The 57671-nt window shown below is 66.9% G+C and carries 48 protein-coding genes; 25 read left to right on the top strand and 23 right to left on the bottom strand.

Annotated elements, in window-relative coordinates:
* Positions 1 to 143 precede the first annotated feature (143 nt).
* Genes BLW84_RS26395 through BLW84_RS26375 form a run of 5 tightly spaced genes read left to right on the top strand, consistent with a single transcriptional unit; the run spans position 144 to position 4443 of the window.
* The gene (locus BLW84_RS26395; protein WP_093270303.1) at positions 144 to 677 is read left to right on the top strand and encodes a hypothetical protein; all 534 of its coding nucleotides are present in this window, start codon (positions 144 to 146) and stop codon (positions 675 to 677) included.
* Between the two features lie 44 nt (positions 678 to 721).
* Complete coding sequence (locus BLW84_RS26390) at positions 722 to 1735, top strand: hypothetical protein (protein WP_093270300.1); 1014 nt, start codon at positions 722 to 724, stop codon at positions 1733 to 1735.
* 20 nt (positions 1736 to 1755) lie between these two features.
* Entirely contained in the window at positions 1756 to 3090 is a 1335-nt protein-coding gene (locus BLW84_RS26385) for a Dyp-type peroxidase (RefSeq protein WP_093270297.1), read from the top strand.
* 49 nt (positions 3091 to 3139) lie between these two features.
* Positions 3140 to 4021: a bile acid:sodium symporter gene (locus tag BLW84_RS26380; RefSeq protein ID WP_093270294.1), complete on the top strand. Its 882-nt coding sequence runs from the start codon at positions 3140 to 3142 to the stop codon at positions 4019 to 4021.
* A gap of 59 nt (positions 4022 to 4080) precedes the next feature.
* On the top strand, positions 4081 to 4443 hold the full coding sequence (locus tag BLW84_RS26375) for an enoyl-CoA hydratase-related protein (RefSeq protein WP_218157475.1): 363 nt from the start codon (positions 4081 to 4083) through the stop codon (positions 4441 to 4443).
* 182 nt (positions 4444 to 4625) lie between these two features.
* Here the strand turns inward: BLW84_RS26375 and BLW84_RS26370 are convergent, their stop codons facing one another.
* On the bottom strand, positions 4626 to 6260 hold the full coding sequence (locus tag BLW84_RS26370) for an acyl-CoA dehydrogenase family protein (RefSeq protein ID WP_093270289.1): 1635 nt from the start codon (positions 6258 to 6260) through the stop codon (positions 4626 to 4628).
* A 203-nt stretch (positions 6261 to 6463) separates the two neighbouring features.
* Positions 6464 to 7420, bottom strand: a complete 957-nt coding sequence (locus BLW84_RS26365) for a LysR family transcriptional regulator (RefSeq protein ID WP_093270287.1) — start codon at positions 7418 to 7420, stop codon at positions 6464 to 6466.
* A gap of 172 nt (positions 7421 to 7592) precedes the next feature.
* Between BLW84_RS26365 and BLW84_RS26360 the strand changes: the two genes are divergently transcribed.
* From BLW84_RS26360 to BLW84_RS26350, 3 genes are all read left to right on the top strand, one after another.
* The gene (locus BLW84_RS26360) at positions 7593 to 8525 is read left to right on the top strand and encodes a LysR family transcriptional regulator (RefSeq protein WP_093270284.1); all 933 of its coding nucleotides are present in this window, start codon (positions 7593 to 7595) and stop codon (positions 8523 to 8525) included.
* 315 nt (positions 8526 to 8840) lie between these two features.
* A complete protein-coding gene (locus BLW84_RS26355; protein ID WP_177226697.1) occupies positions 8841 to 10163 on the top strand; it encodes an MFS transporter in 1323 nt (440 codons plus the stop codon).
* A 166-nt stretch (positions 10164 to 10329) separates the two neighbouring features.
* Positions 10330 to 11781: a flavin-containing monooxygenase gene (locus tag BLW84_RS26350; protein WP_093270278.1), complete on the top strand. Its 1452-nt coding sequence runs from the start codon at positions 10330 to 10332 to the stop codon at positions 11779 to 11781.
* A 40-nt stretch (positions 11782 to 11821) separates the two neighbouring features.
* Here the strand turns inward: BLW84_RS26350 and BLW84_RS26345 are convergent, their stop codons facing one another.
* The 3 genes from BLW84_RS26345 to BLW84_RS26335 all read right to left on the bottom strand — a co-directional run bounded on the left by BLW84_RS26345 (position 11822) and on the right by BLW84_RS26335 (position 16385).
* Positions 11822 to 12724 (bottom strand): LysR family transcriptional regulator, encoded by a 903-nt coding sequence (locus tag BLW84_RS26345; protein WP_093270275.1) that lies wholly within the window; start codon positions 12722 to 12724, stop codon positions 11822 to 11824.
* Positions 12725 to 13114: 390 nt separating this feature from the next.
* On the bottom strand, positions 13115 to 14302 hold the full coding sequence (locus tag BLW84_RS26340) for a CaiB/BaiF CoA transferase family protein (RefSeq protein ID WP_093270273.1): 1188 nt from the start codon (positions 14300 to 14302) through the stop codon (positions 13115 to 13117).
* Between the two features lie 850 nt (positions 14303 to 15152).
* A complete protein-coding gene (locus BLW84_RS26335) occupies positions 15153 to 16385 on the bottom strand; it encodes a patatin-like phospholipase family protein (RefSeq protein WP_093270270.1) in 1233 nt (410 codons plus the stop codon).
* Positions 16386 to 16579: 194 nt separating this feature from the next.
* Between BLW84_RS26335 and BLW84_RS26330 the strand changes: the two genes are divergently transcribed.
* Positions 16580 to 17539 carry a patatin-like phospholipase family protein gene (locus BLW84_RS26330; protein WP_177226696.1) on the top strand — a complete coding sequence of 320 codons (960 nt, stop codon included), beginning with the start codon at positions 16580 to 16582 and terminating at the stop codon, positions 17537 to 17539.
* Positions 17540 to 17558: 19 nt separating this feature from the next.
* Here the strand turns inward: BLW84_RS26330 and BLW84_RS26325 are convergent, their stop codons facing one another.
* The 3 genes from BLW84_RS26325 to BLW84_RS26315 all read right to left on the bottom strand — a co-directional run bounded on the left by BLW84_RS26325 (position 17559) and on the right by BLW84_RS26315 (position 20118).
* The gene (locus BLW84_RS26325) at positions 17559 to 17816 is read right to left on the bottom strand and encodes a hypothetical protein (RefSeq protein ID WP_093270267.1); all 258 of its coding nucleotides are present in this window, start codon (positions 17814 to 17816) and stop codon (positions 17559 to 17561) included.
* A 94-nt stretch (positions 17817 to 17910) separates the two neighbouring features.
* Positions 17911 to 19275: a wax ester/triacylglycerol synthase family O-acyltransferase gene (locus BLW84_RS26320; RefSeq protein ID WP_093270264.1), complete on the bottom strand. Its 1365-nt coding sequence runs from the start codon at positions 19273 to 19275 to the stop codon at positions 17911 to 17913.
* Between the two features lie 576 nt (positions 19276 to 19851).
* Complete coding sequence (locus BLW84_RS26315; RefSeq protein WP_093270261.1) at positions 19852 to 20118, bottom strand: hypothetical protein; 267 nt, start codon at positions 20116 to 20118, stop codon at positions 19852 to 19854.
* Positions 20119 to 20802: 684 nt separating this feature from the next.
* Between BLW84_RS26315 and BLW84_RS26305 the strand changes: the two genes are divergently transcribed.
* The 3 genes from BLW84_RS26305 to BLW84_RS47680 all read left to right on the top strand — a co-directional run bounded on the left by BLW84_RS26305 (position 20803) and on the right by BLW84_RS47680 (position 23833).
* Positions 20803 to 21288: a hypothetical protein gene (locus BLW84_RS26305; RefSeq protein WP_093270257.1), complete on the top strand. Its 486-nt coding sequence runs from the start codon at positions 20803 to 20805 to the stop codon at positions 21286 to 21288.
* A gap of 313 nt (positions 21289 to 21601) precedes the next feature.
* A complete protein-coding gene (locus BLW84_RS26300) occupies positions 21602 to 23542 on the top strand; it encodes an acyl-CoA dehydrogenase family protein (protein WP_093270254.1) in 1941 nt (646 codons plus the stop codon).
* Positions 23543 to 23632: 90 nt separating this feature from the next.
* Positions 23633 to 23833: a hypothetical protein gene (locus BLW84_RS47680; RefSeq protein WP_177226695.1), complete on the top strand. Its 201-nt coding sequence runs from the start codon at positions 23633 to 23635 to the stop codon at positions 23831 to 23833.
* A gap of 57 nt (positions 23834 to 23890) precedes the next feature.
* Here the strand turns inward: BLW84_RS47680 and BLW84_RS26290 are convergent, their stop codons facing one another.
* A complete protein-coding gene (locus tag BLW84_RS26290) occupies positions 23891 to 24628 on the bottom strand; it encodes a FadR/GntR family transcriptional regulator (RefSeq protein WP_093270251.1) in 738 nt (245 codons plus the stop codon).
* Between the two features lie 74 nt (positions 24629 to 24702).
* Here BLW84_RS26290 and BLW84_RS26285 point away from each other — a divergent pair, with 74 nt between their 5' ends.
* The 3 genes from BLW84_RS26285 (at position 24703) to BLW84_RS26275 (ending at position 28011) form a co-directional block, all read left to right on the top strand.
* A complete protein-coding gene (locus BLW84_RS26285; protein WP_093270248.1) occupies positions 24703 to 25440 on the top strand; it encodes a gamma-glutamyl-gamma-aminobutyrate hydrolase family protein in 738 nt (245 codons plus the stop codon).
* A complete protein-coding gene (locus BLW84_RS26280; RefSeq protein ID WP_093270245.1) occupies positions 25433 to 26608 on the top strand; it encodes an amidohydrolase in 1176 nt (391 codons plus the stop codon). The genes BLW84_RS26285 and BLW84_RS26280 overlap by 8 nt, the downstream gene beginning before the upstream one ends.
* An 83-nt stretch (positions 26609 to 26691) precedes the next feature.
* The gene (locus tag BLW84_RS26275; protein ID WP_093270242.1) at positions 26692 to 28011 is read left to right on the top strand and encodes an MFS transporter; all 1320 of its coding nucleotides are present in this window, start codon (positions 26692 to 26694) and stop codon (positions 28009 to 28011) included.
* Positions 28012 to 28210: 199 nt separating this feature from the next.
* On the opposite strand, the gene BLW84_RS26270 is transcribed toward BLW84_RS26275, so the two are convergent.
* From BLW84_RS26270 to BLW84_RS26255, 4 genes are all read right to left on the bottom strand, one after another.
* On the bottom strand, positions 28211 to 29098 hold the full coding sequence (locus BLW84_RS26270; protein ID WP_093270239.1) for a LysR family transcriptional regulator: 888 nt from the start codon (positions 29096 to 29098) through the stop codon (positions 28211 to 28213).
* 114 nt (positions 29099 to 29212) lie between these two features.
* A complete protein-coding gene (locus tag BLW84_RS26265) occupies positions 29213 to 30445 on the bottom strand; it encodes a CaiB/BaiF CoA transferase family protein (RefSeq protein ID WP_093270236.1) in 1233 nt (410 codons plus the stop codon).
* On the bottom strand, positions 30438 to 31640 hold the full coding sequence (acdA, locus tag BLW84_RS26260) for a 3-sulfinopropanoyl-CoA desulfinase (RefSeq protein ID WP_093270233.1): 1203 nt from the start codon (positions 31638 to 31640) through the stop codon (positions 30438 to 30440). Before acdA ends, BLW84_RS26265 begins: the two co-directional genes overlap by 8 nt.
* 212 nt (positions 31641 to 31852) lie before the next feature.
* Entirely contained in the window at positions 31853 to 32761 is a 909-nt protein-coding gene (locus BLW84_RS26255; protein WP_218157473.1) for a LysR family transcriptional regulator, read from the bottom strand.
* A gap of 100 nt (positions 32762 to 32861) precedes the next feature.
* Between BLW84_RS26255 and BLW84_RS26250 the strand changes: the two genes are divergently transcribed.
* Both BLW84_RS26250 and BLW84_RS26245 read left to right on the top strand, forming a co-directional pair.
* A complete protein-coding gene (locus BLW84_RS26250) occupies positions 32862 to 34061 on the top strand; it encodes a pyridoxal phosphate-dependent aminotransferase (protein WP_093270228.1) in 1200 nt (399 codons plus the stop codon).
* A 282-nt stretch (positions 34062 to 34343) separates the two neighbouring features.
* Entirely contained in the window at positions 34344 to 35954 is a 1611-nt protein-coding gene (locus BLW84_RS26245; RefSeq protein ID WP_093270225.1) for a thiamine pyrophosphate-binding protein, read from the top strand.
* Between the two features lie 32 nt (positions 35955 to 35986).
* Here BLW84_RS26245 and BLW84_RS26240 read toward each other — a convergent pair whose 3' ends face one another.
* The 6 genes from BLW84_RS26240 to BLW84_RS26215 form a co-directional block, all read right to left on the bottom strand.
* Complete coding sequence (locus BLW84_RS26240; protein ID WP_093270223.1) at positions 35987 to 38905, bottom strand: FAD-binding and (Fe-S)-binding domain-containing protein; 2919 nt, start codon at positions 38903 to 38905, stop codon at positions 35987 to 35989.
* Entirely contained in the window at positions 38906 to 40318 is a 1413-nt protein-coding gene (locus tag BLW84_RS26235; protein WP_093270221.1) for an amino acid permease, read from the bottom strand. It abuts the gene before it with no gap.
* A gap of 138 nt (positions 40319 to 40456) precedes the next feature.
* Positions 40457 to 41626 carry a Glu/Leu/Phe/Val family dehydrogenase gene (locus BLW84_RS26230; RefSeq protein WP_093270218.1) on the bottom strand — a complete coding sequence of 390 codons (1170 nt, stop codon included), beginning with the start codon at positions 41624 to 41626 and terminating at the stop codon, positions 40457 to 40459.
* A complete protein-coding gene (amaB, locus tag BLW84_RS26225) occupies positions 41623 to 43161 on the bottom strand; it encodes an L-piperidine-6-carboxylate dehydrogenase (RefSeq protein WP_093270216.1) in 1539 nt (512 codons plus the stop codon). Before amaB ends, BLW84_RS26230 begins: the two co-directional genes overlap by 4 nt.
* A gap of 33 nt (positions 43162 to 43194) precedes the next feature.
* On the bottom strand, positions 43195 to 44586 hold the full coding sequence (gene hglS / locus BLW84_RS26220; protein WP_093270213.1) for a 2-oxoadipate dioxygenase/decarboxylase: 1392 nt from the start codon (positions 44584 to 44586) through the stop codon (positions 43195 to 43197).
* Positions 44587 to 44658: 72 nt separating this feature from the next.
* The gene (locus BLW84_RS26215; RefSeq protein WP_093270210.1) at positions 44659 to 45837 is read right to left on the bottom strand and encodes an NAD(P)/FAD-dependent oxidoreductase; all 1179 of its coding nucleotides are present in this window, start codon (positions 45835 to 45837) and stop codon (positions 44659 to 44661) included.
* A gap of 174 nt (positions 45838 to 46011) precedes the next feature.
* On the opposite strand from BLW84_RS26215, the gene BLW84_RS26210 reads away from it, so the two are divergent.
* Complete coding sequence (locus tag BLW84_RS26210) at positions 46012 to 46947, top strand: LysR substrate-binding domain-containing protein (protein WP_093270208.1); 936 nt, start codon at positions 46012 to 46014, stop codon at positions 46945 to 46947.
* Between the two features lie 605 nt (positions 46948 to 47552).
* On the top strand, positions 47553 to 48572 hold the full coding sequence (locus tag BLW84_RS26205; RefSeq protein ID WP_218157471.1) for an alpha/beta hydrolase: 1020 nt from the start codon (positions 47553 to 47555) through the stop codon (positions 48570 to 48572).
* Between the two features lie 650 nt (positions 48573 to 49222).
* Here the strand turns inward: BLW84_RS26205 and BLW84_RS26200 are convergent.
* Together BLW84_RS26200 and BLW84_RS26195 are read right to left on the bottom strand one after the other, a co-directional pair.
* A complete protein-coding gene (locus BLW84_RS26200) occupies positions 49223 to 49972 on the bottom strand; it encodes a zf-HC2 domain-containing protein (protein ID WP_177226694.1) in 750 nt (249 codons plus the stop codon).
* Positions 49973 to 50022: 50 nt separating this feature from the next.
* Positions 50023 to 50586, bottom strand: a complete 564-nt coding sequence (locus BLW84_RS26195) for a sigma-70 family RNA polymerase sigma factor (RefSeq protein WP_093270199.1) — start codon at positions 50584 to 50586, stop codon at positions 50023 to 50025.
* Between the two features lie 240 nt (positions 50587 to 50826).
* Here BLW84_RS26195 and BLW84_RS26190 point away from each other — a divergent pair, with 240 nt between their 5' ends.
* A complete protein-coding gene (locus tag BLW84_RS26190) occupies positions 50827 to 53100 on the top strand; it encodes a heavy metal translocating P-type ATPase (RefSeq protein ID WP_281247450.1) in 2274 nt (757 codons plus the stop codon).
* A gap of 66 nt (positions 53101 to 53166) precedes the next feature.
* On the top strand, positions 53167 to 53442 hold the full coding sequence (locus tag BLW84_RS26185; protein ID WP_093270196.1) for a hypothetical protein: 276 nt from the start codon (positions 53167 to 53169) through the stop codon (positions 53440 to 53442).
* Between the two features lie 87 nt (positions 53443 to 53529).
* Here BLW84_RS26185 and BLW84_RS26180 read toward each other — a convergent pair whose 3' ends face one another.
* Positions 53530 to 53937: a four-helix bundle copper-binding protein gene (locus BLW84_RS26180; RefSeq protein WP_093270427.1), complete on the bottom strand. Its 408-nt coding sequence runs from the start codon at positions 53935 to 53937 to the stop codon at positions 53530 to 53532.
* Here BLW84_RS26180 and BLW84_RS26175 point away from each other — a divergent pair.
* The 4 genes from BLW84_RS26175 (at position 53930) to BLW84_RS26160 (ending at position 57293) form a co-directional block, all read left to right on the top strand.
* Positions 53930 to 54778: a DUF5134 domain-containing protein gene (locus BLW84_RS26175; RefSeq protein ID WP_245761387.1), complete on the top strand. Its 849-nt coding sequence runs from the start codon at positions 53930 to 53932 to the stop codon at positions 54776 to 54778. The two genes, BLW84_RS26180 and BLW84_RS26175, sit on opposite strands and share 8 nt — an antisense overlap.
* 88 nt (positions 54779 to 54866) lie before the next feature.
* Complete coding sequence (locus BLW84_RS26170) at positions 54867 to 55559, top strand: copper resistance CopC family protein (RefSeq protein WP_093270190.1); 693 nt, start codon at positions 54867 to 54869, stop codon at positions 55557 to 55559.
* Positions 55560 to 55947: 388 nt separating this feature from the next.
* A complete protein-coding gene (locus BLW84_RS26165; RefSeq protein ID WP_093270188.1) occupies positions 55948 to 56673 on the top strand; it encodes a DUF4142 domain-containing protein in 726 nt (241 codons plus the stop codon).
* A 17-nt stretch (positions 56674 to 56690) separates the two neighbouring features.
* Positions 56691 to 57293 carry a class F sortase gene (locus BLW84_RS26160; protein WP_177226693.1) on the top strand — a complete coding sequence of 201 codons (603 nt, stop codon included), beginning with the start codon at positions 56691 to 56693 and terminating at the stop codon, positions 57291 to 57293.
* Between the two features lie 89 nt (positions 57294 to 57382).
* Here the strand turns inward: BLW84_RS26160 and BLW84_RS26155 are convergent.
* Positions 57383 to 57671 (bottom strand): transposase (locus BLW84_RS26155; RefSeq protein ID WP_093275672.1); only part of this gene is annotated, 289 nt, incomplete at its 5' end.

The raw sequence follows: 57671 nt of genomic DNA, 5'->3' as shown, positions 1-57671 counted from the left end.
TTCGGAGAGAAGGATGTGAAATGCGTAGACGAGCCGAGATGTATTCAAATCCAATCTCTCCTGCTTGCTTGGTGAGACTGCAGCTGCGCTATGTGGGAGAGTGGTGGTGGCGGTTTCGTTCTTTCTGAGTGCGGAGGGGCAGCATGGAGATCAGGCCCCAGGCGGTTGTCCTCCCCAAGGAGACCGATCATTTGGAGCAGGGGAAGTACGGTCCTGTTTTTCCGAGGACTCCTGCGTGTTATGGGTTCACCATCATCGCGAACGTGAAGCCGGGCCGGGCCGAGGTGATCCGCGAATACGGCTACACCCTGGCCAAGGCTTTGGAGGGGGATCCTTATCTTCTCGCTCCGTTGAAGTTGCACTACTTGCGCTGGGTGCTGTTCGACGACGACACGCGTTTCATGTACCAGGGGATCTTCGACACCGATTTCGACAAGTACACCGAAGATGCCATCGCGTTGTTCAGCAAGGCCGGAGTGAGCACGGCTTTTGAGAATCTCGAGGGATTTCCGGAGGACTGGCGTACCAATCCGGAGGCGTTCGTCAGATTCGTGCGGGAGCACCACTGCCCGAGTTTCATCGAGTACGGGGAGTATCCGTACGTCACGGCTGATGAGGTTAAGAAGGCGCTGCGGATCAAGGGCGCTTTGTCGGAGATGCTCGATCAGTTGCAGTGAGAAATGGCTTCGGACTGGCTGGCCCACTGCGGATCGGAGAAGCTATGAGCGAGTCCACGACGGCCCGCACCTACAACCAGAGCCATGTGTCCCGCCCCTACACCAGGGGGCGGAGACGAGTGAGCATCTACGTGGCGTGGAGCTATCCGGCCGAGGCCGGCCGGAATCCGGCTGAGCTGGACAACCGGTTCTCCACGATGACCGAGGTCCGGCGGGTCGCCTGGCCCGCTTACGAGGAACCGAGGTGGTCCGACCCGCTGCAGTTCCAGCAGGGCATCGCGGGTTCTCTGGAGTTGTTCTTCTGGGCTTGGGTGCCGTTCCAGTCGTTCGTGGAGGAGACCACTGGGCATGCTGTGCCGGTGTATCAACGCATCGATCAAGCCGGTTTCCGGACTTTGCTGGATGATCGGGTGCTGGCGGACACCGACACCTTGTTCGTCTTCGGCTTGGACCACATGATCACGGGACAGGACGCCGAGCCAGAAGAGATCGATGCGCTGCGGCAATTTCTCCAGCGGGAGGAAACCTGCCTGGTCCTGGGGCCCCACCACGACGTGGGAGCCTCGGATGACCTGACCGTACGGGAAATGGAGCATCGCCATCACGGAGATCCTTTGGTTCCGCGCCAGCAGCGGTTCGCCAGGTACGTCCGGGGTCTGATGCAAGGGCTGGGGGTGCCGGTGGAGAACCGCTACGGGTTGCGTCCTGCAGTGCGGGAACCGAACAAGATCGCCCCGCTGTCCGCGGCCAGGGATCTGGACACCCGAGGGTGGCTGGAAGGTGTGACCACCTTCAACTTCCACCAGCACCTGCCGCACTACGCCGTGACGACGGACGATCCGGATGTCATCCATGTGCTGGCGCGGCAGCCGATCGACACTTCCAGGCCGCACCCGTTCACCGAGGCCGGCAACACGGAGTTCAACAGTTTCCTGTGGATGCCCCCGAGCGGTGATCGGGCCGGTGATGTGCTGCTGGCGGACTCCACGATCTTCAGCTCGTTGTTCGGCGGCGACGAAAGCCTGGGGAATTTCTGGAAGAACGTCGTCTCGAAGTAGCGTTGCAAGGAGACGGGACCATGAGCGGGCACGCGCAGGTCGCGCTGGAACTCGACGACATTCAGCGCGGGGTTCTCAGCCCCAGGCCAACTCCTTACGCGGCTAGCTACCTCGTTTTCCGCATCGATGACCGGGCGCACGGGCGGGAGCTGATGCGGCGTGCGAGCGCCGTGGCCACCTCCGCCGCGGGCTCGCCCAGTCCACTGGGAGAGACCTGGGTGAGCGTCGCGGTCACCTACCACGGCCTCAAGGCACTCGGTGTACCGCACGAATCGTTGGGCACCTTCGCCTGGGAGTTCCGGCAGGGGATGGCCGCCCGGGCCAAAGCGCTCGGCGACGTGGGAGAGAGCAGGTCCGAGAACTGGGAGGCGCCCCTGGGGACAGCCGACGTCCACGTGGTGTTCGCGGCTGTGGCACCAGATGCCGAGAAGCTGGAGGCGGCCATCGATCGGGCCCGCACGGCGTACCACCGCCTGCCCGGCATCACCGCGATCTGGAGGCAGGACTGCCGCGCGCTGCCCACCGAGACCGAGCATTTCGGCTACCGGGACGGCGTCAGCCACCCTGCTGTCGAGGGCAGCGGCATCGCCGGGTCGAACCAGCTGGAAAAGCCGCTGAAAGCCGGTGAGTTCGTCCTCGGCTACCCCGACGAGCTAGGCGGCGTGCAGACCCCGCGGCCAGAGGTGTTGGGACGTAACGGCGGCTACGCGGTCTTCCGGAAACTCCACCAACGAGTCGCCGCGTTCCGGCGCTACCTCAAGGACAACGCCACCAGCCGCGAGGACGAGGAACTGCTGGCAGCCAAGATCATGGGGCGCTGGCGCAGCGGCGCGCCGCTGGCGCTCAGTCCGCAGCACGATGACCCAGCCCTCGGCGCAGACCCACATCGCCGCAACACCTTCCTCTACTCGCGCGACGACCCGGCGGGGTTCACCACCCCGGGAGGCTGTCACATCCGCCGCGCCAACCCCCGCGACGCGGTGGTGGCAGGGGAAGTGCGACTGCACCGCATGATCAGGCGCGGCGCCGTCTACGGTCCACCGCTCGCCGACAGCGTGATGGAGGACGACGGCGTGGACCGCGGACTCATGTTCTCCTTCATCGGCGCCCACCTCGGACGGCAGTTCGAGTTCGTCCAGTCCGAATGGCTGAACGACGGCGTCTTCTTCGGCTCAGGCAACACCAAGGACCCGATAGCCGGAGCCCACGAGGGCCACACCGATTTCATCATCCCCCGTCGGCCCGTGCGCCGGCGTCTGCCGCCGCTGCCGCGGTTCGTGGTCACACGTGGGGGCGAGTACTGCTTCCTGCCCGGACTGAGCGCCTTGCGCTGGCTGGGCGATCTCCAGGACTGAACCACGGTGGCGCGCTTCGGCACGGGCGCCACCGGAGGTGGAAAGCCCCATGGACACCTTGCATCTGCTGTTCAACGCCGTCACGGTGATCTTCATAGCTGCCACGATGTTCGCCGCCGGTCTGGGGACCACCATCTCGGCGCTGCGGGACATCTTCGCCGACCTTCCGCTGCTCCTGCTGGCGCTGCTCGGCAACCTGGTGGTCCTCCCGCTGCTGGGCTGGGGCATCGGTGCGCTGCTCGGCCTGCCCACCGCGGCGTTCATCGCGTTGATCCTGGTCGCCTCGTCGCCCGGCGGGCCGTTCGGCGCGAAGCTGGCCATGGTGCAGAGCGGGGACGTGGTCGCGGGTGCGGCCATGCAGGTCATGCTCGCCTCCGTCGGCAGCCTGACCTTCGGCCCGACCGCCAACGGCATCTTCGCCGTCGCGAAGGTCGGCCCGGGGATATCCCTCGACGTCGGCGCGCTGGTGCTGACCGTGGCGATCCTGCAGCTCGTTCCGTTCGCCATCGGCCTGCTGCTACGTCGATGCGCGGCACCCGTCGCGCGGTCCTGGCACCCCACCACCGTCAACGTCTCGAACGTGACTTTCCTGATCGTGCTGGCGGGCATGCTGCTGGGCAACTGGCGCGACGTCGTCACGCTGCTCGGTTCACGGACACTCCTCGCCGGGTTCATCTTCGCCACCGCTGCCTTCGCCGTCGGCACGCTGCTGGCCACCGGGCCGGTGATGCGCCGCACCACTATGGGAAGCGTCGCATCAGTGCGTAACGCAGGGCCTGCGCTGGCCGCCGCCGGTATCGCCTTCGGAAACGAGCCGGCGCTCCTCGGCGCGCTCGCCGCGGTCCTGCTCACCGGGTTGGCGGCAGCAATCCCAATCGCCGCGATCCTCAACCTGCGACGCAGCAAACCCCGCACCGACGGCAACCGCTGACCCGCCCGACGTCGACCGCTGACGCGATCATCAGAGGCTGTCCAGCAACCCAGCCGTTGGTGGGTGCGTTGGAGCGGGCAGCGGTCAACGCGGGGGCGGCCTTGGCGCTGGCCTGCGACTTGCTCGTTGTCGGCCAGCAGTCGTTCCTGATGATCGGCGAGGCCTCGATGGGCGTGGCAGCGCCGCACAATGTCGCGTGGTTGCTGCGGAAGTATGACGTCAATCGCACGCTGCAGCTCACCCTCGCCTGCGAGCGAACCCGCGGTCCGGACCTGCTGCGCCTGGGCATGGCCAGCCACTGCGTCTCCGAGGCGGATGTCCTTGCCTCAGCGCGGGAGCTGACTGCGCGGATCGCGAACTTCAGCAACGGTGGTGGCACACGCATGAAGCGGGCGATCCACGAACACCTGCTCGGCAAGTAGTACTCCGCATCAGCAGACTCGCTCTTGCGAGAAGCCCTCCCGTCCGGGGCTTGCGGAGTATGACCAACTCCGATCAGCTCGGGCTAGGAGCGCATTTTCGCTGTCGCGCTCGAAGCCGGGGAACTGCGCGGTGGCCTTCTCGTTGTACCGCCGATCGCAGTTCCCCGGGCAGGCGGTTCTCGTCAGACGTCGTAGGTCGGCACGCGTTTGACGATCGCCTTCGTGTTGGCCGCGCGACCGAGCGTGCCGAACACCGCGCCCCAATCCGCATCCAGGCGAGAGGCGCAGAACGCATCCGCCACGGCCGGTTCGGAGAACCGGACGAGCAGGGAGCCTTGCAGTACCAGGGCCATCCGCTCGGCCAGGCGACGAGCGGCGAACTCGAGGTTCTCTGCGTCAGCGAGGAGCTCGGTCAGCGAAAGCACGGCCGCATCGAGCCGCGGATCTGCGCCCTGAGCCAGCTTGACCTCGGCCAAGAACGCATCCAGGGACGCGGGCGATCTTTTGATCACACGCAGCACGTCCAACGCCGCGACGTTGCCGGATCCCTCCCACACCGACTGCAGAGGCGCCTCGCGGTACAGCCGCGGCATTCCGGAGTCCTCGACGTAACCGTTTCCGCCGAGACACTCGAGCGCTTCACCGACGACGTGCTGCGCACGCTTGCACACCCAGTACTTGCCGACTGCCAGCCCGACCCTGCGGAACTTCGCCTCGTCCTCGTCGCCTTCGTTGGCGCGGTCCGTCGCCCCCGCGAGCCGCATCATGAGCGTGATCGCCGCCTCGGACTCGAGTGCGAGGTCGGACAACACGTTTCTCATCAGCGGGGTATCGACCAGAGCGCTTCCGAACGCCTTGCGGTGTCGTGCGTGGTGCATGGCGCGCACGAGTCCCTTGCGCATGAAGGCGGCGCTCATCATCAGGCAGCCGAGGCGGCTGTAGTTCACCATTTGCATGATCGTGCGGAGCCCTCGGCCTTCTTCGCCGATGAGTTCGCCGACGGCTTGGTCGTACTCGACCTCGGCTGATGCGTTCGACCGGTTGCCCAGCTTGTTCTTGAGCCGCTGGAAGTGAATCGCGTTGCGCGAACCATCGAGAAGGACGCGAGGTAGCAGGAAGCAGGACATTCCGTTGGTGGTTCGCGCGACCGTCAGGAATGCATCGGACATGGGGGCCGACGTGAACCACTTGTGGCCGGTGATCAGATACGTGCCATCTGCCGTCGGCGTTGCCGATGTGGAGTTGGCGCGCAGATCGGACCCGCCTTGCTTCTCGGTCATGGACATGCCGAAGAGCAGGCTGTGCTTCGCCGACAGCGGGTTCGGGCGCGGGTCGTAGAGCGGCGATGCGAGCTGCTTCTCATAGCGCGCGGCGATCTCGGGGGAGTGGCGGAGCGCGGGTACCGCGCTGTAACTCATGTTGACCGGACACATGTGGCCGGCGTCCGTCTGGGCCCAGACGAAGGTTTTCGCGATCCGCGCTGTGTGGGTGCCGGGCTGTTGCCGCAGCCAAGCCGCGGCGTTGAGCCCTCGTTCGGCGGCTGTGGCCATGAGGGAGTGGTAGTGCGGGTGGAACTCGACCTCGTCGATCCGGTGCCCGACGGGGTCGTGGGTGCGCAGGACCGGCGAGCACTCGTTCGCGAGCCGACCCCATTCCTGGGCCTGCTCGCTTCCGGCCAGCTCGCCCAGCGACTGGAGCTCCCCAGCCGCCCAATCGGCGTTCTCGCGGTGCAAGCCTTCGAGCAGCGGGACATCGTCGGCGACGTTGTAGTCCACCAGCGGTGGAACTTGGTTGGTGACCGCGTGATTCGTCGGCATACCAGTCTCCCTCGACCTGACTCCTGAGACGATGCTCTGTTCGCGCCACCGATCGCGACCTCTGGCTGTGGCACGAACTTCCGCGCGGATGCCGGGCTTCTCGCATCGTCGGTGCGAATAGGTTCGTCCCGATCAGCGAACGGCGTCAAAGTCGTTCTTCCAGCCGTTCGGATAGGCCGCGGGAATATCGGTGCGAAATCGACCTATTGCAGCGCCGAGGATCTCGTGCGGTGGCTGTGGGAGCACGGTGTCGTCGCCGGGGATGCGCTCAGGCGGGAGATGGCGAGGTTGAGGAAGGCGTTGGCTCCGGGGGAGAGGTAGCCGGAGCGGGTGACCGCCCCGTAGGCGATGGAAGTGGTGGGTGACAAATGGCGTACGACGGCGCCTTGGGCGCGGGCCCACTCGGCCTGGTTCCCGATCACGAACGCCATCCCCGCGCCGCGCAGCACCAGCGGGATCTGGGTGCTGCGGTACGCGGTGACCAGGGCCAGCTTCGTTCTCATGCCGACCGCGCGAAAGATCTGCTCGACCGCTTTGCGGGTGTCGGCGTCCCTGGGAATGGCGATCGTGGGGATGGCGGGGAGGCGGTCGACCGGTAGCGGGTCGGGAAGGGCCGGATCGGTTCCGGGAGGCAGGGCGAGCATGAGCTCGTCGGATCCGAGGGGGAGGACGTTCAGCCCTGGTAGTGCTGTGGTCCCATCCTCGGTGTCCGGAGTCAGCGGGGTGAATCCCAGTTCGCTTCGGCCTTGGCGCACGTGGTTCAGCAAGGTGCGTTCCAGGTTCGGCACGTCGAGCCGGACCAGAACATCGGGGTGGCGTCTGCGGAATGCGGCGACCGTGGGGATCAGGTGCTCGAGTGGGCCGCCCATCAGCGAGATGTCGAGCGACCCGCTCAGCACGCCTGCGACCTCGGCCACCGACGCGCGGGCCGTGGCGACGTCGCGCAGCAGTTGTCGTGCCGGGTTGATCAGCGCTTCCCCGGCGGTCGTCAGGACCAGGCCGCGGCCTACCCGGTGGAACAGCGGGGCGCCCATCTCGTGCTCGAGGGTCCGGATGGCCTGCGACAGCGAGGGCTGAGCGAGGTGCAACGCGGGTGCGGCACGCGCGATCCCGCCGTGCTCGACCACGGCCAGGAACTGCTGTGCCTGCCGGACCTCCATCGAACCCCCTGTTCGCAGCACGTGATGAGTTGTGCTTCCCCGGAACTTCGGTGCTGGAGCCATCTTCCACAGGCTGTCGGGTCTGGTGTCCAAGAGTTGGAGCCGCAGGGATCTATAGGCAGAACGAATCTCGGCTCCGTTTCGGGTACCAGTCTGCTGTTATTGTCCGGCCATGGACGGTCGGCAGCTGCGCTGCTTCCTCGCTGTGGTCGACCACGGCAGTGTCACGCGGGCAGCCGAGGCGCTGTACGTCTCGCAACCTTCGCTGTCGCAGACCATCCGAAGTCTTGAGCGGGAACTGGGTACGGAACTGTTCCACCGCGAAGGCCGGGCGCTGCGCCTGTCCGCCGCCGGACAGGCGCTGCTCGGTCCGGCGCGGCAGGTGCAGGAATCCGCGCTGGAAGCGTCCGACGCCGTTCGCCGGATCCAGCAGTTGGAGGAGGGCCGGCTCGACATTGCCGTCACCGAGGACCTCGCCGTCGATCCGCTGGCGGATTTCGTGGCCGCTTTCCGGGCGCGGCACGCCGAGGTGTGGGTCAACGTGCTCCAGGCCGACGACTCCGAGGCCGCGGCCGAGCGGGTGCGCGTGGCGGAGTGCGAAGTGGCGTTGTGCTCGCTGCCCGTCTCCAGGTCCGGTCTCACCTCGGTCGCACTGGGCAGCCGCGATCTGCTGCTGGTCCTGCCCCCGGAGATGCCGCTGAGCGAGCGGGAGGTGGTTCCGCTGTCATCCCTGGGTGACATTCCGCTGGTGGCTGGACCGCTCGGTGATGTCGTGCGCGACCTGGTCGAGTCGACCTGCGCGGAGCTGAAGGTGAAGCCGAAGGTGATGGTGGAGGCCGGAGCCCCAGCGGTACTGCCCGACCTGGTGCTCACCGGTGCCGGTGGTGCCTTCCTGCCGCCGGGGGTCGCGAGGTCGGCTGCCAATCAGGGGGCGCTGGTGCGACGCACCGATCCGCCGCTGGTCCAGGACTTCGGTTTCGTTTTCCGCAACTCCACCCTGACCGCGCCGTCGAGAGCGTTCCTGATGCTCGCGCAGCGCGCTCACGTGCAGGCGCGGCCCGATACGGCGCTGGGAATCGTCAGGTCGCCGGAGTCGGCGTGGTGAGACCACAGGGATGCTTGCCAGAACGATCCGAGTTTGCCGTGCTGGCCAGCACGTTTTCCAGGTAGCGGATCTGCGGGCCCGCCGGCGCTCCGGCTGCCGACATGATGGTTGCTTTCCGCAACTCATCATTTCTTCCTCTCGATGAGTTTTGGTTCTCGGTCTTGGTCCGCGGGGAGCAGAGCTCGTTTGATGTGGGTCACATCGGATTCCGGGATCCCCGGATCCGACCATCTTCCCGGAGACCCCCCAGGGCTCGAGGAGCGGAAAATGGCTCATAGCAGGAACATCCGTACGACTCCCGTCGTGGAGGGCTCGATGACGGACGCGCGCGAGTTGGCATACCAGCCACGTCGAGCGTGGACGATCACCGGGCTGCTTTTCGTGTTCTTCCTGATCAACTGGGGTGACAAGGCGGTGCTCGGCCTCACGGCCGCGCCGATGATGCGGGAGCTGGGTCTGAGCCCGGCCCAGTACGGGTTGGCTGCCAGCGCGATCTACTTCCTGTTCAGCGTCTCCGGTGCCTTCGGCGGTTTCCTCGCCAACCGGATCAGGACTACGTGGTTGATCACGGGTATGGCGTTGATCTGGTCGTTGACGCAGCTGCCCATGGTGTTCAGCGCGGGATTCGGAGTGCTGGTCGCGTGCCGTGTCGTGCTCGGTGCGGCGGAAGGCCCTGCGGCACCGGTCGCCCTGCACGGGCTGATGAAGTGGTTTCCCGACACGAAGCGCAACATGCCGAACTCGGTGTTCCTGGTGGGCGCATCGATCGGTGTCGTCGTCGCTGCGCCGGGGCTGGCGTGGGTCGCGGAGACCTTCGGCTGGCGATGGGCCTTCGGGGTGATGGGCATCGTCGGGCTGGTGTGGGCCGTGATCTGGTGGATCGTCGGAGGTGAGGGGCCGTTCACCGGGGCTCAGCCGGCACAGCCTTCCCGGCGGGATGCGGCGGTCGAGGGCGGGATCCGGGTGTCGTACCGCCGGATCTTCACCAGCGGGACCTGGTTGGGGGCCACCATCGGCGCCTTCGCGGTGTACTGGGGGATCGCGATCGCTGTGACCTGGCTTCCGGTCTACCTGGAACAGGGACTCGGTTACAGCACGCTGGCGGCGGGCAACGCGGTCGCATTGACTGCGCTCGTCGGGGCCGTAGCGCTCTTCGGGCAGGGGTTGCTGTCGCAGGTGCTGATGGCGCGCGGGGTTTCCAGCCGGTGGGCGCGTGGTGGCGTGGGCGGGGGCGCCGCTGTCCTGGCGGCGCTCATCCTGCTGGTAGGCCTCCAGGTCGGGGGTGGATGGCATCTCGTTCTCCTGGCGGTCGGTCTCCAGTTGGGTGTCGCCATCACTGCTGCGGGTCCTCCCGCGATCGGTGAGATCGTGCCGGTGGCACAGCGCGGCGGCGCACTTGGAATGCACGTGGCGTTGCAGACGACCGCGGGGATCGCCGCCCCGTATGTCACCGGCCGCATCGTCTCCGCGGTTGATGACCCCCTTGCCGGTTTCCACACCGCCTTCGCCGTCGCCGCGGGGGTCATTCTGGTGGGAGGAGCGATCGCCTTGCTGCTCATGCGACCGCAGCGGGACGCCGCCCGGCTGGGGATCCGGCTTCCGACGCCGACCGTCGTGCCTCCGCAGCGGAACTCATAAGCACGACCGATACGACCCTTCGGCTTTACGTCGTTGTTCGGTCAACTGCACGGTCGTTCACTGGACGTGCTGAGGAACACCCGGATATCCGCTCTCCGGCGGCGCGCCGCATCTGCGCGGCGCAGGACTTCCAGACCGCATCGATCAAGGAAACCGCGGGAGTGTCATGTCTGTTGAGCATGTCGACGTGCTGATCGTCGGGGCCGGCGTGTCCGGCGTGGGTGCCGCCTGTCATCTGCAGAAGTACTGCCCGGCGACGACGTTCACGATTCTGGAGGGCAGAGAAGCGATCGGCGGCACCTGGGACCTGTTCCGCTACCCAGGCATTCGTTCGGATTCGGACATGTCCACCCTCGGCTACTCCTTCCGGCCATGGGACAGGGCGAAATCCATCGCCGGCGGAGCCGAGATCCGCTCGTACGTAGCAGACACCGCTGCCGAGCACGGTGTGGACCGGCACATCCGATTCGGGCACCGGGTGATCGATGCCAACTGGTCGAGCGATGATGCGCGGTGGACTGTCCGAGCACGTCGGGCCAGTGACGGCGAGGAGGTCGAGATCACCTGCTCCTTCCTGTTCTCGTGCACCGGGTACTACGACTACGAGCAGGGGTTCACGCCCGATTTCCGCGGCATCGACCGTTTCTCCGGTCAGGTGGTGCATCCGCAGCTGTGGCCGGAGGACCTCGACTACGCGGGCAAGCGGGTCGTGGTGATCGGCAGCGGCGCGACGGCGGTCACGCTGGTTCCAGCGATGGCCGAGACGGCCGGCCACGTCACGATGCTGCAGCGCTCGCCGACCTACCTCGTCTCCCGTCCGGGGACAGATCCCTTCGCGGTCCGCATGCGCAGGAGTGTGTCCGGGTCACTGGCGCATCCGCTCGTGCGCTGGAAGAGCATCGCGACGAACTTCTACGCCTATCAGAAGGCGCGACGCGCCCCGGAGCGGACGAAGGCGCTGTTGCGCAATGGCGTGGAGATGCAGCTCCCGGACGGGTACGACATCGACACCCACTTCACGCCCCGGTACAACCCGTGGGACCAACGACTGTGCCTGGTGCCCGACGGGGACTTCTTCACCGCTGTCCGCGAAGGACGAGCCTCCGTGGTCACCGACCACATCCACGCCATCTCGGACACCGGGATCGCGTTGCGCTCCGGGGACTTCCTCGAAGCCGACGTGATCGTGACCGCGACGGGGCTCAACATGCTGGCCGTCGGGGGGATGCACCTGACGGTCGACGGCACCAAGGTCAACATCCCGGAAGCGGTCGCTTACAAGGGGATGATGCTCTCCGAGGTACCGAACTTCGCGTTCACCATCGGATACATCAACTCCTCCTGGACGTTGCGCGCCGAGCTCGTGGCGCGCTACGTCTGCCACCTGCTCAACCACATGCGCCGCCGAGGGCTGCGGACATGCATGCCGTTGCGCCCGAAGACGGCTGGCCGAGCCCCGCTGTTCAACCTCACGTCGGGTTACGCCCAGCGCGGCGACGCGGTGATGCCGAAGCAGGGCGGCGCCGCACCGTGGCGCATGCACCACAACTTCTTGCGCGAGTGGCTGTTCACACTGCGCCGAACGAAGGTGCACGACAGTGGCGTGCGGTTCTCATGAGCGCTGATTCTGGTTGGTAGCGGTCCGCTGCCCTGGCGGATCAGGAGGTCGGATCGCCCAGGCATTCCGTGGCGAGGGAGAGGAACGCCCGGGCCGCCGGTGAGAGCGGCACGGGCCTTCGGACCGCGCAGGTCGACAGCGTGACGGCAGGGTCCAGATGCCTGATCAGCGCGCCGCGCTCCTGCGCCCACAGGGCTTGCTTCCGCGTGGCGAAAGCCATGCCGATGCCGCGGAGGACCAGCGAGGTCTGGGTGTTGCGGTGCGCGGTCACCACTGCGAGCCGGGTGCGCACGCGCGCTTTCCGCAAGGCGGTTTCCACGGCGGAGCGTGCGTAGGCGCCGCCGGGAACCGCCATGGTCGGGATGTCGGGGAGCTGGCCGATCGGTAGCGGATCCGGTAGCGCGTGGTCCGCGCTGGGCGGAAGCACGAGCATCAGCGGCGACGGTGGGAAGGTCGTGACCTCCACGCCCGGAAGTTGGTGCGGATCTACCTCCGGCAGCAGCGTCGCGAAACCGAGTTCGCTGTGCCCTTGGCGCATTTGGTGCAGGAGTTCGGATTCCATCGACGGGTTCTCCAGGCGGATGAAGACCTCCGGGTGCTGGCGGCGGAAGGCTCCGACGGCGGGCAGGATGAGCTCCAGTGGTCCCCCCATGGCCGCGATGTCCAGCTGCCCACCGCGGATTCCAGCGACCTCGGCCACCGAGGCGCGTGCGGTGGCGAGATCGCGCAGCAGCTGGCGTGCCGGTTCCACGAGTGCTTCGCCGGCTGAGGTGAGCACCAGTCCGCGACCGACCCGGTGGAACAGCGGAGCCTTCAACTCGCGCTCGAGGGTCCTGATCGTCTGCGACAGCGAGGGCTGCGCCAAGTGCAGCGCTGCGGCGGCGTGCGCGAGCCCTCCATTCTCGACCACGGCCAGGAACTGCTCCGCTTGTCTGAACTCCATTCACCCTCCAGATGGCTACCGTGAACCCATTGTGCGGTACGCGCCCCCGTCGCCGGCACCATCGACCGGAGGCGGCTAGTCGGCTGGCCACCACCTTCCGGCGAGCTGTGCTCCGGCCTTGGCACCCGGCGAAACTCGCGCGTCGTCCAAGACTGCTCTGCTGGATGCAGCCGCCCAGCTGCTCACGCGCATCCCACCCACGGAGGTGTCCGCGCGGAATTTGGCGCGGGAGGCCAGGTTCAACAATGCCGGAGTCGCGATGGCGCGCCCGTTCCTCGGCGTCACGGCTGAGGACTGGCACCAGACGCAGTCTGCGAACGGGCTCCGTGTGCTCCTCGGGTGTCAGGAGGCCGCGCGGATGATGATCCGCCGCGGCCATGGATCGGATGACTATCGGGGAGATCGGATGACGTCGGCGGAGGCGAGGCCGTTGATGGCGGAGCGGGAGTATCCGAGGTCGGCCAGCAGTTCGACCGTGTGCTGCCCCAGTTCGGGGGCGCTGGTGGCCGGGAACTCGGGAACGCTGCCCAGGTGCCACGGCGAGGCGAAGGTGGTGTGCTTGTTCCCGCCTGTGTCGGTGACATCGATGAAGATGCCCGCGGCCGCGACGTCCAGGTTCGCGCGCACCTCGCTGTACGAGCTGATGCGGCCGGCAACAACCCCGTTCGGCGTCAACAGCGCCATGGCCTCCTCGCTCGTCATCTTCGCGAACCCGGTGCGCAGTTCGGTCAAGAGGGACGCGCGGTTGGCCACCCGCTTCTCATTGGTCTCGAAGCGCGGGTCGGTTGCGAGCTCGGAGCGGCCCAGCAGCTTGCAGAGCCGTTCGAAATGCAGCGCCGAATACGCCGACACCACGATTGCGCCGTCCAAGGTGGGCATCACGTCCGCGGCGGGAGCCACGGTGGGCTGGCCGTTTCCGCTACGCACGGGCTCGTCGCCGGTGATGAGGTACTCGCCCCAGTTCGGCCCTTGCAGGTGCACCGCGACTTCGAGCAGCGACGTCTCCACGGTGTCGCCTGCGCCGGTGCGCAGACGCCGGATGTAGGCACCGAGGATCGCTTGGGCGAACACGTGCGCGGAAGCGGCGTCGACCACGGGGAACCCGACGCGCTGCGGCTCTCCGTCCGCCTCGCCGGTCACCGACATGATGCCGCTCTCGGCTTGCGCGGCGATGTCCAAACCGGCCCGGTGCTTCGACGGGCCGTGCAACCCGAATCCGCTGACGGTGGCGTAGATGATGTGCGGATGCGCTGCGCGGACCGCGTCCGCGCCGAGTCCGAACGAGTCCATCACGCCTGGGCGCAGGTTCTGCACGACGATGTCCGCCTCGGCGATCAGCTCCTGCGCGATCCGTCGCCCCCGCTCGTCCTTCAGGTTCAACGCGATGCAGCGCTTGTTGCGGTTGTAGGTCCGCAGGATCGCCTCGCCGTAGATGCCGATCAAACGCGATGATTCACCGTCCACCGGCTCGACTTTGATGACGTCGGCGCCGAGGTCGACCAGGATCTGGGTCGCGGCCGGCGCGGCGATGAACTGTCCGAAGTCGACGACACGGACACCGTCCAAGGGCGTGTTCACTTCGCAACCTCCTGCATTCGTTCGGCGAGCTTGACCACGTCTCTTCTCGGGCGTATGCCGAAGGTCGAGGCTGCTCCGCCGACGACCATGAGAATCCCGGTGAACGCGAAGCCGTGCGCATAACCAGCGCTGCTACCGGCCGCATTGCAGACGAAGTAGCAAAGCGATGAGAACACCGAACGCGGGGCACGACTGCAGCGGGCCGCGTTGTGGCGGTACGAGACATGGCAAGGACTCCGGTGTCCAGAGAAGGGCGTGCTGATCGACGTTGTCGTCAGCGGCTGACGAAGAAGGGCTTGCCCTCCGAATCAGCCGGAAAGTGGTCGCTCAGCTCCGTCGCCCTCTTTGTCTTGGCACTGAAGTCTCGGGCTGCGTCGGGTAGCGACTGAGTGAACCACGGCACGCAGTCATTGAATGTGTCCCGAACCGACTAGGTCAAAGACTGATTTTCACCCGGAACAGGTGAGAGCGCCTATAGGTCATGCGGGCGCACCTCGGTGTTGCGGTGGTTGCGCTCGCGCATCCGGTCGTCCGCGTCCCGGACGGAACGAATCTAATCGGCTCCCGGTGTTGCTGGTGGGCCGCTTCTGGAGCGAGCTGTTCGTGGCGGCCTACTGGGCTGCGGCCTTGCAGTGAGCGACTGCAGGTGAGTTCACCGGTGAGTCGGTTGTGCATGGCGGCACTGTGCTTTGGTTCTGCTGATGTCAGAGGGCGAGATGATGTCCAGGAGCACCGGAGTCTCAGTGGACGCGGTGATCTCGAACTGGCTGCGGGGAACACTTCCCACCTGCTCTATCCGCCCGAGGTGGGGCCGAGGTCGAAGCGCGTTGGCCGGTCGGTCGGGACGTGATCAGGGCGGGGGGCCGGTGAGTTGGGGGAGTGGGCCGATTTGCCAGGGGTCGTTGCCGGTGGTGGCGAGCCAGTGGTGTGCGTCGTGTTGGCCCATGGCGATGAGTTCGTTGAGGTATTGGGGGTCGAAGAACAGGTAGCTGAGCAGTTCGCCGTGGGCGGGGCTGTCGCCTCCGAGGAACTGGCTGAACAGGCGTTGGCGGACGGAGCGGAGGCTGAGTTTACGGTTGCTGGAGCGGAAGATCTCCAGGGCGTGTTCTCCGATTGCGCCGCGCCGGTCCGGGGCGATGAAGATGTAGGGAACCTTGCGGTACGGGGGTTTTCCTCGGGCTTGGCGGTACTGCTGCGCTGCGGGTGTGCCTGCGGGGTCGGTGTAGAAGAGGTTGATGTTGCCCAGGGTGATGATGTCTTCGGCGAGCGGGTCGACGAGGGCGCCTTCGAGAACGTGCAGTGCTCCGTCGGCGAGGTCTGGGGGACTGCCTTCGTGTCGGCCCGGCTCGTCCGAGGGTGGGGTGATGGAGTCGGTGCCGATGACCACGATTCGGTCGGCGCCGAGGTCCAAGGCCGGTTTGATGGGGGTGTTCAATCGGGTGCCTCCGTCGACGTACCAGCCGTGGGCTTCGACGGGGGATTCGATGCGGACCGGTGGGAACAGGACGGGTAGTGCGGCCGAGGCCTGCAGGTGGACGTGGTCGATCGTCGCGGGGACGTAGTCGAGGACGTGGGAGCGGTGCAGCGCCGGCTGGACTGCGCTTTCGACGAACACGACGGTGCGGCCGCTGCGCACGGCGGTGGCCACGACGGCGAGGGTGTCGACGCTGCGCTGTGTGATGTTGCGGTGTAGCGCGGAGAGGTCGATCCATTCCTGCAGGCGTCGTTCGGCGGGAGCTGGATCCAGCAGGCTGGAGAACTGGAACCCCGGCAACGACAGTGCTTCTCCCAGATAGCGGGTTGCGGCGAGGATCAGGTGTTGGTGCAGCGGGCGCATGATGTGTCCGCTGCCGACATCGCGCCAGCGTTGCAGCATGCCTGCGGCGACGTCGTCAGCGCTGCGGTCGTGGGCGGCGGCGAGGTAGGCGGCGTTCATCGCACCCACGCTCGTACCGACGAACAGGGAGGGTCGCTGACCGCGGCGGTCGAGCTCGGGAACGAGCACGGACAGCGCGCCCGCCTCGTAGGCGCCACGCGCACCACCGCCGGCCAGAACCAGCGCGATCCGTTCGGCCTTCACCATGCCTATCGTCGCACCGATCCGCACAGTCCGTGCGCCTCGACCTCGTCACCGTATCCGAAGCCGCCCTGTCGTTGGCAAGGCTGCGGCAGCTACCCCTTCAGGTAGTTCGCGGGTGATCGGTGGGCAGCAGTTGTCGTCCGGTCGGAGCATCGTGGAACGCCAGATGGGCGGAGTTCGCGACAGAAGGGATCGGGATGGTGCAGGCGGATCTCGTGCTCGAGGGGGGTGGGGTCAAGGGAATCGGCGCTGTGGGAGCCGTCCTGAGGTTGTTGGAGCTGGGCTATTCGTTTCCGCGGATCGCCGGTACTTCGGTCGGGGCGGTGGTGGCCGCGTTGGCGGCGGCGGGAGCCGACGCCGGGCAGATCCGCGGCGCGATGGGCAGGCTCGAGCTGTCCCGGGTGCCTGACCGGATGTCGCCACGTCTGCCTCTCATCAGCGAGGGACTTTCGTTGCTAACCCGGAATGGTGCGTACGAAGGCGACTACATCCGGGATTGGCTGGACCACGAGCTGCATGCTCTCGGGGTGACCACGTTCGGTGATCTCCGCCGCGAGCCCGACGGTGACGACGGCGACCTGCACGGCGATCAGCACTACAAGCTCGTTGTGCTGGCCACCGACATCACCCACGGGCGGTTGCTGCGGCTACCGTGGGACTACCACCTTTTCCACCGCGAGCCCGACGAGCAGTCCGTCGCCGATGCGGTGCGGATGTCGATGTCCATCCCGCTGTACTTCGAGCCCCAGCGGCTCACCGACCCGGTCACTGGAGACACCTCGGTCATCGTGGACGGTGCGGTGCTGTCGAACTTCGCCGTCGAGATCTTCGACCGCACCGACGGGCAGCAGCCGCGCTGGCCCACTTTCGGGGTGCGCATCCTGCCCAACCTGCCCGCCGGCATGGACCAGGTCTTCCCCGCTCTTGGGCTGCCGCTACCGCCGCCGTTCGAGCTGCTCAAGAAGGTGGTCGTCACCGCGTTCGTGGGCAACGACCAGACCCACCTCAACCTCCCCGCAGTCCGCAACCGCACGATCGCCATCGACACGTCAGAGGTGGGCATCACCGAATTCGATGCGGACCCCGACACCGTGCAGACGCTGGTTCACCACGCGAGGGAAGCCGTCGACACCTTCCTGGCCAACCGGCGCGAATAAGCCCATCTGTGCCGGGTTCTCATGGTGCGACCCACCATGTCGCTCGCCGGGTGTCGGCCACCCTGGACAGCCGGACCTGATCAACGCCCAGCACGCGAGCCACCCACAGCACGACCTTGTCGAGGTCGGCGCGCCGTGCTGGCTCCTCCTTGCTCGCCGTCGCCGGCATCGACGCACACTCGTGCCACTTGCCGTCCAGAGCGACATAACCCATCACCCAGCGAGGCGGCACCGGCTCAAGCTGCACCACGATGTTGCTGTGCGGTGGCTTCTGCATCGTCGGACCTTCACTTCACGGCACTGCGTCAAAGCAGTAGGGATGCCAGTGCCTGGGACGGCACGGAACGCCCTGCGAACCCCGAGGTTCGGGTTCAGGAGTCGAGGTCGTCGAGTTCGGCGACGGCGTAGGGGAGGGCTTCGCTGAGCTTTTCCAGGTCGTTGACAGCGCACCGGTTGGCCTGGACGCCGATGTGGACGGTGGTCCGGTACTGGGTCACGGCGATGGACAGGGCGTGACCGGCGGCCAGCGGTGCGAGGGGGTAGAGCTCGCGCAGTGGGGCACCGTCCATCGTCACCGGGATGTCGGGTAGCGGCACGTTGGTGATCACGGTGTCGAACAGCAGACCAGCACCGTGACCGGCCAACGGGGCGGCGATTCGGTGCACGAGGGGCGGCACTCGACCGGCGAGCACGGGGAAGGCGCCGGGCCCGCGCAGCGGGCCGGCGCTCTTGTTGCGGTCCATCGCGGCCCGGACCATGCGCAGCCGTGTCGTGGGGTCCGGCTCGCCTACCGGCAGATCGCACAGGTACCCCGATAGCCGGTTGTTGTCGTGGGACTTCCCCGGCGGTCGCTGGCTGACGGGGATCAGCGCCCGCACGGTCAGCCCGTCGAGGGGGTGCCCGCGGGTGTCCAGCCACCGACGGAGTGCTCCGGTCAGGACCGTGAGTGCGATGTCGTTGGTCGTGCCGCCGTGGCGGGCGCGGATCCGGCGCACGTCTCGTCGTTCGATGGGAACCAGGGCCACGCGCCGGGCGGCTGACGCACGAGCGTGCAGTGGGGAATCTGACGCGGGTAGTCGCATGTTGCGCACCACGGACGAGGCGATTCCGACCGTCTGCCACAGGGTTCCCGGGAGATCACCGGCGGCGGACAGTGCGTCGGCGAGCAGTCGGCGCGGTCGGGAGAGCATTCCCACCGCACGCCAGGCAGCGTCGAGCAAGGGATCCGAGGGTGGCGTGGTCTGCCGCGGTGCCCAGTCGGGGGTGAAGCCGTCCAGCAGCCCGAGTCCGGCCTCGACCGCTCCGCAGCCGTCGGCCAGGGCGTGGTGCAGTTTCACCAGAACCGCGAACCGGGCGCCGTCCAGACCGGTGATCACGTGCAGCTCCCACAGCGGCCGGCTCAGATCCAGCGATGGGGAGTTGAGCTCGGCGACGAGCACGGCGAGCTCTTCACGACCTCCTGGCGACGGCAGCTGATGGGTGTGGACGTGGTCCCGGGCGCGGAAGTCCGGAGGCTCTTCCCAGCGCGCGTGACCGGGAGGAAACCATGAGCTGCGGATCCGCAGCCGCAACCGCGGAATCTGCTGTGCCCGCTCCGCGAGCACCTCCGCCAGCCTTTGCGGCTGCACCGGACGTCGCGGTGCGAACACTGCGACCGCGCCGAGGTGCATCGGTGCTGCGTCCTGCTCCAGGCACAAGAACGCCTGATCGAGCGCACTGACCTCACCTGTCTTCATCGCCCTTCCTCACCCCGAATCGGGCGCGGCGTGCGGTCGTGTCCGCGCTCGGCGCTCGAAGCCGCGTACGTCTGCAGCATCCGGCGAAAGACCACGTTCCCGCTCCCTCGCATACGTGCGACACCTGCCACGCGGCCCGCAAACCACGATCGCTCCGCTGAGATCGCCGACACCGGGAACGCGTTGTCGAACAAATTCAGCGCAGATGCATTCGATCGTGTGCGGCGACACAAAGCCGAAACAGTGTCCGAAGTGGATTCTCCAGAACCTCGAGTGGCGTTGACGCTAGTGCAACCCGCCCTGAACGCAACCTTTTCCGGCAAGATTCACTTGTGGTCATTCGGCCTTGATCGCTTCGGTGCGTGCCAAGGGGTTCTGCCGGTCACCCACATGCATGCACCGGGCGGCACGATCAGGTTTGATGACGCTACGCGTTCACGAGATGTGAGTCGGGAACGCGATCAGATCCGAGCTGTGACGAACGTCCCGAGACGGCGCGCATCGTGCAGGGTGCAAGTCGCCCGTTCGCCGTGCAGGTTCAACACGTCAGCTGAACGTGGATCTGCTGGGACGCGGTCAGCGGCCTGTTGTTGCCGATTGTGGTGATCGCCAGCGCTTGAGCACGTAGTACCCGAGACCCGCGGCCACGGCGACCGGCCAGTCGATGAGATCCACCAGCGCCAGGACGCCGATGCCGAGGTAGACCGGCAGCCCGTTTTCGGGGAGTACGCGCCGGGCGACATCCACCGGAAGCAGAACGGCTGTAGCGATCTGCTTGGCCAGTTCCGGGCGGCGTTGCTCCGCGTCTTCCTCAATGGCGCGTCTCTTCGCTGCTGTGACCATGGCCCCTCCATACCGGCCCCAGGAAACCATGCTATTCCCGCTCGGCCCGCTGCAGAAGTTCTCTCCGGGAACCTCGCGGGGCATGAGCAGGCTCGTCCCCACTGCCGGGTTCGCTCGATCGTGTTGGTCCAGGCGGCGCAGGTTGATGAGCAGGTCTCGGGCCTCGACGACGTGCGATCTACGGCGAACGCAAACGTGCCACTCGCACGGGTATGCCGAAAGGGGGTACGTGCATTCTCGATCAGAATGCAGACCCGTTGCACCAGCGGAAACCGACGTATATGCGAGCCACGGCAGCGGGTGGGCGTGGTGCGGTCGGCTGCTGGGTTGCGGCGCTCGCCTTATCGTTTGTCGCGAGAGGGGCACGGGCTTGCTGGGCTGGTTGTGCTTCTCTCATGCTGGTGACCACTGAGGAGGGACGATGCTGTGGTACTGCCGGTTAACCTGGCATCAGCACACGCGCGCTGAGGATGTGCGGCGGCGGGTGCTGCAGCAGCACGAGGCCGGCACCAACCTCCGCTGATAAAGACTTCGTTTGTGCAGGCGCCGGAAATCGAACGTCTCGGTTCCGGACAGCATCGGACCAAAAGGTTGTGTAGCTACCCATCCAGGGTGCAGCTCTGTCGGCCGTGGGGAGGCTGATACGGAGCGCCCGCTAGGCGTGAACCGGTGAGGGAATTTGTGATGGATCTGGTCAAAGAGACGCAGCGATCGGTGTATGCCACGGTTGGTGCCGCGGCGTGGGTGATGGAGGCGGTGCGCGCAATTCCCGATCAGATGGGCCAAGCGTGGGAGCGGAGAAGTCAGTGGATGGACCGTGCTGGCGAAGCGTATGACGACCTGGCCGGGCGCGGGCAGGCCATCATGGGCGGCGCAAGGCAGGAAGTCCAGGACCGGGTTGGTCAGGTCGGCGAAGCAGCCCGTCGAATCCCTGGCGTCGCGCTTGCCGAAGAGAAGATGACCGGAATGGTCGTCGACGCAGACCAGCTCCCGATCGCCGATTACGACAGCCTCACAGTGGGAGAGATCGTCCAGAAGCTGCGGGCGTTGTCCCAACGGGAACTGCAGATGGTCGAAGGCTACGAAAGGCGGCAGCGGGCTCGGGCTACCGTGCTGCACCGCATCGACGAACTGCTCGCGAAGAGCCCTAGGTCGGCGGCGACGACATGAGTCCGTACGCCGATGCGGTTTGGCAGCAGCGGAGCAAGAGGATCTAACTGCCGGCGAAAGGCGCCCCAAACAGCGCCGCAGCATCCTCGTGTCGGCCAGTCGGAGCTGGCGGCTGCCGGGGCGGCGGGCGGTCCTGCAGCGGCGCCGGAAACGCGTTGCCGAGAGACTGTGACGAAGGCTGAACGGCGTCGCAATGCGGGTGGGCCAGCAGCGGTCTCGGCTTGTCGGAGGAGCCGATCGCTTCCGGCTGTTACCCGCCGGTAGTACCTTTGGTTTGTCTATGTCACATGCGGCCGTGCCGTTGGGGGCAGCGATGACTACGGTGGGTAGCCAATCCGTTAGTGGGACGCAGGTCGACGCGCAGCAGGCCAGGCAGGTGGCCGAGGAAGCGCGTGAGTCCCGTTGGGACAGGCCGAGTTTCGGTAAGGAGTTGTTCCTCGGGCGTCTGCGGATCGACCTGATTGACCCGCTGCCCGAGGCAGAGCCCTCGGTCGGGGGCGAGGCGTTCCTCGAACGGCTGCGCGAGTTCTGCGAGGCCAAGGTCGATGGTCAGCAGATCGAGCGTGACGCGTGGATTCCCGACGAGGTGATCAACGGTTTGAAGGACATCGGTGCCTTCGGTATCAAGATCCCAAGGGAATACGGCGGTCTGGGCCTGCCGGCGGTTTACTACCACCGTGCTTTGATGCTGGTCACCACGGTCAACCCGTCGATCGGGGCGCTGCTGTCGGCGCATCAGTCGGTCGGGGTGCCGCAGCCGGTCCAGTTGTTCGGTACCGAGCGGCAGAAGCAGACGTTCTTGCCGCGGTGTGTCCGCGAGATCACCGCGTTCTTGCTCACCGAGCCGGATGTGGGCAGCGATCCGGCGCGGCTGGCTGCCAGCGCGGTGCCCAGCGAGGACGGGCAGCGCTACACGCTCAACGGTGTCAAGTTGTGGACGACCAACGGGGTGCTGGCCGACCTGCTTGTGGTGATGGCTCGGGTGCCCGAGTCCGAAGGACATCGGGGCGGCATTACGGCCTTCGTCGTTGAGGGGGCCGCAGAGGGCGTGACGGTGGAGCACCGCAACGCGTTCCTCGGGCTGCGTGGCATCGAGAACGGCGTGACCCGGCTGCACAACGTGGTCGTCCCCGCCGAGAACCGGATTGGTCGCGAGGGCGACGGCCTCAAGATCGCGTTGACCACGTTGAACACCGGGAGGCTGTCGCTGCCCGCGATGTGCGCCGCCGCCGCGAGGTGGTGTCTTCGGATCGCCCGCGGGTGGTCGTCTCAGCGGGTCCAGTGGGGTCGGCCCATCGGTGAGCACGAGGCGATCGCCAGCAAGGTCTCGTTCATCGCCGCGACGGCCTTCGCGCTGGAGGCCGTGGTCGAAGTGTCCGGCAGGTTGGCCGACGCCGACCGGCACGACATCCGCATCGAAGCAGCGCTGGCCAAGCTCTACAGCACCGAGCTGGCCTGGCAGGTCGCCGACGAGCTGGTGCAGATCCGCGGCGGCCGCGGGTACGAGACGGCGGAGTCGTTGGCCGCCCGCGGTGAGCGCGGGGTGCCCGCCGAGCAGGTGCTCCGGGACCTGCGCATCAACCGGATCTTCGAGGGATCCAGCGAAATCATGAAACTGCTCATCGCCCGGGAGGCGGTCGACACGCACCTGTCGGTGGCCGGCGACCTCATCGACCCGAAGGCCGATCTGCCGCGCAAGGCCCGCGCCGCGGCCCGCGCCGGCAGCTTCTACGCCCGTTGGCTGCCGACGCTGGTGGCGGGCAAGGGCCAGGTGCCGACCGGCTTCGCCGAGTACGGCCCGTTGGCCGAACACCTGCGGTTCGTGGAGCGGGCCAGTCGTCGCATCGCCCGGCAGACCTTCTACGGGATGGCGCGCTGGCAAGCCAGGCTGAAACACCGTCAGCTCTTCCTCGGCCGCATCGTCGACATCGGTGCGGAGCTGTATGCGATGAGCGCGAGCTGCGTGTACGCACGAACGGACGACCAGGATGAGTCGGCGGTCGAGTTGGCCGACGCGTTCTGCCGGCAGGCCCGCCAGCGCGTCGAGAACCTGTTCCGGCGCCTGTGGCACAACACCGACGCCGACGACCGCGGGCTTGCCCGGCGGGTGCTGGAGGGCCGGTACTCCTGGCTGGAGGAAGGGATCCTCGATCCGTCGATCGACGGCCCGTGGATCGCCGAAACGGCAGCCGGTCCGTCACGACACGAGAACCATCGACGGACGGTGCCCAACTCCGGCACAGTGTCCACATAAGACCGCAATGGTCTTGGTGGATGTGCAGAGTCCGGACCGTGACCTGTCCCCACACGCAGCATCAACGGCACTCGCTACATCGACGGTGGCGTGCGCTCCGGCGAAAACACCGACCTTGCCTCGGGCTATGCGAACGTCGTGGTGCCCTCGCCGTTGGGCGGACGGAGCCGAACACCACCGGAACGGGGCGCGGACCCGGCAGGCCAGTTCGAGGGCCTGCGCAGACCACCGGGCGCGGACCTGGCAAGCGAGATCGAGGTCCGGCGCAAGCGGGGCAGCCGCGTCGACTGATCACCCCGGACGCCGATTCCCGAGCCGCAATGGGCACGAACCAGAAATTGCACACTCTCAATGGCGCAGGTAGTGGACCCCCACCATGACGTCCAGCGTAGAGCGGACGTGGGTCTTCAACTCCGCTCGTGCCACCGCCGGATGGCCCGCGACGATGGCGGCCACGAGAGCGGAGTGGGCTTGGCCGGAGAGACTGGAGGCGTCGACCGGTTTCGGCATGTGGCGGAGAGTGCGTGTGAGGTAGGCCTGGATGCTGCGCTCGGCTTCCAGCAGTCGCGATGAACCGGACAGCTCGGCCATGTAGCGGTGAAGGTCGGCATCGGCGAGACGGAACACTTCGACCGACACATCGGACCGGTGGCTCGCTTCGGCCAGGTCGAGAAGCCGCTGACGGTCCATGTCAGCGACCTCATCGGCGGCGAAGCGTTCCGCCGCGCGAGCACATGCCTCGCCCGACACCGCCATCCGCCAGACGGTGAAGTCCTCGAATTCCTCCACCGACGGTAGCTCGGCATCCCGGAAGTAGGGTGCGTCCACTACGCCGGTGCGAACGAACGTGCCACCGCCACGCCCACGGCGCGACTCGATGAGCTGGTTCTCGCGCAGAACCTGCAGCGCGGTGCGGACGGTCATCGGTGCGACCTGGAAAGAGTCGGCGAGTTCGACTTCGGGAGGTAGTCGGTCGCCCGGCCGCAGCTCGCCCGATCCGATCAGCTCTCCGATGCGTCGCACGATGGCCTCGCTCACGCCAGTCTCGCCGACCGGAGAGAACGCTGAGTTCAAAGCCTTGCGCATCTATACCCCTAACATCTAGCGTTCATATGTATTTTACCGCAGCGATGCGTTGACCTGGAACGAAGGAGCAAGAGTTGACGGAGATCGACGGGGAGAAAGCACGGGTGGTCGTACCCGCTCGGCTGTCGGCCGGGGCCACCGACGCTCGGGTCGACGCGGCGAACCGAATTTTCCACGACATCGTGCGCCTGGTGCGGGAACACGGGTTCGAGCATGTGGTCGTGGCCGAGGTGCCGGACCTCTCCGGATTCGCCGGCGCGGTGCTGCCCGGCGGCGGTGATCTCGATCCCGCGCTCTACGGCGGGGACTCCTCGCCAACGGTCTACGACGTCAACCCAGCCCAGGACGCGTTGGATCTCGGTATCGCGCGGGCGGCCTTGGAGCGCGACCTGCCGGTGCTCGGCATCTGCCGTGGCGCCCAGGTACTCAACATCGTCACGGGAGGCACGTTGCACGTGGATCTCCCCGCAAGCTCGGTCACGCACCAGCGCGCCATCGAGCCCGGCCAGGAGCCGGAATTCGCCTGGCACCCTGTGCGCTTGCGAGAGGGCTCGCGGCTGCGCGCCCAGCTCGGCACCGGCGTCGTCACGGTCGCCTCCGGCCACCATCAGGGCCTGGCCCGGCTCGGCGCCGGACTGCACCTGACCGCCACCGCGAACGACGGGCTCGTCGAGGCGTTCGAGGACGAGCGTGGCCGGCTCATCGGCGTCCAATGGCATCCGGAAGCGGCGGGAACGCCCGCCCAGGAACAGGGTGCTCCGTTCCGCGTGTTCGCCGCAGCCGTCGAAGCCAAGGAGGCGCTCCATGCCTGACATCCTCGCTGCAGATGAGGCCAAGTCCCGCGTTCGAGCCGCGGTGGAGGCCAACCGCGACGCGGTCATCGACGTCAGCAGGCGAATCCACGCCGACCCCGAGATCGGCCTCCAGGAGACCAGGGCTGCTCGCCTGCTCGTCGACCGCATCGGGGCGACGACCGGCGTCGAGGCAACGCTCGGGCTCGGCAGCCTGCCCACCGCTTTCCGCGCCGAAGTCGGCAGCGGCGAACTGGTGGTGACCCTCTGCGCCGAATACGACGCCCTGCCGGAGATCGGCCACGGCTGCGGCCACAACATCATCGCCGCCTCGGCCTTCGGCGCGTTCACCGCACTCGCGCCGATCGCCGACGACCTCGGCATCACCGTCCGGCTGCTCGGTACTCCTGCCGAAGAGAACGCCGGCGGCAAGGTGACCTTGCTCGACGAGGGCGCCTTCGACGGCACGCATGCCGCGCTCATGGTGCACCCGGGGCCCGAGGACAGCATCGAGATGAATCCGTACGCCTCCGGCGGGATCCAGATCGAGTTCACCGGTCGGGAGGCGCATGCCAGCGCCGCCCCGCACGACGGCGTCAACGCCCTCGACGCCATGACGATCATGCTGACAGCCATCGGCCTGGCGCGCCAGCAACTCGAACCGTCCCAGCAGATCCACGGCATCGTGCAGCACGGTGGCGCGGCCCCGAACGTCATCCCCGGCAGCGCAGGCGGAGTCTGGATGGGACGCGCCGCGACCGCCGAGGCGCTGGAGCGGGTCATCGCCGTGATCCGCCGCTGCGCGGAAGCGGGAGCGCACGCGACGGGCGCGGCCGTGACCCTCACGGAAGGACCGTTCCGCTACCTCGACCTCCGCACCGACGCAGGGCTCAACGCCGCCTACGCCGCGAACCTCGAATCGGTCGGTCGCGTCGCCGGGGTGCCCATGCCCCGGGGCGGATCCACGGACATGGGCAACGTCTCCCACCGTTTCCCCTGCATCCACCCGCTGATTGGACTCGGCGATCCCGTCGCCGTGCCCCATACACCCGGATTCGCCGCGCTCGCCGGGTCCGAGCCGGGCGACCGTGCCGCCGTCGACGGCGCCACCCTGCTCGCGAGCACCGTGGTCGACGCGGCACTCGACAAGGCACTCCGTACCCGGCTGCTCACTGGCTCGGAAAGCTGATCGATAACCCATACCCCGTACACCGTGACGATCTCTCACCCCCGCCTTCAACAGGGATCTCCTGTTTCCGTGAAAGGCCTCCCATGGCAATCCCCGACTCCACCACCGCTGCCCAAGCAGCCTCCGCACCGCCGCGGCGGCAGGTCATCGCCGGCGTCGTAGGCATGATGCTCGAAATGTACGACTGGCAGGTCTACGGCTTCACGGTGGCCTACATCGCGGCCGCGCTGTTCGACCCCACCGACCCGTTCTCGGGCCTGCTCAACGGCCTGCTCGTGTTCGCCGTCGGTTTCCTCATGCGACCGCTCGGCGGCGCGATCATCGGAGCGTACACCGACCGCTTCGGACGTCGAGCCGGCATGATCCTCGGGCTGGTCCTGCTAGGCGTTGGTTCGTTGATGATCGCGATCGTGCCCAGCTACGCCCAGATCGGTGCCTGGGCCGGAATCATCCTCGTCGCGGCGCGGGTCCTGCAGGGCGTCGGCGTCGGCGGCGAGCAGGGCGCGGCGGTCTCCTACCTCAGCGAGATCGCCCCACCAGGCAAGCGGGCGTTCTACAACGCCTTCGGCTACGTAGCCAGCTCCTTGTCCGTGCTGCTCGCGGTCGGGCTCACCGCCATGCTCCCCATGATCCTCGGTGAGGCAGCTATGAGCACCTGGGGCTGGCGCATCCCGTTCATCATCGGCGCGCTGTTCACCGTCTACGCCATCGTCATGCGTCGCACGATGACCGAAACCGCGCAGTTCGCCGAGACCAAGCAGTCGCACGCAGGTGCTCGGCGCCGCAGCTCGACCCGCATCCTGCTCACGAAGTATCCGAAGCAGACCCTGCTGGCCTTCTTCTTCGTGGGCGGCGGCACGTTCAGCTACTACATCTTCGTGCTGCAGTACTCCACCTTTGCCCACATGGTGACCGGCATCAAGCTGTCGCAAGCGCAGCTGCTCACGACAGTCGTCATCGTCGTGTTCGCGATCCTGCAACCGCTCTTCGGGTCGCTCGCTGACCGCTTCGGCCGCAAGCGAGTGCTCCTCGCCTCCGCCATCGGCATGCTCGTGACCCTCTGGCCGGGACTGCTCCTCGTCACCGGCAACCCGGCCGTGATCATCGGCCTGCAGTTGCTCGCGACCATTCCGGCCGCCGCCGCAGCCTCTGTGGGCAACGCCGCCATCGCCGAGCTGTTCCCAACCGACGTCCGCGCCGTCGGAGTCGGCTTCCCCTACGCAGTCTCGGTCGCGCTGTTCGGCGGGACCGCGCCGTACGTCATGGCCTTTTTCGCCGGTCGAGACCAGGTTTCCGTGCTCGCCCTTTACGGCACCCTGCTCATCGCGATCACCATCGTCACCACCCTGCTGATGCCGGAACGATCCCGAACGTCGTTGAGCTCTGTGCCCGAAGCGTCGTAGTAGGTGCCCGCCGGCCAGCAACTCCGGCTGCCGTCGCTCGACGATCCGGAACTCGCCGGACCGCGACACGAGCACCCACCGCCACAGCAAGATGCCCAGCCCCGTCATGAGATGCCGTCGCCCACCCTCCGCGCCCTGCGGCGACGCTTCGACCAAGGGGGCGCCCGACTGGTCGAGTCGGAGCCGACGGGGCACGACATCACGTGGCGCCGTAGATCGATTCCGCAAGGGATGCGGCGGTCGGCGACGAACGATCGGTGGCCGCTCCCCAGGCCAGCACCAGACGACGATGGGCCCAGCTCTCGTTCAGATCGCAGATGTCCAGCGATCGGTCGAAGGTGATCGCCCGTCGAGGCACGATGGCGAGCCCCATTCCCGCCGCCGCGAGCGCGACCACCGTGCGGAGACTGGGTACGAGGGTCCGGTACCGCGGAGTGGGACCCCGCGCGTCCAGATTCGTCGCGATCGTGCGTTGGAGCGAGGAGTCGGTGTTCAGGCCGACCATCGGGTGCTCGGCCACCTCAGCGAACGATATCGGTGAACGCCTGCCTGTGAGGACCCCGCCGGGGCTGCCGATGACCACCAGCGAGTCGTCACAGAGCGCATCGACATCGAGTCCGGAGTTGCGCGTCTCGCTTTCCAGGACGATTCCCAGATCGGCCTCGCCGTTGACGAGGATTTGCACGCTGCGCGCACTGTGGTTCTCGTGGACGACGACGTCGACGTTGGCACGGTCGGTGAGGAACGAGGAGAGGGCCTTTGGAACCAGTCGGTGCATGGCAGAGGTTCCGGCGAGGAGGACCAGCGGTGTCGTCGATGCCCGTGCGTAGCTGGTCACGGCCCCATCGAGCCGTGCCGTGCTCGCCAGGACCTCGCGTGCGTGACGGGCTAGCGCGGCTCCGGCCGGCGTCGGCCGGACCCCGCGACGCTCTCGCACCAGCAGTGTCATGCCCGCGTGTTGTTCCAGGGATCGGACCCGGGCACTGGCCGAGGCGAGGCTCAGATGCACGGCCTCAGCCCCGGCGGTGATCGACCCCTCGGCGACGATGCTGCTGAACAACCGCAGGTCGACCAGGTCGTAACGCACCCGGTCAGTCTATGGCGACGATTGCCGGCAGAGCGCACCGTCCCGCGAAGGGAGCGGCTCCCGGAGTGTGCGGGACGGTGCGCTCGGCCGGGATCAGGCGGGTGAACCTCCGCGTCACGACGCGCGCTCTTTCCCCGGCAGGGTCGACATGGCCGCAGATGCCCCCAGCACGTCCTCGGAGTGCTCGCCGAGCACCGGAGGCGGCAGCCGGTACGTGACGGGGGAGTCGGAGAGCTTCAACGGGCTGCCAAGCAAGGTGACGTACCCCGCCCCGGAGTGCTCGTATGGCATCTCGATCTTCATCCCACGGTGGAGCACGTGCGGGTCGGAGAACACTTCCTCGACGTCGTTCACGGGCCCGCAGGGGATCCCCACCGCTTCGAGCTCGCCCAACCATTCCGACGTCGTTGCGGCCGTCATGTACGGCCGCAACCTCTCCTCGAACGCCTCGCGATTCTCGACACGGCCCGCGTTCGTCGCGAACTGCGGATCAGCGGCGAGGTCCTCGGCACCCACAACTTGGGCGAACCGCACGAACTGCGAGTCGTTGCCCACCGCGACAGCGATGTAGCCGTCCGAGGTCGGGTAGACCCCGTAGGGAACGATGTTCGGGTGGTCGTTGCCCCGCCGCACCGGCCGCCTGCCGGATACGAAATAGTTCGTGGCCTCGTTGATCAGCCAGGAGACCTGGGTGTCCATCAGGGCGACGTCAATGTGCTGTCCCCGACCGGTCTCGGCACAGTGGCGCAGCGCCGCCAGGATCCCGATCGTCGCATACAAACCGGTGGTCACGTCGGCGATGCCGACCCCCACCTTCATCGGGAGGCCGTCGACCTCGCCGGTCAGGCTCATGATGCCGCCCATTGCCTGGGCAAGCAGGTCGTACCCGGGCCGGGCCGCATAGGGCCCCGTCTGGCCGAAACCGGTGATCGAGCAGTAGACCAGCCGCGGGTTGACTCGTGCCAGATCTTCGTAGGCCAGGCCGTACCGGGCCGTCGTCCCGTGCTTGAAGTTTTCGACCAGGACGTCGCTATCTGCGACGAGCTCGAGCAGTTGCCGCCTCCCCTCCTCGTCGGCGATGTCCAGACAGACCGAACGCTTGTTTCGGTTCGCGGCGAGGTAGTAGGCCGACTCGGTGGTCGGTGTCCCGTCCTCCGCGGTAACGAACGGGGGCCCCCACCGCCTGGTGTCGTCGCCCGCGCCCGGCTTCTCGATCTTGATGACGTCCGCACCGAGGTCGCCCAGGATCTGCGTGCAGGTGGGGCCGGCCAGAATTCGGGAGAGGTCAATGATCCGTATGCCTGCGAGTGCGCCCGGCTGCACGCCCTTCTCGCCGTTCTCAGACATAGCCACCACGATTCTGCGGCAGCTTCCAGCCCAGGTCCTGCGAGGCGACTAGCGTGCGGAGCACCTCGGCGGTCCCTCCGCCGATGGTGAACATGCGGACGTCACGTGCCATCCGCTCGAGCGGGAAGTCCCGTCCGTAACCGCGAGCACCGAAGAACTGCAGCGCGGTGTTGACGACCGTGATGGCCGACTCTGCCGCGTAGATCTTCGCCTTCGCCGCCAGGGCGGGGTCCGGGAACGGGCTCCCGGACTTGCCGCGCGACCGCGCGGCGGCGTGCAGCATGAGCCGCGAGCCGGTCAGAGCGACGTCCATGTCGGCGATCTTCCACTGCAGGCCCTGAAATTCACCGATTGGCCGGCCGAACTGCTCACGTTGCTTCGACCACGCGACGGCGTGCTCGAACGCGCCGGTGGCGATACCCATCGCAACCGTCCCGGCTCCGACGCGCTGGCAATTGTAGGCATTCATCAGGGAGGCGAACCCGCGGGACAATCCGGCAGGCGGCATCAGGAGGCTGGACTCGTCAACGACGAGATCCTCGAACGTCAGCTCTCCCTCGGGCATGCCACGCAGGCCCATCGTCTGTTCGCGCTTCGTCCGGCGAATCGCATCGGTCTCGCTCGCGAGCGCGATAAAACCGCCGATGCCGAGGTACTCGCCGTTCTCGTCGAACGTGCGGGCGAAGATGAGGTGCAGGTTCGACACCCCCGCCCCGGTGATCCAGTGCTTGCATCCATTGATGACGTACTTATCGCCGCGCCTCTCCGCGCGGGTTGTCATCGAGGTAGCGTCGCTCCCGGCGTCCGGCTCGGTGATGCAGATAGCCGGCTTGTCGCCGGCAACCACGAGATCCGCCGCCAGCTTGCGCTGCTCCTCGGTCCCGTACTCCATGATCGCCGAGACTGCGCCCATGTTCGCCTCGACCACGATGCGCGCGGTGACCGTGCATTCACGTGCGATCTGCTCAATGACAAGACAAGCGTCGAGCAGCGAGCTCCCCTGTCCTCCGTATGCCTTGGGGAGCGTCATCCCCATGAATTTCGCGGAGGTCAGCTCGCGGACGATGTCCCAGGGGTACTCGCCCACGATGTCGGTCTGCGCGCTGACCGGTCGCACCACCTGATCGGCGAACAGACGAGCCTTCGCTTGCAATTCGATCTCTTCGCTCGTAAGTCCCACGGTGACTGGATCCATTGCGGTCACGGCGGCAACTTCCCTTCATGTGTCGGCCTTGGGTGACACTGCGGTCTGCTGGAAATCATCGCCAAAGCGTCGGGTGTGAATAAATTAAGTTCTCGCCGCGCGCCGGAACAACCCGATCTCGCTCTGCCTTCTATCCATTTTGACTCTGTCTGAGCCTTAGGCTCACGCGTCAGCCCGCCGGGGACCGTGCCGCTTTCGGCCGGTCAGGACTCACGACCCCTTGCCGCTCTGTTTCGCACCAGTTCCCACAGTGCGGCGGCGGCAGGCGACAGTCGTCGCTCGTTGAGGCAGGCCAAGCCGACCTGTCGTGATGCCCGCGGTCTGATCCGGCGGTAGACGACGCCGTCGTGCTGGTCGGGAAGGGCCAGCGAGGCCACGATCGAGACCCCATGCCCCTGAGCCACGAACTCGAGGATCGAAATCAGCTGCTGGAGTTCGTGCGTCACGGTCGGCTGGATGCGAGCTTGTGCGAACATGTGGCCGATCAACTCCTGCGACCCCGCGTGGGTGAGGATAAGCGGATATCGCGCCAGCTCCCGCAGGGAGATCGGATCGGTGTCGGCGAGTTCGTGCCCCGCGGGCACCACGGCCACCATTTCGTCCACATCCAGCGGGAGGGTGTCGAACTGGGGCTTCGGCAGCGTGACGAACCCGATCTCGATCCGTCGCTCGATCAACTCCTGTTCGATCTCCGGGTCGGTCTTCTCGGTCACGAGCACGTCGATGCCCGGGTAGCGGGCGCGGAACGCCGTCAGCATCGGCGGCAGCAAGGTCAGCGAGGAGCTGGCCCCGAACGAGCCGATGCGCAGCAGTCCCGCTCTCAGGCCGGCGCTGGCGTTCGCGGTGGTCTGGATCAACTGCAATGCCGCTAAGACGTCACGGACATGCGGCAGGATCTGCTGGCCGGCGTAGGTCAACTCGATGCCGGGTGCGTTGCGGTCGATGACGTCCGTGCCAAGAGCGTCTTCCAATGCCCTGAGTGCGTGACTCGTCGCCGACGGGGTCATGCCGAGCTTGGCTCCGGCGTTGGCGATCCCGTCGGAGCCGGCGAGCGCCCGGAACAGCTCCAGTTGACGCAACGTGGGGAAGGCGGCGTTCGGCTTCATTTTCATGTTGAACTCTACTTCAATTGAATAGGAGGAACATGAAGCCATATGGTACCCGGAGCTGGCCTGCAGGCCCTATTGATCAACACCGGGAGCCTCGTCCGACATGTTCTCCAAGCCGATTGCGAAACTGCGTTCCTCGCCGATCCAACTGATGGCGGAGCGGACCCGCGTAGCCCTCCGAGAAGGCCGCAGCGTGGTCGACATGACCCTCGGCGAGCCGGACTTCCCCACGCCGCAACATGTCGGTGAAGCGGCGATCCGTGCGATCGTGACCGGCGAGACCCGCTACACCCCCGTCAACGGCTCGGTCCGGCTCCGGGAGGCCATCGCCCGGAAGTTCCAGCGCGACAACGCAATCCCTTGCACGCCCGCCGACATCACCGTCGGCTGCGGCGGTAAACAGGTCATCTATCAGGCATTCCTGGCCACGCTCGAGCCCGGTGACGAAGTCCTGATTCCGGCACCGTACTGGGCTTCCTACGCCGACATCGCCAGCATGCACGGAGGCGTGCTGAAGTCATTGGCAACGTCGCCGGACGCCGGCTATGCGTTGCAGCCGCAGACGCTGGAAACAGCGATCACCGCGCGGACAAAATGGTTGGTGCTGAATTCTCCCAGCAACCCCAGCGGCACGGCCTACACGGCAGCGCAGCTGTCCGCATTCGCGGAGGTGATCCGCGCCAGCCGGCACCAGAACTTCCTGGTCCTCGTTGACGACATCTACGAGCACATCGTCTTCGACGGCGCACCCTTCGCCACACTTGCCGAAGTCGCCCCCGATCTTCGCCAACGCATCCTGACCGTCAACGGTGTCTCCAAGGCGTATTCGATGACCGGCTGGCGTGTCGGCTACGGATGCGGGCCACGTGCGCTCATCGACGCGATGACCAAGATCCAGATGCAGATCAACTCGCACACTTCGTCGGTGTCTCAGGCTGCGGCGGCTGCGGCGCTGGAAGGGCCGCAGGACGAGGTGCGCAACCGTTGCCAGGTGTTCCAACACCGCCGCGACCTGTTGTTGCGGCGGTTCGACGCGATCCCGCAGTTGCATACGCCGCGTCCGGGAGGAGCCTTCTACCTCTTTCCAGACGTGCGTGCCTTCCTCGGGCGGACGAGCCCGAATGGCCGCGTGATCGGGGACGACATGGCGCTGGCATCCTACCTCCTCGACGAAGGTGTGGCCGTCGTCCCTGGCTCGGGCTTCGGGATGCCGGGCTTCATCCGCCTGTCATATGCGACGTCCGACGACAGGCTGCATCTGGCCGCCGATCGGCTCGCCACAGCGCTGCAGCGCTTGTCCTAAAAGGAGTGGCTTTCGCACACGCTCCGCCTGCCAATTCAGAATCTGAGGAGAAAATTGTGCGATATTCCTGGGGCAACCCTGCGAATTATCCGACCTCGCCATATGCCTCATATCCAGCGTGGTCACCGCAAAAAGAACTCCCGGAGCGGATAACGCACGACCGCACCGTTTGATGACTGCCCGGCACGCTCGTCCCAAACGGGCTGCGCGATCAACTAAAAGATCCGACGGGCCGATATCAAGATCAACTTCACTTGACGAGGCACTGGAAAGGACTGTGCAATGTCGACGGTTGCCGAGGTAATCGGGCGAAGGCTCTACGAGGCCGGTTGTCGGCACGCGTTCGGTATCCCCGGCGGCGAGGTGCTCGCCGTCATGGATGGACTCGACGAGGCCGGAATGAACTTCACGCTCGTCAAGCACGAGAACTCCGGTGGGTTCATGGCCGAGGGCGTGTTCCACCGCACCGGCGCGCCCGGCGTGCTGATCGCCACGCTCGGCCCCGGCGTGGCGAACGCGACCAACGTCGTGGCCAACGCGATGCAGGATCGTGTTCCTCTGCTGTTCATCACCGGCTGCGTCGACGACGAGCAAGCCGCCACCTACACCCACCAGGTTCTCGACCACGCGGCACTGATGCGACCGATCACCAAGGCATCCCTGCGGATGACGCCGGGAGCGGCCGAAGCACTGGTCGACAAGGCGATCGCGATCGCGACCGACGATCCACCCGGTCCGGTGCACATCGACGTGCCGATCTCCGTTGCCTCGCAAGAGGTTGAGGCGAGGGCGGGAACGCGCCGGACACCACCTGCGACAACCGCGCCGGCGCATTTGAACGAACTGGCACAGGCACGACGGTGGTTGGCCGACGCCAAGCGGCCGATCCTGATCGCCGGGGTCGAAGCGCTGCACCACCACGCCGAGGACGAGATCCGCCGCCTGGTGGGCGAGTTCCACATCCCACTGATCACAACCTACAAGGCCAAGGGGCTCGTGGACGAACGTCACGAACTGGCGATCGGGGGTGCTGGTCTGTCTCCGCGAGCCGACCACGTCCTGCTACCGATCGTCCGCGACGCTGACCTCATCCTGCTGGCCGGATACGACCCCATCGAGATGCGTGCGGGCTGGCGCAACGTCTGGGACGACCGGCAGCACCGAGTGATCGAGTTCTCGGCTTGCCCCAACACCCACTACATGCACCAGGCCTCCCACTCCTTCGTCGGCGACATCCGGCACGGGCTTGCTGCACTCCGTGACGGCGTCGGCGGGGCATCGGAGTGGACACCCGAGGAGATCGCCCGGGTGAAGAAGGAACTCGCCGACATCTACCGCCTTGAGGAACCTTGGGGCCCAGCTGCCATCGTCGACGTCGCGCGGCGTGTGCTCCCGCCGCACACGGTGGCCTCAGTGGATAGTGGGGCGCACCGCATTTTGTTGAGCCAGACCTGGATGTGCTATGAACCGCGTTCGTTGCTGCAATCTTCGGGGCTGTGCACCATGGGTTGCTCGTTGCCGCTGGGCATAGGGGCCAAACTGAGCGACGCCTCCCGCCCCGTGGCGGTGTTCACCGGTGACGCGTGCCTGGAGATGACGCTCGGCGAGCTCGCCACCGCACGGGACGCGAAGACGCCGGTCATCGTGTTCGTCTTCGCCGACGAGTCGCTGTCCCTGATCGAGGTCAAGCAGCGCGCCAACGGACAGCCGAACCTAGGTGTCGATTTCACCGGTACTGACTTCGCCGGGGTAAGTCGTGCCTTGGGCGGACTTGGCTTCGACGTCAGTTGCCGGGAGGAGCTCGCCGCGGCCATCGAGCAGTCGCTCGATGCGGAGGTGTTCAGCGTCATCTCGTGCAGGCTGCCCCGCGGGGCCTACGACGGCCGGATCTGACGTTGGAACCTCGGTTGACGACTGGGGAGTTGTCAGCGTTCAGGTGGCGTGGTGGGCGTTTGGTGGGCTTCGCGGACCAGTTCGGCCAGATGATGTGTGTGCCGGTGCGCTCCTTGTTTGATCTGGGTGTGGCAGCTGAAGCCGTCGGCGAGCACACGTACGGTGTCCTCGGCTGCGCGAACGGCGGGCAGAAGTACGCGTTCTCCTGCGGCGACGGAGACGTCGTAGTGGTCCTTTTCGAAGCCGAAGTTCCCGGCAAGGCCGCAGCAGCCGGAGTTGAGTTTGGTGTCGTCCACGCCCATGCGGGTCAGCAACCAGGAATCGGCCTGGTCTCCCATGACCGCGTGCTGGTGGCAGTGCGTCTGGCGCAGCGTCTTGATGGGGAGTCTTGGGGGTTGCCAGTCGGGTGCGAGTTCGCGGATCGTTTCGGCGAAGGTCTTCGTCATGTGGGCGAGCCGTTTCGCGATGGGGTGGCCGGCAAGCAGGTCGGGTAGGTCTGTGCGCAGCGTGGCCGTACAGCTGGGTTCGATGCCCACAACGGCGGATACTTCGTCGAGCTGGGGCGTGATCGCCTTCAGGGCGCGGCGTTGAACTCGGCGTGCCACGTCTAGTTGACCTGTGGTGATCCAGGTGAGTCCACAGCATTGGGTTCCTGGGGGCACGACTACCCGGAAGCCGATCTCTTCCAGGACCTCGGTGGCCGCGCGCAACGGGCCGGGATTGAGGGCGTTGCCGAACGAGTCGACCCACAGCAGGACAGTGCCCCTGCTGCCTGCGCCCGGTGTCGCCGGGCGCGTGCGGAACCAGGTCGAGAAGGACTCCAGGGCGAACGGGGGGATGGAGCGTTCGGGGGCGATGCCACCGAACCGCTTGAGCACACCCGCGGCCGGCGAGCTGGTCACAGCATTGACCAGCCGCGGTGCCGTGCGTGCCAGCCGTGCCCACAGCGGCAACCACCCCATCGAGTAGTGCGACGCGGGACGGAGCCTTCGACGGTAGTGGTGGTGGAGGAACTCGGACTTGTAGGTGGCCATGTCCACTTGGGTAGGGCAGTCGTGGCTGCATCCCTTGCAGGACAGGCACAGATCGAGTGCATCGCGTACCTCGGTCGACTTCCAGCCATCTTCGATGACGCCGCCGCCCAGCATCTCGTTGAGCACGCGGGCGCGGCCTCGGGTGGAGTCCTTTTCGTCGCGGGTGACCTGGTAGCTCGGGCACATGACACCCGCGGAGTGTTGCGTCCGGCATTTGCCGACACCCACACATCGGCGCAAGGCGGCGGTCATGTCGCCATCGTCGTGTTCATAGGAGAACATCGGCGTGATGTCCAGGCTTCGGCGTGGCTGTACGCGAAGGTCGGCGTCGATGGGGCGAGGGCGCACCACGACGCCGGGGTTCAATCGATCCTCGGGGTCGAAGATGGCTTTGAACTCGCTGAACGCTTCCATGATCGCGGGGCTGTACATCAGGGGAAGGAACTCGGCGCGGGCCCGGCCGTCCCCGTGTTCTCCCGAGAACGAGCCCCCGTGACGGACGACGAGTTCGCAGGCTTGCTGCATGAACTGCCGGAACTGCTGTGATCCATCCTCGGCGGCGAGTGGGAAGTCGATGCGCACGTGCAGGCACCCGTCGCCGAAATGCCCGTAGATGACACCGCGTCGACGGTGGCGGTGCATCAGGTCTTCGAATTCCCGCAGATAGGCAGCTAGGTTTTCGGGAGGGACCGCTGCGTCTTCCCACCCGGGCCATGCCTCGCTGCCGTCCGGCAGGCGGGTGGCGAGCCCGGCGCCGTCCTCCCTGATGCGCCACAACTGCCGTTGTGCTGATGGCTTGGCCACGACGACCGAGTTCGTGGAATGATCGCTGAGCTGTGCCACCACGGCTCGGGCGGCGGTTTCGGCAGCAGCGGCGGTCTCACCTCCGATTTCGATGTAGAGCCAGCTCTTCCCCGGCGGCAGTTGCTCGATGGCGTCCAGATGTCGCGTGCTCTTCTGCTGCGCGGAGTCGACCAGCGCACGGTCCATGCCCTCGACGGCGAGCGGTCGCGCTCGCAGGATGTCGGGCACGGCCTCAGCCGCAGCAACGGCGCTGGGGAATCCCATCACGGCGAGGCAGCGCTGAGGCGGGGTTCGGACGAGCCGAACAGTGGCCGACACAACGATCGCGCAGGTTCCTTCGGTACCCACCAGTGCTTTGGCGAGGTCGAAGCGGTTCTCCGGGAGAAGGTAGTGCAGCGGGTAACCGGAGACTTGCCTGGGGAACCGGGCGAGCTCCAGGCGGATCTCGGCGCGATGCCGGTCCACCAGAGTGCGCAGCTGCGCGAAGACCCGGCCGCGCTCGCCACCGGAAGCGATGATGTCGTCGATCTCGGCCGAGGTGTGCTGGCCGACGGTCATCTGCGTGCCGTCGGCCAGCACAACATCCAACTCGATGACGTTGTCGCTGGTGCGGCCCCAGGCAACTGAGTGCGAGCCGCACGCATCGTTGCCGATCATGCCGCCGAGCGTGCAACGGCTGTGAGTCGAAGGGTCGGGGCCGAAGGTCAGGCCGTGTGGGGCGGCTGCCGCCCGCAGGTCGTCCAGCACGACACCCGGTTCCACCCGCGCCCAGCCGCCCTCGTGGTTGATCTCGAGGATCCGGTTCAGGTGTTTGGACAGATCGAGAACGACGCCCTCGGTGATGGCATTGCCGGCGACGCTGGTGCCGCCGCCCCGGGCCACCAGCGGTACTCCGTGGCGGTAGCACACCCGGACAGTGCGCACGACGTCGTCGACCGTGCGGGGCGTGACGACCCCGGCCGGGACCACCCGGTAGTTGGATGCGTCGCCGGAGTACTGGGCGCGGCGTCCTGGGCTGAAATCGATGATGCCGGTGGCTGCCGGGCCGAGTTCCCGTCGCAGGTCGTGCTCGCATTGTTGGATGGTGTGGCTTTGGCTACCGCTGGTCAGCATTCACTCGCCCCTGATTGCCGGTACTGCGTCGTCGACACTCTGGTCCGTCGTGTTCATGCGCTCTCCGGCACGGCGCTTCACCATCCGGACGACGGGGTAAATTCCGGCGCAGATCGCGAAAGCGACCACGCTCAGCGCAACCTGGCTTCGGGTGTGCTCGTCGAGGGCCATCCCTGCGAGGATGGCCACGATGCCGGCTGCGGTCACGATCGGCAGAATGGGATGTGCCCACATTTTGACCGGCAGTCCGCCTGGGCGCTCGCGTGCGAGCACCGGACGGAGTTTCAGCTGAGACAGGCAGATCAGCAGGTAAATGATGAGAACGACCGCGCCGGAGGAGTTCAGCAGGAAGGAGAAGATGCCGTCCGGCGACAGGTACGCTGCCCCGACGCACACGTACCCGCCGAGAGTCGAGGCGAGAATGGCCCACATCGGGACGCCGCGGTCGTTGCGTTTGAGCATGCGTTGGGGCGCCTCGTTGCGTCGGGCGAGGACGAAGAGCATGCGGGAGGCGGTGAACAGGCCGGAGTTCAGGCACGACAACACGGCGAACAGGACGACGATGTTCATGATGTCGCCCCCGTAGGGGATCCCCATGATGTCCAATGCGGACACGTAGGGCGACTGGCCTGGTTTCGCCGTGGCCCAGGGCACGATCGCGGCGACGAGGAACATCGATCCGACGTAGAACACCGAGATGCGCATGAGGACGGTGTTGGTCGCCTTGGTGATGGACCGCTGGGGCGTCTTCGACTCCGCGGCTGCGACGGTCACGATCTCCGCGCCGACCATGGACAGCACCACTGCGGCAACGGCGGTGAAGACCACGCCTCCGCCGTGTGGGAGCAGACCGCCGTCGGCGTAGAGGTGCGAGATGTCCGCGCCCTTGCCCGGGAACAGGCCTGTGACGTAGGCCAGGCCGAGCCCGATGAAGAGGATGATCGCGAGGACCTTGATCCCGGCGAACCAGTACTCGAACTCGCCGTAGGAGCGGGTTGATCGCAGGTTGGTCGCGGTCATCAGCATGATGAGGGCTAATGCGAGAACCCACTTGGGCCAGTGCACCCACCGCTGGAGCAGTTCCGCGCCGGCGACCGCTTCGAAACCGACGATGACGACCCAGAAGTACCAGTACAGCCACGCCATGGCGAACCCGGCCCAGTCGCCCAAAGCGCTGCGCGCGTATTCGGTGAAGGAACCGACCGAAGGGCGTGCCGCGGCCATTTCTCCCAGCATGCGCATCACGAACAGGATGAGCACGCCGGTGACCGCGTAGGTGAGAAAGGAACCCGGTCCGACTTGGGCGAGCACTGCGCCGGAACCCATGAACAGCCCTGCGCCGATGATTCCGCCCATGGCGATCATCGTGACGTGCCGGTCACGGAGATGGTGTGATGATGATGGTCTCGACATTGTTGGACCTGCTTCCACTGTGGCGGACACCGTTGTCCGCTGCGCGTGCCCCGCAGGGCGCCTCACCTCGCGAGGCACGCGTTGGCGGTGAAATGACAGACAACCGCGGGTGTGTCGTCAACCGTCGCCGAGTGCTGCTCAGTGACGTACGGAGACTCTGGTGGGCTGGGTTCGCCCGCTGAGCTCCATGGCCGTGCGCACTCGCTGTTCGGCGAGTCGTCGGGCCGCTTCGTGGGTGGTGAGTTCAGTGCGAGCGCTCTCGTCGAGCACGTTGACCGTGTTGGCCCGCAACCGTTCCGATACCGCGGTGCGGATCTGGCTCGGTTCCGAGGGGAAGGCCGAGTGCCGGGCGTCCATCGCGTATGCGGCGGCCACCACGCCGCCGGCGTTGGCGATGAAGTCCGGGACGACGGTGACGCCGCGTTCGGCGAGCACGGCTTGCGCCTCGACGGTCAGCGGCAGGTTGGCGCCCTCCGCCACGACGGATGCCGATAGTCGGCGGGCTGTGGCGGCATCGACGACGTCCTGCCTCGCAGCCGGGATCAGAACTTCCGCGGGCAGGGTGAGTTCTTCCCCTGTGCTGAGGTGTTTCACCCCGCCGACGTGGTGGACCAGGCCATCGCCCCACTCGGACTTCGCGTGCAGCAGCTCGGGCACGTCAAGCCCATCAGGATCATAGATCGCGCCCTCCGAAGTGGACACTGCGACGACCTGTGCGCCGAGGGAGTGCAGGCGTTCGGCCGTCGCGGCACCAACGGCTCCGAAGCCCTGCACCACGACACGAGCACCATTGATTTTCAGTCCGTGCCATCGGGCGGCTTCGTCGGTGGCTTCGGCGACTCCGTAGCCCGTGACGCCCCATTGGTCGTAGGGCACGCCGCCGAGTTCTCGGGGGCTGCCGACTGCTGTTCGGCGGTCTCCTAGTTCGTGTTGGATGATGGCCGCGTCGTGCTCGGTGAGTCCCATGTCGAGGCCGAACACGTACTCTTCGGGCACCTCGCTGGAGAGCGACCGCACGAAACTGCGCAACGCCGCTTCCTTGTCCGCCGAGGCAGGATCGAAGCGGACTCCCGCCTTGGCGCCGCCGAAGAAGAGATCGACACCCGCCCACTTCCACGTCATCACTCGTGCCAGGCGGGCGACTTCGGTGATGGTCAGGGTTGGGCTCATGCGGGTCCCGCCCTTGCCCATGCCCCGAGCCGTGTTGTCGATGACGAGGACGCCGCGCATGCCGGTGCGGGTGTCGGCGACGGTCACGATCTTTTCCGGACCCCATTCGTCCGCGTGGGAGAAATCGTCGAGCGTCATCCGAAGTTCACCCCCTGGGCCAGCGGGAGTTCGGTCGAGTAGTTGATGGTGTTGGTGGCGCGCCGCATGTAGCCGCGCCAAGCGTCCGACCCCGATTCACGGCCGCCGCCGGTGGTCTTCTCGCCTCCGAACGCGCCGCCGATCTCGGCACCGGAAGTGCCGATGTTGACGTTGGCGATCCCGCAGTCGGAACCGGCCGAGGAGGTGAACCGCTCGGCCTCGCGCTGGTCGGTGGTGAAGATGCTCGACGACAGGCCTTGCGGCACGTCGTTGTGCAGGGCGATGGCTTCGTCGAACGTGCGGTAGGTCAGCACGTAGAGGATCGGCGCGAACGTTTCCTGCCGGATGACCTCGGTCTGCGCGGGCATGCGTACGATGGCCGGCTCCACGTAGTAGCCGTGCGCGGCGGAGTCGGCCAGTCGCCGCTCGCCGCCGACGACCACCTCGCCGCCGTCTGCGACGGCCCGCTCCAGCGCGTCGCGCATGGCGGCGTAGGCGCCTTCGTTGATCAGCGGCCCCACCAGGGTCTCGGCGGAGAACGGATCACCGATGTCGAGGCTCGTGTAAACCTTGGTCAGTCGGGCGACGAGCTCGTCAGCGATGTCTTCGTGCACGATCAGCCGGCGCATCGTCGTGCACCGCTGCCCGGCGGTGCCCGCAGCGGAGAACGTGATGCCGCGGGTGGCCATGTCCAGGTCCGCCGATGGCGCGACGATAGCCGCGTTGTTCCCGCCGAGTTCGAGGATCGTGCGGCCGAATCGTGCCGCGATGCGGGGTGCGATCTCACGTCCCAGCCGTTCGGAGCCGGTCGCGCTCACCAGGGGGACGTCGGGGCTGTCGACCAGCGGAGCAGACTCGGCGGACGAAGCCAACACCAGCCGATGGATCCCGGCGGGGGCACCGGCATCCGCGATGGCGCGGTCGAGTAGGGCGGAGCACGCCAGCGCCGTCAAGGAGGTGAGCTGCGAGGGCTTCCACACGACCGCGTCGCCGCAAACCAGGGCCACGGCGGTGTTCCACGCCCACGGGGCGCACGGAAAGTTGAAGGCGGTGATCACGCCCACGACGCCGAGCGGGTGCCAGGTTTCCAGCAGTTTGTGCCCGGGGCGCTCGGAGGCCAGCGTTCTCCCCTCGAGCTGGCGTGACATTCCCACTGCGAGATCGCAGATATCGATCATCTCCTGGACCTCGCCGAGGGCCTCCGAGCCGATCTTGCCGACCTCAATGGTCACCAGGTCCGCCAGGTCACGCTTGTGCTCGGTGAGCAGCTCTCCGAACCGTTTGATCAGCGCTCCGCGCACCGGCGCGGGCGTGTCGCGCCAGGCGGGGAAGGCGGCCTTGGTCGTGCTGATCGCCGCACGCACCTGGGATTCGGACGAGCCGGCGACGGTGAACAGATCCTCACCGGTGATCGGCGAGCGCGCGGAGAACGCATGGGGCCCGGTGCCCTCGTACCCGTTGGCTCCGCAGGCTCGTAGCGCCGCCCGGGCGCGCTCGGCGAGGTCGGCCGTGGTGGTCAGGGTGTTAGCAGACATGGAAAGTTCGTCCTCTTTCGGTCGGTTCTCTTGTCAACACGAGCCGGTGACCGGCGTGCAGAGTTCCTGGCGCACGGATTCCAGCGATCGTTCGCGCTGGCGCGCGTAGAGGTCGTAGGGGTCGTGGAGGCTGCGTTCCAGCACGCCGGCCATCCACTCGCCGTCGAGGTCCGCGGCCTGCTGAGTGAGGTCCTTCGAGCCGTCGCCGGCCAGGTTCGACTGGAAGATGCCGGCCGCCGAACGGGGGAGGAAGTCTTCGTAGACGATCGGCTCGGCCCGGACCCACCCCTGGTCGATCAGCTCCGGCAAGGTCGTCGGTGGTGGCGTCGCATGGTCGTGGGCGGTGTTGACGGTGAACGTGAAGTACGCGAGGTCCTTGCGCGCCAGCTCGGCTTCGGAGCGGGGGAAGCGCTGCCCCCACACCTTGGCGGCGACCTCGGCCCGACCGCGTCCCGTTTCAGTGCGACGGCGGTCGACCTCGGCGACGAGTTCGTCGTAGGTGGCGCGTCCGTGCGGGGTCAGTGCGATTCCACGCGCTTCCACCTCACCGAACCGGACCCGCAGCGAGTCCTCGGTCACGGATCCGTCCGCCTCCCGGAAGCGGCGTGGTTCGGCCAGGGCTCGGAAAGAGGTCTGGCGCAACAACACGTCCGGCCCGTCCCAGCGGGGAGGTCCCTGGATGTCGTCGATCATCGTGATGCCGCGTCGCTCCATCCGCTCGTACAACTCGTCGATGTCGAGCACTCGGGGAGTGAGGTGGTTGATGTGCGTGGTGGTCACGCCACCGATGTCGGCGGCAACGCTGGAGATCCGCTCCAACTCCGCGTACCACGCTCGGTCCACTGGTTCGTGGGACAGCTCGAAGCTGCGCACGGCCAGTTCGAGGAACCGTTGGGCGTCGGCCTGCTCCAGTTCTCCATCGCGCTCGGCGCGTTCGGCCAGGCTGATCAGTTCCGCGGGGAACAGGCTGCGCCGCGACAGGAAGTTCTCCAGCCGGTGCTGGAGGTCGGCGTTGAAGAAGCGCCGATCCGCGGGTGTCAGAAGTGACGTGAACACGCGGAACGGGTTGCGTGCGAGCTCATCCTCGTCGATGGGCCGGAAGGCAGTGGAGACCACGGGAACCGCGCTCACCGCTGCTTCCCGGAGATCGTAGAAGCCGACCGGGTGCATCCCCAGCCCGGCGAAGATCTGCCCCACCTGGCGCAGTTCCTCCGGGGTGCCCACACGAATCGCGCCGTGCCGTTCGGCGGTGACCCGGGCGATGCTGCCGAGGCGCTGCGCTTGTTCGGGGTCCTTGGCGAGCAGGTCCCGGTTTACCTCGTGCGAGACGTCGACGAGCGTCGTGTAAGCGGGTACCTCGGTGCCGTACATCGTCGACAGCCGTTGGGCGAACGCCGCGCGCAATTCCCATTGCTTAACAGCCATTTTCCTCTCCTTGCCGATCCCTGTCCTTCGCGCCGATGCGGCGGGTGGGAGCGAGTCATTCGGGGTGCGCGGTCAGACCACGTTGAGCTCGCGCCGAACCGGGCTTCCGTCGAACCGGTCCGCCGACAGGGGCGTCACGTCCACGAAAGGAGGCACACCGAGGTACAGATCGCGGATCACCTCCCCGACGGCGGGGGCTTGCAGGAAGCCATGGCCGGAAAAGCCCGCCGCATACAGCAATCGGCCCACCGAGTCGCTCTGCCCGATCAGCGCGTTGCAGTCCGGGGTCATCTCGTACAGCCCCGCCCACCCACGTTCGATCGGCAGATCGACCAACTCGGGGGCACAGGCACGGGCCGCGTCGTTGAACGCAGGGAGCCATTCATCGGAGTAATGGGTGTGGAATCCATACTCCTGCGTCGGGTCGGACATGCCCAACAGGAACCCGTCGTCGCAATTGTGGAAGTACAACGACGTAGCGAAATCGATGGTGAACGGAATCCGGGGCGGCGTCGGGGTCAGCGGCCTGGTCAGCACGAGTTGCCGGCGCAGCGGCTCGACTGCCAGGTCGACACCGACCATCGCGCCCAGAGATTTGGACCAGGCACCCGCTGCCACGATGACCGTCGAGGTCCGCACCGCGCCCCTGTTGGTCTGGACTTCCCGGATGTTGCGCGCACCGTCGGTTCTGATGTCGACAACGAGGGTTTGTTCGAACACGCGCACCCCGCGAACCTGGGCGGCGTGCAGGAAGCCTTGTGCAGCTGCGGGCGGACGAGCATGCCCGTCGTCCGGGGAGAACGCGGCCCCGAGAAGGCTCTCGCCGCGCACGTAAGGACACAGTCGCTGCGCTTCGGCGGCCGAGATCATCCGGCTGGACACGCCCATGTCGTTTTGAATCGCCACGCTGCGCTCGAACCGAGCAAGATCAGCCTGCTCTCGCAGCAGGAAGAGATACCCCACCCGTTCCATCGAGATGTCGATACCCATGGACGACTGGAACCGGGCGTAGGTCTGCAGGCTGCGGGCTCCGAGCGCGATGTTGAGCGGGTCGGAGAACTGCGCCCGCAACCCACCGATGGGCTTTCCAGAGGATCCCGAGGCCACCTGGCCGCGCTCGATCACCACGACATCGGTGACACCGGCTTCGGCGAGGTGGTAAGCGATGCTGGCACCGACGATCCCACCCCCGATCACGACGACTTCCGCGTGGTGGGGAAGCTCGGCCCGACTACCAACTTCGGCTCGCATGAGTCATCCTTCAACCTCGGTTGCACTGCGGGATCCGCGACGTGACGAGTCGGTCCGGTGGCAGTGCGCTCTGCGTGATCCAGGCCACCTGGCCGGTGGGTTCCTCGAAAGGTACGCAGGAAGAAGCGTCAGCACTATCGATGTTTTTTCAGGCTATTCGTTTAGCATGTCTATATGGATGTGACGATGGGGCAGCTCCGGGCGCTGCGCGAACTCGCGCGGCGCGGCACGATGGCCGCCGCCGCCCACGCGCTCGGCTACACCACGGGTGCCGTCTCGCAACAGCTCGCCAACCTGGAGAAGGCGACGGGCAGGACTCTGACGACCAAGTCGGGACGGAGAGTGCAGCTCACCCGCAGCGGGATGATCCTGGCCAAGCACGCCGAGCACGTGTTGCAGGCAGAGGCCGACTTGAGAGGCGCGCTGGAAGCCGACGAGCAGGATGTCGCCGGGCCGATCCGCATCGGCACGTTCGCGACGACGGCCTCCGCGCTGCTCGTGCCCACCATCGCCGAGGCATCGAAGCGCTACCCGAAGGTGACCATCACCAGCAGGGAGTTCGGCGTCGACGAAACATCGGCTGCCGTCCGCGACGGCGAAGTCGACATCGCCCTCGGTATCGACTACTCACACGCACCCATGCCCAGAGATCCCCGGACCGAGCTCGTCCGGCTCCACACGGAACGCTTCGGTTTGGCCGTCACCGCGAACCTGTACACGCCGGGTGCGACGCCCCTCGACACCGCACGAGACTGGCCCTGGATCCTGCCGCCCGCAGCGACTCAATACGCCCGGGCGCTCTACGCGGCCTGTCGACTCTCCGGCTTCGAACCACAGGTGGCACATGAAGTCACTGACACCCGGACCTCCCTGGAACTCGCTGCTCAGGGTCTCGGGGTCGCGCCCATGACCGATCTCATGGAAGACCTGCTGCGCCCTGATGGGCTGCGCAAGATCGAGCTGGAGGAACGCATCGAGCGGCACATCGTCCTCGTCCGCCGCGCGCAGCCCACACGACCGGCAGCCGTCGCGGCTGTCACGGACCTGTTCGCCGAAGTCGTTCGCGAAGCACGCGAACAGACAGAATTCGACACCGGAGCGGAGTCGTAGACGATTGCACAGCAAGGATCAGGGTCAGCCACGCAGGACGTCGATCTGCGCGTCGACGGCCGCGTGATATCGCAGGTCTCGGCGATCTGCTTCTCGAGATGGGGTTTTCGGTTCCGATGGTCGTGGTGGCTCCGTGTCCGGGGTGGACAACCCGCGTGTCCGGAAGTGCGATCGATCCGGGGCAGCGTCGCCGCCCTGGCCCTGGCAGGGGCTCATCGAACTGACGCAGTTCGCGCTGATCAGCGGCCGCGTGGTGGCCACCGGCGACGTCCTGCTGAACGCCACCGGCGCCACCCTCGGCAGCCTTCTGGCCCGCAACTGGTGCAGGTCCCGGGGCAACCCCGGCACGACGCGGGTTATCCGGCGCACTGGCTCATTGCCGAGATCGGGAAGGAACGCCGGGAACCCCACCTTCCGGCCTGCCGGTGAACTCCGCCCTTTTCGTCCAGCGGAATCGAAGCATTTGTCCTCCTGTTCCGCGAGAGGAATCTCGCTCCCGGTTCGTGCTGGTTCTCAGCGGAGAGGTTCACATGGCGGGTTGGGGCAGGGTTGCAGGGCGACGGAGGGCCGGAGGCACTCGGCTCGGCCGCCGCGTGGGGATGGTGGTGACTGCCGTGGTGATGATGTCCGCGATGGTGCCCGGCTTGTCGTCGGCGGCCGGTACCGCATCCGCGCCGGAGGTCATCGAGAACATCGCCTACGCACCCGCGAATCCACCGGACAGCAAGGGGCATCTGCTCGATCTGCACCTGCCCCAGGGGCAGCGCGCAATCCCGCGTCCCACGCTGATCGTGACCGGAGGAAGCGCGTGGATGCGCGAGGACGGCAAGGACTACGCGGCTGATCTGGCGCCGTTCTTCACCGATGCGGGCTACGTCGTCGCCGGTGTTTCGATCCGGTCGAGCGGGGTCGCCCAGTTCCCCGCGCAGGTGCACGACATCAAGGCCGCGGTCCGGTGGCTGCGCGCACATGCGCGCGAGTACGGCATCGACCCCGATCGGATCGCGGTCATGGGCACCTCCTCCGGCGGTTGGACGGCCGCGATGGCGGGCGTCACCAGCAACGTCCCGGAACTCGAAGGCAACATCGGCGTGACGGGCGTGTCGAGCGCTGTGCAGGCGGTGGTGGACCTCTACGGGCCGACGGACTTCCTGCAGATGGACGAGCACATGATCGACTGCACCGCGTTCAACGAGCGGATGGGGCTGCGGGACTGCCACAACGACCCCGCGTCACCGGAGTCGCGGCTGGTGGGGTGTTCCATCCAGCAGTGCCCTGACGCGGTGCGCGCGGCGAATCCGATCACCTACGTGGACGACGAGACGCCGCCGATGCTGATCGCTCACGGCCAGAACGACCTGTTGGTCCCGCACCACCAGAGCGAACTGCTCTTCCACGCGCTGCGCTCCGCGTGCCGGGACGCGGTGTTCTACTCGGTACCGGGAATCGGCCACGACAGCGGCATCGTCGCCCCGGACACCCCGGTGGCCGACACCTCGTGGACCCACCACTGCCGCAGCGGAAAGCTGGCTGGTCCGCTCGGCGAGCGCCCTACGCTGCGCAACATCGATGCGTTCCTGCGCGTGGCGCTCGCCGCCGGAGAGGTCCGCGGTGGCGGAGCCTGACGCTCCGCCATCCCGTCGACGCCAGGTCGAGAGCGGATTCGCTCCAGACCTTCTGGTACGCCCCGACCAGCCAGGCGTTCGCCCGAGCCAGGTCGGGGCGCTCCGGCAGCGGAGGGGTGGCGACCAGCTCCTCCAACCGGGCCTCCAGGTGCTTCGCGGGATCCAGCTTCGTCCTTGGTGTGCTCGCCCTTGCGGAGGTCGCGCAGCCACGAAAGCCGCCGTCGGAACTGTTGCACTCCCCGCCGCAACCTGACCTGCCCCTGCCCTGCGGGTCGGGCCCGGACCAGGTGATCGACGTGCTGCTGCCGCGGGGCAAGCAGGCGGCGCTGGTGGTGATGATCCACGGCGGGTTCTGGCGCGCCACCGTCGCATACGAGACGACGCAGGCTCTGCGCCGCGAGCTGGGCAGGGAAGCGAACCCTCTTGTGGTCTCGGCGAAAGAGATGTCCACCAGTGCTCGGACGACGAGCTGTGCGCCGAGCTCACCAGGCTCTTGCCCCATCATGCAGACGTCCTGGCGTCCCCAGAGGTGCGAAGCCTCCTCCTGTCAGCGATCCTGCTCGACTGCCCGATCACAGCGCTGTGCGCTGCCGACGGCACCGAGAACACCGTGGCGAAATTTCGGCGTCGTGCTGGTGTGGGCCGTGTCGTCAGCCCGCCTGCCGGTAGCCGGTGGGGCCCAGGTATCTGTGGTCCTGCTCCGGGTCGGGGCTGAACTCGGGTTCCGTGGGCTGGTGGGCGGTTGTGGTCGAGTGCGGGTGCGGGGCCTGCTCGTCGCCTGGTTGGGGGCGCCAGCGCAGGAGGTCGCGCTGCACCACGAGGAGTAGGACCAAGCCGAGGACCAGGAGGCCGTGGGAGAGGAGGCGACTGGCGGGGACCTCGGCGTTGACGAGGTCGTAGATGCTGAATCCGCTCAGCACGGCGAGGAAGACGGCCATCACCGGCAGCAGACCGGAACTCGCGCGGACCCGCCAGGCGGTCCAGAGCATGCCGAGGCCGAGGGCCAGGTTCCACGCGGTGCTCTCGTTGAGCAGGTGTCCGGTCATGACATCGCCCATGTCCGCGTGGTGAGCGTGGTCGCCGAAGTAGTCGATCCCCAGCATTTGCGCGGCCCCGAGGACGACCTGGCAGATCGCGACGGCCGCGAGCAGGATCCGGGGCCACCGTCGCAGGATGTGGTGGTGCATGGGTCGTGCGGCGTCGAGGATGGACCGGGTCAGGTCCGGTGTCGCTTCTACGGGGCGGACGCGCAGCGCCCGGTTGAGGTCCGCGGCGCGTTGCTGCCAGGACCGGCAGCCGGCGCATTCCGCGAGGTGGCCCTCCAGTTGGTTGTCGGGCACTGGCGCCGGCTCGCCGTCCAGCCTGGCCGACAGCGCCTCGCGGTAGGTGTAGCAGTCCACGTCCATACTGTCGTTTGAGGAGCGGGAAAGGTTCCAGCCGGGTTCGCGGTTCAGCCGGTTCCTTCGGATTGCTGGGCGGTCTTCTCCAGCAGTTGCTCACGCGCACGAGCCACCCGGGAGCGCACGGTGCCCAGCGCGCACCCGCAGATCTCGGCGGTTTCCTGGTACGACAAGCCGAGCACCTGGGTGAGCAGCAGCGCCTCGCGGCGTTCGTCGTCCAGTTCGTCCAGCAGGATGTTCAGCTCGACGATGCTCTCGAACCGTTGATTCCCGCCTCGTGCCTGGTCGGCGGCGGTGGCCCAGTCCACGCCGGAGTCGGTGCGGGGCCGGGAACGTTCGTAGCGGATCTGGTCGACGACGACGCGGCGGGCGATGGACAGCAGCCAGGTGCGTGCCGAGGAGCGCCCGGAGAACCGGCGGATGCTCTTGAGGGTCCGCAGGTAGGTCTCTTGGGTGAGGTCGTCGGCGTGGTGGATGCCGGCGAGGTGGGCGATGAAGCGCCATACGTCGCGTTGGGTGCCTTGGATGAAGCGCTCCAGTGCGCCGCGGTCACCTGATCTCGCCGCCAGCGCCAGCTTGGTCAGCCGGGCATCCTCAGCCTCGGAGCGACTCATAGACCGGCAGGCTAGTCGGCCCGCGGTGCCCTGAGTACAGCTGGCCGGGTTGTGTGCCGGGCGACACAACTTGTTTGACAGGGCGTTCCCAATCGGCGGGAACTTTTCGCCGCCGGTGCGCGACCACCTGTTCAGCGCCATGTTCGACCGGCGTACTTGATCGAGCCCATCGCGACTCGGTGTGCAGGAACAGCACCGTTCAGGGGCTATGTCCGAAAGGTTTGCTTTTCCGTGAAGTCATTGACCGCCGACAGCACCGGCGTCGGACGGCGCGTGGAGTTGTCGGTGAGCGGCATGACGTGTGCCGCTTGCTCCGCGCGCATCGAACGCAAGCTCAACAAGCTCGACGGTGTGCACGCCACCGTGAACTACGCAGCCAGGCGCGCGAGCGTGACGGCGGCGTCGTCGGTCGACGATGCGCTGCTGGTGGAGACCGTGGAGAAAGCCGGGTATCAGGCTGCGGTGCTCGCTCCGGCAAGCGAGGCGGAACCGGACGATGACCGGGCACGCGATCTCTGGCGCCGCATGGTGGTCTCGATCGCGCTGTTCGTGCCCATTTGCGACCTGTCGCTGTTGTTCATGTTCCTGCCGCAGGCGCGGTTCACCGGTTGGCAGTGGCTGCTCCTCGTGCTTGCCCTGCCTGTCGTCGGGTGGGCGGCGTGGCCGTTGCACCGCGCGGCCCTGATCAACGCGCGGCACCGGGCGTCCTCGATGGACACACTCGTGTCGCTCGGGATCACGGCGGCGACAGGCTGGTCGTTGTACGCCATGTTCTTCCAGACCGGGAGTGCCGGCGATGCGGTGGGGTGGCGGCTTCTGCTGCGGCCGGAAGGGGCGATCTACCTGGAGGTGGCGGCCGGGGTCACGGCGTTCGTGCTGGCCGGTCGCTACGTCGAGGCCAGGGCGCACCGCAACGCGGGTGATGCGCTGCGCGAGCTCGCCGCGCTCGGGGCCAAGGCCGTGACCGTGCTGCTCGACGACGGCTCACAGCGTCAGGTTCCCGTCGATGAACTGGGCGTCGGCCAGCGGTTCCTCGTGCGGGCGGGGGAGACGATCGGCACCGATGGTCGCGTGGTCGACGGGCAGGCCGCGGTCGACTGCAGCGCGATGACCGGTGAGTCGGTTCCGGTCGAGGTCATCGCGAACGACGAGGTCGTCGGGGGCACGGTCGTGCTGAACGGCTGGCTGGTCGTCGAAGCGACCAGGGTCGGTCAGGACACCCAGCTGGCGGCGATGGTGCGGATGGTCGAGGAGGCGCAGTCGGGCAAGGCCGCGGTCCAGCGGCTTGCCGACCGCATCTCCGCCTACTTCGTGCCCGCCGTGCTGGTGGCGGCGGCGGGCACGTTGCTCGGATGGCTGCTCGCGGTGGGGTCGCCGCAGGAAGCGTTCACCGCGGCGCTGGCCGTGCTGGTCATCGCCTGCCCGTGTGCGCTGGGACTGGCGACACCAACGGCTCTCATGGTGGCGTCGGGCCGGGCGGCGCAGCTGGGGATCTTCATCAAGGGCTACCGGTCACTGGAGTCCACACAGGACATCGATACCGTGGTTCTGGACAAGACCGGCACCGTCACCGACGGCCGGATGACCGTGGTCGAGGTGAGCTGCGTCCCCGACGTCGACGTGCGTCGTGTGCTGCGCCTGGCCGGCGCAGTGGAGGACGTCTCCGAACACGCGGTCGCTGCGGCGATCAGCTCCCACGCGCGCGCGGAGCTGGAGACTCTGCCGCAGGTCGAGCGGTTCGCGGGCATGCCAGGGCTGGGGGCCACTGGAATCGTCGAGGGCCACGACGTGCTTGTGGGACGCGCCAAGCTTTTCCACGAGCGTGGTCTGGTGTTGCCGGAGGATCTCGACCGCACGCGCCGGAAATGGGAGCAGCAGGGCAACACGACGGTCGTCGTCGGTTGCGACGGGAGTGCGGTTGCCGTGATCGCGGTGGCGGACCGGGTCAAACCGTCGGCTGCGGCCGCTGTGGCCGAACTGCACCGCATCGGCCTGCGCACGGTGATGCTCACCGGCGACAACGACGCCACCGCGCGGAAAGTCGCCGAGGAAGTGGGCATCGGCGAGGTGATCGCCGAGGTCCTGCCGGACGAGAAGGTCGAAGTCGTGCGGCGCCTGCAGTCCGAGGGACGTGCGGTCGCGGTCGTCGGTGATGGCGTGAACGACGCACCCGCCCTGGCATGCGCCGATCTCGGGCTCGCCATCGGTTCGGGCACTCACGTCGCGATCAACGCCGCCGACATCGTCCTGGTCCGCGAGGACCTCACCGCCGTCCCGGATTCGATCAGGCTGGCCCGCCGCACGCTCCGCACGATTCGCGGCAACCTGGTCTGGGCGTTCGGCTACAACGTCGCCGCCCTTCCGCTTGCGGCGCTCGGCCTGCTCAATCCGCTCATCGCCGCGGCCGCGATGGCTCTGTCCTCGGTGCTCGTCGTGTCGAACAGCCAACGACTGCGCCGCTTCTCCGGTAGCACGGCCCACCGCGACGGCGACACCGCGCTACCGGAGGCGTAGCTCCACCCGTTTCAGGGGCTACAGCGACGAGAGCAACATCGCGCCCATACCGATACTCATCGCGCCGTGGCAGGCCGATACGTCACCTACATCTCACAGCTGGCCGGCGCCGACGTGGTGGGTACTTACGGGCCGCAGCCGGTGACGCCTGCGCAACTCGCCGATCTGTCTGCCAAGCAACCGGATCTGGTGCTCGACAACGCGCACATGTCGACCGGGCCGGTCCTGCCGGGCTCGCCTGCGAAGCAGGTTTCCCTGATCAACTATCCGGAGGAGAACCTCGACCTGCTCGACGTCTACCGCACCGACGCGCAGCGGATCGTCGAAGCACTGCGGCCCTGACAGGAGTCGAAGCGGATCGCGGGAATTCGCGACCGGGTCGTCCTCCGGTAGCGCTTGACGGCGAAGTTGGCCGCCTCTGATCTGCGGTCAGCGGTGCAGTGAGTTGAGCGCTTGGCGGCACATGTCTGCGCAGTGCCGTGTCGCGTCCGCGCACATCCGGCAGTGCTTGTGGCGCTCGGCGTGTTTGCTGCACAGGTCGTGGCTGCGTTCGCAGGCGACCAGACATGCTTCCAGCTGTGCGCTGAGGAGGCTGGTGTCGACGCCGCTGGCGCGGGTGAGCACGTTGCGGGTCGCGGTGACCACGTCAGCGCAATCCATGTCACGGCTCACTGCGCTGGCCAGGGACTGCAGGTCGTCCTCGGTCAGCATCGCGGCGGCGCATGCGGTCACGGCCTCGACGCAGTCCTGCAGCGCATCGACAGCAGCGGCAAGATTGTCACTGCTCAGTGTGGGCTTGGCGGTCAAGCTGTCGAAAAGCTCTCGCGTTTTGAGCATCACGACACCTCCGAGCGCGACGTTCCTGAGACCTTCCAACCGTAATCCGCAAGTTTTGGCGCTGCCAGGGATCATGCGCAGCCGGTGCTCGGGAGGGGTTGTGGACGGACCAGGGTGGATTCGCTGGGCACTGCTCGCCGCGCTCGGGGTCCTCACTCTGGCTGCTCTGGTGCGCCTGCTGTCCGAGTTCTGGCATACCGAGGAGGGCACGGCGATGCCTGGCGACTTCTCGGTGACTTTCACGCACGTGCTCACCGGTGTGGGTATGTGCGTGATGTTCGCGGCCGGTGGCGGAGTCGGCCCACGAGGCTGGTGGGTGGCGTTCTTCCTCGCGAGCGCTGTGTGGATCTGTTTCGTGATCTACCGAGTACGCCCGAATTCGAGCGCCGGGCGCGGCGGTGTGACCAGAACCCAGTACGTCCACCTGCTCGTGGTCGATCTGGCCATGGTCTGCATGTTCGCCGCGGCCCCATCGCACGGGTTCAACTCGGTCAAACCAGGTCAGGCGGTCCCGCCGCCGTCGGCGCACACGCACGATCCACCGCCTGCCGTCCCTGGGGCGGGACACGTGCACGGCTCAACCGCCGACGTGCCCGGCATCGAGGGGCACGGTTCTGGCATCGCGCTTTCGGTGGTGGCCTGGGTGCTGATGACCTTTTTCGTGCTCCGGGCCGGCTACTCGGCTGTCGACCTGATCACCCGCCGAGAAGCCGGAAGGCCGAAGTCCGGCGACGCGGGCATGCCCCTGGGCCGTCGGGTTCTGCTGAGTCCTGAAATCGGTCACGCCACGGCTTTCGGGATGGAGCTGGGCATGGCGTACATGCTCTTCGTCATTCTGTGACCGACCGGGGCGCGCAGTGCCGGTCGCCGATGGGGCAGTGCGAGACTTGCCACCAGGTCACGAGCGTCTTCTAATCCGAAGAAGCGGCATGCCCGCATTTCCACGGCACAGATCGGATGCGAAGGGCGAGGCCATGTTCCAGCCGGCCAGCATCGACAAGGGCGAGGCATCGCGCCACGTCGCACGCCGAGGTGTCCACGACGAGATCGCCAAGGACATCGGGCGGAGTGTTCGAATCGGCACCCGCGCCGCATTCCTGTGCGTCGTGGCCTTGCTCGGTTTGGCTGCCGTGCAACTACCTGCTTCGGCGCATGCCGCCCTCATCGGCAGCGATCCAGCCAACGGCGCGGTGCTCGAACAGGCCCCTCCGGTGAGTACATTGCGCTTCAGCGATCCGCTCGATCCGCGCTTCGTCACGGTCGCCCTGACCGATCAAACCGGAGCCCAGGTTCCGCTGGCCCGGCCAACCGTCGAGAACGGCACCATCATGCAACCGCTCCCGGGCTTGGCCAAAGGCGGCTACACGCTGGCCTACCGCGTCGTTTCTGCGGATGGCCACCCCGTCAGCGGCACCGTAGGGTTCAGCGTTTCGGTAGGAATCTCCAGCCCTCCGCCGACAACGGCGAGCCCGCCACCGACGAACGTTCCCCCGAACTCAGGACACACTCGGCCCGACAGCACCGGCAACGCGTTGGCATGGTGGATCGGCGGAGGAGTCCTCATCGTGGTCCTCTTGGCAATAGGCGCAGTAGTTATCCGGCGCCTAGGGCGTAGTCGGTAACAACAGCGGTGCAGTGCCATAGGGCCGGTTCGGTAGTGCGCTGACACGCCGATCCGTCGCGCTAACATCGGCGATCCGCGCTGGTTTGTGCCCTGGTTTCTCGGGTTTCGCTGGTAGCTCTCAATTGTGGACAGAGCTGGGTAGTCAAGGTGACGCAGGTTCAAATTCTGTCAGCCCGACGTTGGTGAAGGCCCGCTGGCCGTCGCGCAAGTGCAGTTCATGGGGACTTCTGCCATGTGTTGTGATTCTTGGTCTGATCGCCGAAACTCGATCGAACCGGCGAACCAGGAGCGAATCATGCCAACCGGCCGAAGATCCGGTATTACACCGGAGTTTCTGCTGCGGCATCTGGGGTATCCCCGCACGGAAATGGCTCTTGACTGGGGGGATGGTGACCAGGATGAGGAAATGCGCTGCGGCAGCGTTCGGTGGTGCGGCTTTGGTGGCGGCGTTGGCTGTGCCCGGCGTTGCGGCGCACGCGGCCCCGCCGTCGACAAACCCGGCGCAGTCGTTCGGCATCGCAGCCGCCGAACTGGCGGAACAGGACAACTCCTTCATCACGCAGGCTGCGCAGGTGAATCTGGCGGAGATCACCATAGGCAAGCTGGCGCTGCAGAAGGCCACCACGCCGCAGGTGCGGTCGCTGGCGCAGGAAACGCTCGCCGACCACCAGAACGCGCAGAGCAAGCTCGAGCAGTTGGCCGGTCAGAAGGGCGTGACGCTGCCGTCGTCGCCGAATGCGGGACAGCAGAACATCGGGAAGCAGTTGGAGAGCGCGTCCGGCGCTATGTTCGACACCACCTATCTGCAGGCGCAGATCTCCGGACACCAGGAGGCGAGCACGCAAACGCGTGCCGAAATCGACTCCGGCCGGGATGCTGACGTGCAGGCCTACGCGAAGGACTTTCTCCCGACGGTGCTCAAGCACCTGAGCCATGCCCAGGCGGATGCGAAGGCCCTCGGAATTGCGCCGAAGGGGGCCAACACGGGTTCCGGCGGGCTGGTGGAGCGAGCACAGTCCCACGCTGCCGATCTGGGCCTGGTGGCGGGAGGTCTGGCGATTTCCGTGGGTGCAGGCGTGGTGCTGCTGCGTCGGCGCCGGCAGCTCGGGTGAGCTCATGGCGACGCCGGGTGCCGGAGGCTCTGCTGACGCTCGGTCTGGTGACTGTGGCGGCGGGACTCGGCCATGTTCTGGCCAGCGGTCCCACCCTGCCGCATGTCGGAACCGTCCCGCCCGCCCATACGGGACCTGCTCCTGCTGCGGAGAAGGAAGCGCTGGAGCCGGCGTCACCGAGCGAGGTGCCGCAGCGGGCGCGGCTACCGACATTGGGCGTCGACGCGCCGGTACAACCGGTTTTGCCCGGGCCGGACCAGCAGCTGGGCGTGCCCGAATCACCCAGCGTGGTCGGCTGGTGGAGCGCCGGCGCCGCACCGGGTTCCCGGCACGGCACAGTCGTGCTGGCCGGGCACGTCGACACCCGCAGCGCCGGCCCGGGCGCCTTGTTCCAGGTGGCTGATCTCCAGCCGGGCGATCCTCTCGAGATCACCTCCGCGCACAGCACGACCCGGTACCGGATCGCGGCAGTGCGCAGCTACTCGAAGGCATCCCTGCCAGCGGACGTGTTCGACCGTACCGGCCACCCCCGCCTGGTATTGATCACCTGCGGAGGCCCCTTCAACGACAGCACCCACGAATACGATCACAACATCGTCGCCTACGCCGTCCCGACGTAGACGCATGGCACCCGGAAAGAACATGATCTGCCGTGCAGCGGGGACCCGCGCATGACCTAATGATCTTTTGGTATTTGGGTGATCTTGGTTCATAGGCGGAGTCCGGTGTGGTCGAGAAAGGAGAAGCACAGTTGGTAGCTGTTGCCTATGCGGTCCAGGCCGGTGCCCGCGGCGGTATGTGCTTCGTCGATGTGCTCGGGGCAGAGGTTGGCCAGCTCGGTTGTTTTGATGTTGCCCCAGACTTGTTCGACTGGGTTGAGCTCGGGTGCGTAGGCGGGCAGCCGCTCGACGCGCAGCCAGTGTCGTTGGGTGGCCAGCCAGGCTTTCATGTCTTTCGAACGGTGGGCGGACAGTCCATCCCAGATCAAGGTTGCCGGA

This window comes from Saccharopolyspora shandongensis, from assembly GCF_900106995.1.
Taxonomy (GTDB): Bacteria; Actinomycetota; Actinomycetes; order Mycobacteriales; family Pseudonocardiaceae; genus Saccharopolyspora; species Saccharopolyspora shandongensis.
This window is presented reverse-complemented; position numbering and strand designations above follow the sequence as displayed.

What these genes read in the sequence shown, in the direction of transcription:
- BLW84_RS26395 (WP_093270303.1), top strand. Translation starts at nt 144, where the DNA reads ATGGAGATCAGGCCCCAGGCGGTTGTCCTCCCCAAGGAGACCGATCAT.
- BLW84_RS26390 (WP_093270300.1), top strand. Translation starts at nt 722, where the DNA reads ATGAGCGAGTCCACGACGGCCCGCACCTACAACCAGAGCCATGTGTCC.
- BLW84_RS26385 (WP_093270297.1), top strand. Translation starts at nt 1,756, where the DNA reads ATGAGCGGGCACGCGCAGGTCGCGCTGGAACTCGACGACATTCAGCGC.
- BLW84_RS26380 (WP_093270294.1), top strand. Translation starts at nt 3,140, where the DNA reads ATGGACACCTTGCATCTGCTGTTCAACGCCGTCACGGTGATCTTCATA.
- BLW84_RS26370 (WP_093270289.1), bottom strand. Translation starts at nt 6,260, where the DNA reads ATGCCGACGAATCACGCGGTCACCAACCAAGTTCCACCGCTGGTGGAC.
- BLW84_RS26365 (WP_093270287.1), bottom strand. Translation starts at nt 7,420, where the DNA reads ATGGAGGTCCGGCAGGCACAGCAGTTCCTGGCCGTGGTCGAGCACGGC.
- BLW84_RS26360 (WP_093270284.1), top strand. Translation starts at nt 7,593, where the DNA reads ATGGACGGTCGGCAGCTGCGCTGCTTCCTCGCTGTGGTCGACCACGGC.
- BLW84_RS26355 (WP_177226697.1), top strand. Translation starts at nt 8,841, where the DNA reads ATGACGGACGCGCGCGAGTTGGCATACCAGCCACGTCGAGCGTGGACG.
- BLW84_RS26350 (WP_093270278.1), top strand. Translation starts at nt 10,330, where the DNA reads ATGTCTGTTGAGCATGTCGACGTGCTGATCGTCGGGGCCGGCGTGTCC.
- BLW84_RS26345 (WP_093270275.1), bottom strand. Translation starts at nt 12,724, where the DNA reads ATGGAGTTCAGACAAGCGGAGCAGTTCCTGGCCGTGGTCGAGAATGGA.
- BLW84_RS26335 (WP_093270270.1), bottom strand. Translation starts at nt 16,385, where the DNA reads ATGGTGAAGGCCGAACGGATCGCGCTGGTTCTGGCCGGCGGTGGTGCG.
- BLW84_RS26330 (WP_177226696.1), top strand. Translation starts at nt 16,580, where the DNA reads ATGGTGCAGGCGGATCTCGTGCTCGAGGGGGGTGGGGTCAAGGGAATC.
- BLW84_RS26325 (WP_093270267.1), bottom strand. Translation starts at nt 17,816, where the DNA reads ATGCAGAAGCCACCGCACAGCAACATCGTGGTGCAGCTTGAGCCGGTG.
- BLW84_RS26320 (WP_093270264.1), bottom strand. Translation starts at nt 19,275, where the DNA reads ATGAAGACAGGTGAGGTCAGTGCGCTCGATCAGGCGTTCTTGTGCCTG.
- BLW84_RS26315 (WP_093270261.1), bottom strand. Translation starts at nt 20,118, where the DNA reads ATGGTCACAGCAGCGAAGAGACGCGCCATTGAGGAAGACGCGGAGCAA.
- BLW84_RS26305 (WP_093270257.1), top strand. Translation starts at nt 20,803, where the DNA reads ATGGATCTGGTCAAAGAGACGCAGCGATCGGTGTATGCCACGGTTGGT.
- BLW84_RS26300 (WP_093270254.1), top strand. Translation starts at nt 21,602, where the DNA reads ATGACTACGGTGGGTAGCCAATCCGTTAGTGGGACGCAGGTCGACGCG.
- BLW84_RS26290 (WP_093270251.1), bottom strand. Translation starts at nt 24,628, where the DNA reads ATGCGCAAGGCTTTGAACTCAGCGTTCTCTCCGGTCGGCGAGACTGGC.
- BLW84_RS26280 (WP_093270245.1), top strand. Translation starts at nt 25,433, where the DNA reads ATGCCTGACATCCTCGCTGCAGATGAGGCCAAGTCCCGCGTTCGAGCC.
- BLW84_RS26275 (WP_093270242.1), top strand. Translation starts at nt 26,692, where the DNA reads ATGGCAATCCCCGACTCCACCACCGCTGCCCAAGCAGCCTCCGCACCG.
- BLW84_RS26265 (WP_093270236.1), bottom strand. Translation starts at nt 30,445, where the DNA reads ATGTCTGAGAACGGCGAGAAGGGCGTGCAGCCGGGCGCACTCGCAGGC.
- acdA (WP_093270233.1), bottom strand. Translation starts at nt 31,640, where the DNA reads ATGGATCCAGTCACCGTGGGACTTACGAGCGAAGAGATCGAATTGCAA.
- BLW84_RS26255 (WP_218157473.1), bottom strand. Translation starts at nt 32,761, where the DNA reads ATGAAAATGAAGCCGAACGCCGCCTTCCCCACGTTGCGTCAACTGGAG.
- BLW84_RS26250 (WP_093270228.1), top strand. Translation starts at nt 32,862, where the DNA reads ATGTTCTCCAAGCCGATTGCGAAACTGCGTTCCTCGCCGATCCAACTG.
- BLW84_RS26245 (WP_093270225.1), top strand. Translation starts at nt 34,344, where the DNA reads ATGTCGACGGTTGCCGAGGTAATCGGGCGAAGGCTCTACGAGGCCGGT.
- BLW84_RS26240 (WP_093270223.1), bottom strand. Translation starts at nt 38,905, where the DNA reads ATGCTGACCAGCGGTAGCCAAAGCCACACCATCCAACAATGCGAGCAC.
- BLW84_RS26235 (WP_093270221.1), bottom strand. Translation starts at nt 40,318, where the DNA reads ATGTCGAGACCATCATCATCACACCATCTCCGTGACCGGCACGTCACG.
- BLW84_RS26230 (WP_093270218.1), bottom strand. Translation starts at nt 41,626, where the DNA reads ATGACGCTCGACGATTTCTCCCACGCGGACGAATGGGGTCCGGAAAAG.
- amaB (WP_093270216.1), bottom strand. Translation starts at nt 43,161, where the DNA reads ATGTCTGCTAACACCCTGACCACCACGGCCGACCTCGCCGAGCGCGCC.
- hglS (WP_093270213.1), bottom strand. Translation starts at nt 44,586, where the DNA reads ATGGCTGTTAAGCAATGGGAATTGCGCGCGGCGTTCGCCCAACGGCTG.
- BLW84_RS26215 (WP_093270210.1), bottom strand. Translation starts at nt 45,837, where the DNA reads ATGCGAGCCGAAGTTGGTAGTCGGGCCGAGCTTCCCCACCACGCGGAA.
- BLW84_RS26210 (WP_093270208.1), top strand. Translation starts at nt 46,012, where the DNA reads ATGGATGTGACGATGGGGCAGCTCCGGGCGCTGCGCGAACTCGCGCGG.
- BLW84_RS26195 (WP_093270199.1), bottom strand. Translation starts at nt 50,586, where the DNA reads ATGAGTCGCTCCGAGGCTGAGGATGCCCGGCTGACCAAGCTGGCGCTG.
- BLW84_RS26180 (WP_093270427.1), bottom strand. Translation starts at nt 53,937, where the DNA reads ATGCTCAAAACGCGAGAGCTTTTCGACAGCTTGACCGCCAAGCCCACA.
- BLW84_RS26170 (WP_093270190.1), top strand. Translation starts at nt 54,867, where the DNA reads ATGCCCGCATTTCCACGGCACAGATCGGATGCGAAGGGCGAGGCCATG.
- BLW84_RS26165 (WP_093270188.1), top strand. Translation starts at nt 55,948, where the DNA reads ATGGTGACCAGGATGAGGAAATGCGCTGCGGCAGCGTTCGGTGGTGCG.